Below are 53808 nucleotides of genomic sequence, written 5' to 3'. Positions count from 1 at the left end.
GTGGTCTGAAGGTCCGTCATTACGTTAGACTGCGACTTTCGTCTGTAGTTCGTCCGCTCGCTCCTCGATGGAGTCGATCGCGCGGAGCAGTAGTTCTTCGACGTCGAACGAGCCGTCCGTCTCGATGTGGAACACGAACGCGCCGGGGATGTCCTCGACGCTGACCTCCTTGCCGGGGAACCGCTGTGAGAGGTCGTTGTCGAACTCGTCGGTGAGCTCGACCGTTCCGTCGGGGGTCTCGATGACTCCGCGGAGAATTCGCGGCTCGTCGTCGTCGAACTCGCCGAGGTCGCCCTCGACGGTTACGTGCTGAAGGTGGCGGTAGCCGACGGAGACGCCGCCCTGATGTTTGGCGTGCTCCTTGCCGGTGTCGAGGACCGCGTCGGCCTCGAACTCCAGCCGCTGTCCCTCCTTCAGCTCGATGATCGGGACGTTGTCGTCGGCGACCTCGACGAGGGGGTCCGCGCACTCGATATCGCCGGAGTACGCGGTCGCCGGGCCTTCGACGTCGAGCGCGAGGGTGACCTCGTCGCCGATTTCGAAGTCGTCGAGCGGCGTCGTCAGGGGGATGAGCCCCAGCCGAAGCCCGATCATCTCGTCGAACATGACGGAGGAGTTCTCGACGAACCGAACGGTGTCGATCGAGAACGTCGGGACGTCGGCGACCATCGCGCGGCGGATACCGTTCGCGAACGCCGGCGTGAGCCCGCGGATCAGCACCCGCGCGCTGCGTTCGTCCCGTTCGACGTACTGGACGTCGAAGTCGTCTTCCGTCATGTCAGACTCGCTTGTTCTTGGGCGCCTTCGTCCCGTCGTGCGGGATGGGCGTGACGTCCTCGATGCGGCCGATCTCGACGCCCGCACGCGAGAGCGCGCGAATCGTCGCCTGGGCACCGGGACCGGTGGACTTGTTGAGGTTGCCGCCGGGGCCGCGCACGCGAACGTGCACGCCCTCTAAGCCGGCGTCTTTGACGCGCTCGGCGACGACTTCCGCCATCTGCATGGCGGCGTACGGCGACGCCTCGTCTCGGTTCTGTTTCACCACGGTGCCGCCGGACGACTTGGCGATCGTCTCGGCGCCCGTCTCGTCGGTGACCGTGATGAGCGTGTTGTTGAACGACGCGTACACGTGGGCGATGCCCCACTTTCCGTCCTCGGATTCACTCATGGTTAGTTACTCCTGTGACTCCGCGCGCTCGGGGTGGAGATCGTCCGCGAGCGGGCTGTTCTCGTCGAAGGCGATGGCGCCTTCGTCGTCCACGTCGACTTTCACCGAGGGCCGCGTGACGCGGGCTCCGTTGACGGTGATGTGGCCGTGAACGATGAACTGGCGGGCCTGTTGGGTCGAGGACGCGAACCCCTGCCGGTACGCGACCGTCTGGAGACGGCGCTCAAGCAGGTCGGTCACGTCGAGCGAGAGGACCGCAGAGATGTCGTCGTTGTCGCCGAGGATGCCGATGCGGCGGAGTCGTGCGACGAACTCCGCGCCGGCTTCCTGTGCGATGTCGGCGTCACCCTGGGCCTCACCGAGCAGGCGACGCGCCTCGCGTCGCATGCTGCGCAGCTCGGACTGTGCACGCCAGAACTCCTCTTTGTTCTTCAGACCGTACCGCGAGAGGAGGTCGGACTCCTCGGCGATGCGCTCGCCCTGGTACGGGTGGTTCGGCGTCTCGTAGCCCTTCGTGTTCTTACCGGTGCTCATTCGTCGTCACCCGCTTCGTCTTCCGCCATCTCCTCGCGGATCTCCTCGACGTTGACGCCGATGGTGCCCTCGGACCGCCCCGTGGACTTCGTGCGCTGGCCGCGTACCTTCTGGCCGCGCTTGTGGCGAACGCCTTTGTACGATTCGATGATCTTCATCCGGTTGATGTCGTGGCGGCGCTTCTCGTTGACGTCGGTGCCGACGAGGTGCGTCGTCTCTCCGGAGTAGAAGTCGTTCTGTCTGTTCGTCATCCACGACGGGACGTGGTCTTCGAGGTTCTCGGCGATGTCGACCACCGCATCGAGGTCATCCTCGTCGAGGAGCCCGAACGTGGCGTTTTTGTCCACGTCGGCCTTCTCGGCGACCAGCCGCGCCGTGCGCGTGCCGATGCCGTCGAGTTCGGACAGGCTTCGCTCGACCGTCTTCGTCCCGTCGAGGTCAGCGCCCCCGATACGGACGAAGTACTGGAGGTCTTCTTCCTCCTCCGGCGAGTCATCCTGTGATTCTTCCGTGCTCATGTGTTGGTTGTGGTGAGCCCTACCGGCGCGATTCCGGCGGTACTCGGTCCGTTCGAGCGTTGCGGCGGGGATTCGAACCCCGGAGGCAGTGACGCCACAGAGTTAGCAACCCTGCGCCTTGGGCCAGGCTTGGCTACCGCAACTCGCGTCGTATCATCGCCCTCGTGGACTCGGGACCCGGTGCCCCTGCAGTTCGTGCATCCGTATGGTTCACCTTTCGGTACTTAAGCATCACGAAAGCCACGGCCCGAATGTGCCCCGTTCACACGGGTCTATCGACCGTTCGACGAGCGGCGCGCCGGCACCGGTCGACACCTCCGGCGAGGTCGCGAGATGCCCGAAAACCGTGAGGGCTTTGGCACGGTGGCCGTAACACCCGATAGTGAGTTCCGAAGCCGACGCCGACGCGGGCGAGGGCACAGACGGCGGGTACGTCCACGTGCCCGACGAGGGCGACGGGAGCGACGCCGCCGGCCGGACCGCCTCCGAGTCGGAGCCCGCGGCCGACGGGTTCGGGCGAACCGGGTGGGTGCTGACGGCGGTCCTCTTCACCTGCGTTCTCGTCATTCCCGGCGTCATCTACGCGTACCCGTACGTTCCCGGCGTGTTCGGCTTCTCGTTTTTCTCGACGTACCTCGCCTTACCGCTGGTTCCGGCGGTCCTGCTCGGCCTGGTTGCCGTCTGGTCGATGACCGCGGCGACGCGAACGGAGTAACGCTCCTGCCCCTCTCGACTGCGATCCGCGGTCGCGTGCCGGCGCGTCGAACGACAACCGTTTTGAACGGCACCCGCGCAGTAGCGATATGTTGATCACCGTCTCCGGCCCGCCGGGAAGCGGGAAGAGCACGAACGCTGCCGGACTCGCCGACCGGCTCGGACTCGACCACGTCTCCGGCGGCGACATCTTCCGCGAGATGGCCGCCGAACGCGACATGACGCCGGTCGAGTTCAACGAGTTCGCGGAGGAGGACCCGCAGTTCGATCGGAAGCTCGACCGTCGCCTGCGCGAGATCGCCACGACCCGCGACGGACTGGTCTTGGAGTCGCGGCTCGCCGGCTGGCTCGCGGCCGACCACGCCGACTTCAGGTTCTGGTTCGACGCCCCGCTCGCGGTTCGCGCGGACCGGATCGCCGACCGCGAGGAGAAGTCCGTCGAGCGCGCGCGAACCGAGACGGAACGCCGCGAGGCCTCCGAGGGAAAGCGATACGAAGAGCTGTACGGCATCGACATCGACGATCTGTCGATCTACGACGCCGCGTACAACACCGCCCGCTGGAACCCCGATCGGTTCCTCGACGTTCTCGTCGCCACCGTCGAGGCGTACGAGCCCGCCACCGACGAGGGGAAAGCGCCGATTCGAGGCGTGACCTACGACTTTTAACCCGCGACCAACGCCGCCTCTCTCATGCCCAAGACACCCGACGACGCCGCAGGACCCGCCACCGACCCGCTTCGACCCGCTCCCGACGAGCGGTCAGTCCCCGAACTGCTCCGGTTCGGCGTCGTCAACGTCGACAAGCCCGCCGGCCCGTCCTCACACCAGCTTTCCGCGTGGCTCCGCGACGCGATCAACGACACCCTGGCGGCGGTCGACCCGGACGGCTCCCAGATCGACGGGGTCGCGCACGCTGGCACGCTCGATCCGAAGGTCACCGGCTGTCTCCCGACGCTCACCGGCGACGCCACCCGCGCCGCACAGGTCTTCTTAGCGGGGAGCAAAGAGTACGTCTCGGTGCTGGAGTTGCACGGCTCGGCACCGGCGGACATCCGCGAGGTGATCGCGGAGTTCGAAGCGGAGATCTACCAGAAGCCGCCTCGAAAGAGCGCCGTCACCCGCCGGCTCCGAACGCGGACGATCCACGACCTCGACGTGTTAGCGGCCGACGACCGGCAGTTGCTCCTCCGGATCCGGTGTGAGTCCGGGACGTACGTCCGAAAGCTCTGTCACGACATCGGCCTCGCGGCGGGAGTCGGAGCGCACATGGGCCACCTCCGACGGACCGCGACCGACCCGTTCGACGACACCGACCTGCACACCCTCCAAGACCTCTTCGACGCGCTCGCGTGGGCCGAGGGCGGGGACGAGGAGTTGCTTCGCGACGTGGTCCGCCCGGCCGAGGCGGCGTTGGTCCACCTGCCCTCGGTGACCATCGCGCCGTCCGCCGCGCGCAACGTGGCCACCGGTGCGCCCGTGTACGCGCCCGGCGTCATCAACGTGGAGGCGGCCTCGGGGAACGACTCGGAGGACGCCGACGACCCCCTCGTCGCCTGTTACACTCCCGACGGCGCCGTGGTCTGTCTCGGGCGACTGGTCGGGGACCCCGACGCCGACTCCGGCGTCGTCGTCTCGCTGGAGCGCGTCCTCGTCTGAGCGCGTCCTCGTCTGAGCGTGTCGCGGCCGGCGAGGCGTGAACGGGCCCGTTCGACGACGCGTGAAACGAAGTCCTTAATTACCGGACTCTCATTTTTTCGCGTGCAGACAGGGACCGTGGGGTAGTGGTATCCTATGCGGATGGGGTCCGTATGACCTGAGTTCGACTCTCAGCGGTCCCATACGAAATTTTACACGAAACGTCTGAAAACGGCCAGCCTAGCCGCTATTACGGTGATCTGGCATGACGGGAACCTGTCCGATTCACCCGTCAGTTACGCTCGTTGAGGACGCGAGTTACGACGTTCCGAGAGTGTACTGTCCGCGCTGTGAGATCAGCGAGCAGAGCGACACAGAGCGGCAGACAACGGCACCGAGTGGAACGGACCCACTGGACTTCGAACGCCAACGCGACGCCGAGAGCGCGAGCTGGAAGCGCGCTGATCCGAAAGCGGCGCTGATCGAGCGGCGGGCCTGGAACGCGTGGCTCGTCACGCTTCCGGACAGCGAAGACGCGCACCTTGTCACCCTCCAGCGAGACCACGGAGCCCTCGTCGGCGAGTGTGTGCTCGCCGAGAGCGGGGAGCAGTGCCCGGCACGGAAGTACAACGACTCCGAAGAGCCGTGTGCTCACCAGTGTACGGTCCGGAAGGCGGCGTTCGGCGGCATCGAAGATGTTTACGGCGACGTAGTCACAATCTTCGCGGCCGACGACATCGGGACCGCTCGGGCCGACTACCACATTGAGAGTGCGATGGCTGACGGCGGCCGTCGGGGTGGTGACCGATGACCTCCGTTTCAACTGGATCAACTGGAGCGTACGAACCGTACGGTCGGACGACCCACCCGTACGGTGGCGGTTCGGCGCTTATCGCTGCTCCTGAGCCGTCTACCCGCGGATTTGTCGAACCGTACGGACGTACGGGGGCGTCCGAAAATCGGTGTCCTCGTAGCGTGGGCGTGGATGTGCGCGCAAACTTGGCGCGGCGCGCGCGGCGGCGCGCATTATGCGGCCCCGCGGGTGTCCGCAGGCGTAGCGGGGTGGCGGCATGAGCCTCGTCGACGAGTCCGGGCGCTCCGCCATGCCCGACGCAATGACGTTCGCCGACGACGGCTGGAACACCTCCTACGAGGTTCCCGCCGCAGACTTCTGGATGCTGCTGGAGGACCTCGAAACGCTCGCCGACTGGGCCGTCATCGAGTTCCACCCGTCCGGAATCGTCGGGCGAGCGCTCGACAAGTCACACGTCGTGATGGGCCGGAGCGTCGTTCCCGGAGAGAAGATCGAAACTGCCGGCGCGCACTGTGAGGTCGGCGTCCGCGTCGACACGCTCAACGACTTCCAGGCGGGCTTCCTCCTGAGTGGCCAAGACATCGAGGTTGAGATCGACCGGGCCAACGAGGAACTGACGCTGAAAGAGCCACCGCTGGCAGAAACGGTCGACATCAGGCCGGTGTCGGCGACGCGGTCGCAACGCTGGATCGATGTCGACCACGGAACGACCGCCCGGATGCAGGGTTGGGAATTCTGTGGTGCGGTCGGCGGCGCCTGCGGCGCGACTGACCTCGGCTTCGTGTTCGACGCCGGCCTCAACGACATCGAGGTGTCGAGCCGAGATACGCCGTGGAAGACGACGATTGAAGACGTTGTGACTGAGACGGCGTTCGACAGCGCACGGTTCAGTTCGTGGTTCTGGCCAGATATCTGCGACCGGATTCAGGCTGAGAGCGACGTTGAGATTCAGTTCGGCCAGGACAAGCCGATCGAGGTACAGGTTGATGACCGCGTGGAGTACGCGGTTGCACCGCAGCTTCCGGGCGACGACGAGGAGACCGGAGGTGACTCGGCGTGAACCTCGACTGGCCCACCGGCTTCGAGCGGACGCCTGCGGCGGAGCGCGAGCGGAACCGGAGCTACGAGGCGACGCTCGGCGCGACGACCAAAGAACTCGCGACCGAGATGAGCCGGATGGACGTCGACGAGTGGCGCGGCGAGATCGCGAACGCTCACACGAAGTCGAACGGGCTGCCGCTCCACAACGCGAGCCCGGACGATCCCGGATTCGTGCTGCGATGGGTCGACGACGGCGAGCAGTTCGCGGTCGCGTGCGACGCGTCGCCGCGACTCCGCGACAACGTCCGAACCGTGTTGAAGTGGGTCCACGAGACGCGGATGCGCGGACAGCGCCCCGTTGAGACGGGTGACTCAGAGTTCGCTGCGGCCCGGCTGCCGCCGGGAGACGACGGCGACGGCGACGTAGCCGCCGGAACTGCTACGAGCCAACCGGCACACGAGGTCCTCGGTGTCGCGCCGGACGCGCCGGCGAACGTCGTCGAGTCAGCGGCACGGGCGCGAAAGGCAGAGACGCACCCCGACAACGGAGGCGACCGCGACGAGTTCCAGCGCGTCGTTGAGGCTGAGGAGGTGATGCTCGATGACTGAGAAGGAACGCGTCGCGAAGGCGCCGATCCGCGACGAGAAGCGACTCAAAGCGCTCCAGGAGGCTGAGCAAGAACACGGCTCGATGGCCGACGCGGTCCGGTACGCGCTCGATAGGCTCGCGGACGCCCGTGAGACGGAAGCCGAGACCGACCCCGACGCGGCCAACGTTCCGACGAAAGCGCTGGAGGGCTACTGGGAACTCGTCGACTGGACCGATGTCGGCGGCCGGATCGAACTCGGGACCGCGGAGTCCGTGCTGGCGAACAAGCTGAACATCCCGAAGGCGGGCGTGCTATCGCGGGTCATCAAGCCGCTCGTCAACGAGAACCTGCTCTGGAAGGATTGGGAATACGATGAGGTCTGGCTCGTAGTCGGGCGCCGAGACGGACAGATGCTGAACGCTCCCGAGCAGGAGCCGACGCCCGGAGCGTCGTCGGCGCCGTCGGAAGCGGCGACGGACGGGGGAGACCCGCGCGACCGGCTCGACGAGCTGGCGGCGGCTGGCGCGGAGGTGACCGATGGCGCGTAGAGAGCACGTGGTCGGCGCCGCGGAGAACGTCGACATGCGCGGCCCGTCTGAGCCCGAGCCCTACGAGGTCGACGTCGACGAGCGGCGGGTCGTCTCGGCGTACTGCTGTACGTGCGAGGCGACGACGACGATGCTGCTGGAAGCGGGCGACGACTCGCCGTGGGAACACGACGATCAGCACGCGAGTCACGTCGTCGACTACTGGAGGGAAGCATGAGCCGGGCAGACTCGGCTCGTGCGGCCATCGGGACCGCTTCCGGGTCGACCAACGGGGCTCGGCAGGAGCGGCAAGAGCGGCACTCCTCGCGCGACTGTGAGTGCCCCGCGTGCGACGAGGGGAACGGCGGGCTGCGATTCTGTTCGAGGTGCCGTTACAACGGGTGTACCGCTGGCAAAGCGCTCTGTGGAGGATCCAACAATGAGTAAGACAGAAGGCTACAAGGACGGCGGTATCACGCACCTCCTAGCGGAAGGACGGCGAGTTCAGGACGGCGACGGGAGCTACAGCGTCACGATCCCGAAGGCGCTCGCGAACGAATGGGGGCTCGAAGGGGGCGACGAGCTCCTGTTCATGGCCGAAGAGGGAGAGAGCAAAGCAACGATCTACGAGCCCGGAAGCGAGGGCGGTTTCTCCGTGGGGCCTACCGATGACTGAACCGGACTCCACGGCGCCGGAGAGTCGCCAGGGGCTCACGATGGACGGGAGAACTGCCACGAGGAAGACACCGGAGACAGCGGCGACCGAACACCCGGCGGTCCTCAACGTCGACGTGATCGGCGATCGAACACTGGCGAGCGTCGAGAAGGGAGACATCTCGCTCGTCGTGGAAGCGCCGGCCGGGATCTCGGCCGCGGAGCTGGAAGCATCACTCGCCGGCGTGCCGGAGAGCATCGAGAGGACGGCTAAACGCTTCGGGGCCACGGAGATCGACGAGAGCGCTGCCAGGGGTGATGAAGCGTGAGAGTCGCCGACGAGCAGGTGCTACACGCGGGGCCGATGCTCGCGGCGCTCGGCGGCACTGCCGCTGGCTACATCACCGCGCTCGGAATGGGCCGGTACCTCGCGCTCGCGGGAGCGCTGGTGGCGTTCTTCGGCGGGTACGCGCTGAGCATCGGCTACCTCCGAACGATGTCGCGGTCAACTGAGCGTGAGCTGCTATGGAGGTGACCGATGTCGGGGCGTGAGGAACTCGCGGACGCGTTCGTCGCCATCGTCGACGGCGTCCGGCTCGACGTATCGCACCTCCGGACTGAGTGGCGAGAGCGGACCGCCTACGGCCGCGCTCGACTCGCGCCGCTGCTCGCGGTCTACCCGTTCCTCGCGACGTTCTACGTCGGTGCGGCGGCGCTGATGTACGGGCTCTTTCGTGGAGCCGAAACCGCCGTGGCCGGCTGGAACCGACTGTGCGACGCACGAACCCGCCTCGAACCGGAGGTCTACGATGGGGAGTGAGTCGTCTGGAAGAGGTGTCGATCATCCGGCCGATGTGGTCCTCGGAGAGATCTCTGCCCGGCTCGGCGTTCAGATCATCAACGACTGGAGCGGGAAGGACGACTACCTGTTCCGCGGTCCGCACGGGCGCCTGGAACGTCTCAAGTACTCAGAGAGCCTCGGCCAGTGGAAGCGAGGTCTCTACCACATCGACGAGGTACTCAGAGATAGCCTAGTCAGATCTATTGACGGCCACTCGCAGTTCACTGGATGGTCCTACGTCTATCGCGAGCAGCTCGGAGAACCGGAGCCTGTCGTGATCGACATCTCCAATCCGGCTCGGTGCACTCTCTGCCACGAGCGCTTCCCGTCAGGGAACGCCTTCGGCTGGCACCTCGCTGATGTCCATCAGATCGATACTGATGAGAAGATGGAATTCGCGGTTCCTGAACCCGAGAACCAGCATACGCTTAACAAGTGGGCGGGTGGTTCAGCGTGACTGATCGATCCGGTGACGCGATCGACCGCTGGATCAACGACATCCACCAGGGCGACGCGGTCGAGACGCTCCGCGAGATGCCGGAGTCGTCGGTCCACTGTGTAATGACTTCCCCGCCGTACTTTGGCCTACGCGACTACGAAGTAGACGGCCAGATCGGCTTAGAGGAGACGGTCGACAAGTACATCTCCGAACTGGAGGGCGTCGCCCTCGAGCTCCGGCGAGTGCTTCGGGACGACGGAAACTGGTGGTTGAACCTCGGCGACTCTTTCGCGGGGAGCGGCCGAGGTCAGTGGACCGACGACGACGGCGAGCCGAAGGAGAGCTATCGCCCCGACTCGGACCAACTCCCCAAGCAGGCGACCCGCTTCCGTCGGAAGTCGAAGATGCTGATCCCGCACCGGGTCGCTATCGCGCTCCAAGACGCGGGCTGGATCGTTCGCTCTGATGCGGTCTGGTCGAAGCCAGCGGCGATGCCGAATCCGGTGAAAGACCGGCTCAACGAACACAAGGAGTTCCTGTTTCACCTGACGCCGGCGCCGAATTACTGGTTCGACCTCGACGCTGTCCGCGAGCCGCACGCAGACGCGTCGTTCGACCGAATCGAGCGAGCAAAGGAGTCCGGAAACTACACTGGCGGGCTCCAGATGGCTGCGTGCCCTCGTGAGAACGCTGAGGAACATGCTCGAATGGATCCCAAGGACGCCTGCCACCCGAATGGGAAGAACCCCGGAGACGTGCTGGAGATCACGACCAAGCCGTTCCCGGAGGCACACTTCGCTGTATACCCGCCGGAACTCTGCGAGACGCCGATCAAGTCGTCGTGCCCGGAACGGGTGTGCGCGGAGTGTAGCACACCCTACGAGCGGACCACGCGCGACGTACCGGTCTGGAAACGCGATCGCTCGACAATCGAGCGGCCGCAGTTACGGAAGGCGCTCGAACGGTTCGACAACTCTGACCTCTCCGAAGAGCACCTGAAGGCGGCCCGTGCGACCGGGTTCTCAGACGCTGCGGCAGGAAAAGAGCAGTCCGGCGCCGGACGCAACACTGACGAGACAGAACAACTGGCTCGCGAGGCGAAAGACGTACTCGGCGGGTACTTCCGCGAGATCACAATGACCGGCCGAGAGACTGATGGCTGGAGTCAGGCCTGCGACTGTGAGACAAGCGAGACTGAATCGGGGATCGTGTTGGACCCGTTCGCAGGCGCCGGAACGACAGCCCTGGTAGCGAAGCGCCTCGGGCGCCAGTTCATCGGGATCGACCTGAACCCGGAGTACGTCGCGATGGCACAGCGCCGAGTCGGTGTCGACGTTGATGACCCTGAACGGCTTCTCGACGACGGCGAGAGACCGCTATCGGCGTTCACCGACGGAGGTGTGTGAAAGCCTCAGACGAGTTTTGGATTCTTGTTATAGAATCCAAAACTCACCGCGCTTCCTCGCTGTACCGCTTATAAAAGACACCCTGCGAAACACACCGAATAATGAAAACCCAAACTGAGGAGAAAGCGACCGTCTGGCTGAAGCCGGAGCAGGTCGACCAGATGCGGAGCGCGACCGTGGAGGCGAGCGCGACGTACCTAGCCGCGCGCAACGACGCGCTGATCGCGACGCTGTACGACACGGGCATTCGAGTGAGCGAAGCGGTCGCGCTCGACGTCGAGGATCACGTCGACCTCGACGACGGCGTGATAGCGCTGCCAGCCGGACTCCAGAAGGACTACCCGACGGATCGCTCCCCGAGCTACACCGAGATCGGGCTCGCCGACGAGACCGTCCGGACGCTCCGGATGTACCTCGGCGGGCGATGGAAGGAGTCGCCGGCGCTGTGGCCGTCGAGACAGACCGAGCGGATGTCGACCGAGTCGGTGCGAAACGTGGTTCGAGCGGCCGCCGTCGCCGCCGATGTGCGACCGATGACGCTCACCGGCCGAGGCGAGCCGGAAGATGTGACGCCGCACACGCTCCGGCACAGCGTCGCGTATCGGATGCTGAACGTCGAGGAGGGGAACACGTTCTACGACGTTCGGAACCGGCTGAGGCACGCGAGCATTCAGACGACTGAACGGGTCTACGACCACATCGATCGGGTCTGACTGGAGCCCGTCTCGGAGTCTCGACGAGTTCGAAGTTCCGATTTCGATCGGAGCAAAAAATCTTGGCGAACCGCGCTGGCGGGAGATTACGCGCTCGCGCGTACGCCAGCCCCCCACCCCCCCCGCGGGATGGAGGAAGGCACAGATGCCGAAATCGATGGATGGGATCCGACTACCAATCGTCAAATCCCACCTTACGAAATATTTATATAATCAATTAGCGTATGTGATAGCACAAAGAAAGCCAACCTCGTCGTCAAACTGAGGAAGTCACTCCAGAGCCGCTACACGGCTCTGGGGAGACCTAAAATGGCTTACACGATCTCTTTCGCAGGCGGAGTTGAGGAGGCCTTTGAGACGCTCGATACTGAGGCCGCGTCGAAGGTTGAGAAGAAACTGGAGCGTGTCGCGAACGACGAGTGGCGGACGCCGTACGATTGGGGGTACAGTGCGTGGGCGGGGCAGGCTGGTGGCAAGTTCAACTGGGGTTCGTACCGTGTCTTTGCGGACATCGATGTCGACACCAATGAGATCATCGTCCATGAGGCCCGCCACCGCGAGAACCTCTACCGGTAGAAGAGAGTACTGCGGATCTGATCCGAGATGTCTAGCCAATCCGTATTTTTCTACGTAACCCATTCTAAAATATACTGAAGACGGGGAGAAGTCAGAAGGTTCTCGTACAACTCATATCTGGTAACCGCTCCGTCATCTATTTAATCGCGCTGACGTGTGGGTTTGATATTCAATGAGCCAAGCGACGCTCGGAAGTGGTCCCTATCGGAACTCCAGCCTCTTCTCTGGCTACTATCTCGACGAGCGCGTTGCCGATCTCGACGCGTGGGACTGTGACGCCGAAGCCGAGGAAGCCTTCGAGCAGATTCGTGACCTCTGGAACCAGGAGGGAGCGCTCCTTCCATCCTACAAGGAGGACGAACTGATCGATACGTGGATCGCCGAAGTCCTCGACATTCTCGGGTACGGCACGAGTTCTGAGGTGACGCTTCCGGACGGCGGCGGCTACGTCGACAGGCTGCTCTTCGAGAGCAAGGACGTGCGCCGCGAGAGCGCCCGGCAGGCGCTCGACAGCGGGACGGAAGGACACTTCTCTCGGGCGCTGTCGATCCTTGAAGCAAAGCAGTGGGACGCCGACTTCGAGAAGTTCTTCTCCGAACAGCGGTCGTATCGCGACGCCTCTCACCAGGTCAAGTTCTACCTCGAACGGACTCCCGGCGATCTGAACTGGGGGATCCTCACTGACGGGAAGAAGTGGCGGCTCTACGGGACGAAAGACTACGAGACACAGACCTACTACGAGGTCGACCTCCCGGAGATTCTGGAGAGCGGGAACGTAGAGGCGTTCAAGTACTTCTACGTCTTCTTCCGGCCCGGTGCGTTCGTCGAGACGGCCGGCAGTTCCTTCCTCGACGACGTGTGGTCCGAATCGGAAACGGCCGCACAGGAACTCGGTGAGGACCTCCAAGACAACGTGTTCCGAGCGCTGCGAGTGCTCGGGAAGGGGTTCGTCGAGTCGAACGATCTGGAAATCGATCCCAACGACGAGGACGGGCTCAGTGCCGACGAACTGAAAGAACAGTCGTTGGTGCTACTCTATCGGCTGATGTTCGTGCTCTACGCGGAATCGCGCGGACTGATCGATCCCGACGATCCGGCCGCCAGCGAGGAGTACCAGGAGTACTTCAGCCTTGAAGCGAAGCGCGAAGAGATACTCGACGAGGTCGACGGGCTCGACGTCGAGTCAGGCGCTGCATTCGAGCAGGAGTTCAGTCAGTACTCCTCGTCGATCTGGGGGCGGCTCTCGGAGCTGTTCGAGCTGATCGACGAGGGCGAGGAGGACCTGGACATCCCACCGTACAACGGCGGCCTGTTCAGCCGCGATGACCACGCGTTCCTGACCGAGAACGACGTGAAGGACCCGTACATCGCGGAGGTCATCTTCTGGCTGTCGACCACGGAGAACGACAAAGGCGAGCACGTTCCGGCGGACTACGCCGACCTCGACACGCGGCACCTCGGGTCGATCTACGAGGGGCTCCTAGAACACGAGTTCCGGATCGCGGGGCCGGAGGGCGTCGCGGCGGTCGCCGAGGACGGCGGACAAGTGTGGAAGTCGGGCGACGAGGTTTCGGTTTCGGACGCGGTCGAGGTCGTCGACGAGGGCGGGCTGTACGTCGTCAACGACGAGGGCGAGCGGAAGGCGACGGGTGCGTACTACACGCCGGACTACGTGGTCACCTACATCGTTGAGGAGACGGTGGACCCGCTGCTCGACGAGATTCACGAGGACCTCCGCGCGGAGGGGTACGAACCCGAGACGGTGGAGTACGCCGCGGAGTTCTTCAATCGGATTCAGGAACTGAGCATCCTCGACCCGGCGATGGGGTCGGGGCACTTCCTCACGAAGGCGACGGGCTACCTCTCGAAGCAGGTGATGGACGAAGTGCGGGCGCTCGACGAGCAGGCGGGGTTCTTAGACGAGCAGCACATCCGCCGTCAGATCTCGAAGGAGGTCATCTACGGGGTCGACATCAACGAGATGGCGGTCGAGCTGTCGAAGCTCTCAATGTGGCTGGAGACGCTCGCCGCGGACCAGCCGCTCGCGTTCCTCGATCACCACGTGAAGCCGGGCAACTCGCTCGTCGGGAGCGACATCACGGAGGTCCTGAGCGACGATGGGCCGGGCGACGACGACGGGCAGATCACGCTCACACAGGCGTTTGCGCGCGTTCGGCAGGACACCCTCGAACACGTGATGGACCTGATGGCGGACCTGCTCGCGTACGACAACGAGACGCTCGACGAAATCAAGTCGATGGAGGAACTGTACGACGAGATCCGCGACGATCCCCTCTACAAGCGCCTCTTCGAGTTGGCGAACGTCCACACCGCCGAGGAGTTCGGCTGTGACGTGCCGGAGGGCGCCTACGAGCAGATGGCGGGAGCGATCGAAGCGGAGGACGATTGGGCGGAGATCCGCGAGGAGCCGTGGTTCAAATCGGCACAGGCGACGGCCGCCGAGCAGGACTTCTTCCACTGGGAACTGGAGTTCCCTGAGGTGTTCTTCGACGCGGAAGGCGAGAAAATGGGCGTGGCGGGGTTTGATGCGGTCGTAGGGAATCCGCCGTACGTCCGCCAAGAACAGATAACCCAGCTCAAACCGTATTTGAAGGTCGAATATGACTCATATCGCAGTTCTGCGGATCTGTATGTCTATTTCATCGAGAAAGCAACTCAGATTCTTTCCACATCTGGTGACTTAGGGTACATCACCTCAAATAAATTCATGAGGGCGGAATACGGCCGCAATATCCGTGAATATCTGAGAAATAACATCGAGATCCGGAGTTTGCTCGACTTCGGGGAACTACCGGTGTTCGACGATGCCTCCACGTTCCCGCTAATTTTCATTGGAAACAATCAGACTGTATCTGAACAATCAGTCACAGTTACACGGGTCAGAACACTATCATTTAGCTCATTGAAAGCGTACGAGGAGGATCACCAGTACACGGTGTCAAATACTGGATTAAAGACGGCCGGTTGGTCGCTTGCCCCCCAGCGAATTGCCGAGATACATGACAAAATTGAACAACAGAGTACGGCGCTCGGTGACTACATCAATGACGAAATTCACTGGGGAATAAAAACGGGACTCAACGAGGCATTCATACTTGACAGAGAAACTCGGGATCAACTTGTGTCCCAACATGAGAAATCAAAGGATCTCATACAACCGCTGGTCATTGGCGATGATATTCGTCAGTACAATGTAGAGTACAGCGATCAATATCTACTCGTTATCAAGTCTGGATGGACCGGTAAAAGAGCGGGTACCACCGCTGAGGAAGACGCATGGAAATGGTTCTCTAGAGAGTATCCTGCTGTTGCAGACCACTTATCCGAATTTGAAGAGAAGGCGAGGGAGAGATACGATCAGGGAGAATTTTGGTGGGAACTCAGACCTTGTGACTACTATCATGAGTTCGAGGAGTCAAAGATTATCTACCCAGAAATAGCAATGTCTCCTCGTTTTGCGATTGATGATCAGGGGTATTATCCAAATAACAAGTGCTACGTAATACCTGAAGAGAACTACTTCTTACTGGCTGTTCTGAATTCTAAACTCTTGTTTGAATCCGCTAAGCTCCGTGTTTCTGTCCTTGGGGACGAACAGCAGGGAGGAAGATTAGAGATGCGGACAACTCACGTGAAAGACCTACCAATTGTTGAGATTTCAGGTGATTCTAATGCGAGTCAACTATCTAATCTACAGGAACATCTTGAGGATCATTCTTTCAACTGGGATCCTGATTTCCTCAACCGAGTCCAGTCGAGTGAGGACAGCGTACTCAGAGAATACATCGGCTGGTTGGCACGACAGCTTTCAAAATTCCATTCTCGGAAATTCCGACTAAATACAAACTTTAGAGACTACATCTCTGATCAGAGAAACAAATCAGTGACAAGTATGGGGCTTGTTCAGCCCGTTTCTAAACCAAATAGTCCTCTTTCAGACACCGCAGAAACATATCCAAACCTCCGAGTCGGCACCGCTCGCGTCGATCGCGAGTCACCCAACACGGTCCTCGTCGAGGCCACGGCTCGCTACAAGCCTGACGACGAGGACGCACACGAAACTGACCGATGGGGCTACACGGAGACGGAGTACCTGCCGGCGTTCCGGATCACGGACCTCACCGAGCGCGAGGCGGACCTGATCGAGCACTTCGTGCCGGTCGCGGTCGACGAGGCGGGCGGCTTCGCGAACTTCCGCGAGACGGCGACGAAGACGAACTCGCTGATCGACCGGCTGAAGGCGATCGAACTGCCCGACGTCGACGACGTGGCCGACGACTTGGAGAACTACCTGGAGACGAAGGAGCGCGCCGAGGAGCTCGACGCGAAGATCGAACAGACGGACGCACTGATCGACGAGATCGTGTATGAGTTGTACGGGCTGACTGACGGGGAGATCGAGATCGTTGAGGAAGCTGTCGGGGAAAACTAGTCACATACGCTATCGATATGGAACCGCCATTTTACCACGTTGACCGTCGAGGAGACTTATCGGTAGGAGATACGCTGGATATCAACTGGGATCTGACGATCTACAGAGCGGATGAAACCCACACTGTTGATTCTCAGTATGAGGGCCAAGTGCGCGAGGACTTTCAAGAGGGTCTATCCGCGCACGGGTCTCGTTACTTCCACCCATTCTACGAGATTGACCACAATCGGGAATACTACCTACAGTATGCCTACAAACGGATACCAACTCCTGTTTCAGGCAGTGAGTGCCAGTATCTACACGTCAAAAACGGGATCAACGAATGGCTCGCGGAACGCACTCGTCGCGAGCGGTTCCCTAAAAAGCACTCTCGACTACAATCGTACTTCGCATGGCCAAGTGGGGGTGTAATTGATACATTTGGTGACGATAATGTTCCAGTTTATAAGGTCGTTCCATCAGATTTTGAACTCCACGATATGTCCCTTCTGGATAGCCAGAAGGGTATTCAGGAGTACTGGAAAGGAACTCTGACGGCACAGCCGAAACTGGAGATCGTGATGGAAGGACCTGTTGAGGTCGTGGATATTTGCTGACTCTCTACTGATCGGGCCATTTCCCCTTCAGGGATTCAGAACGGGGTAATTACCCCAACATTCGCGATCCGAGATAGGATACTCGGATTCAATATTCCGCCATTCCAGATGAAGAGGTCGAAAACGAAGTACAGAGCCAATAGGCCCATAATTCCACCAACTTCTTTTCCTGACATACGGTTGACTGGTAGCCGTACCAAGATATATTTTGTGGGGACCTCAGTGTAGCGACTAGGGAGTTCGAAAAACAACGAACCTCAGTTTCCGCTCAATCAGCGGTCTGTCGCAGCTGTCCCGAAACGGCTTCGATCATCATGTCGACATCGCCTTCGAGGCCGGCAAGTTCGACATCATGTTGTTCGGACCTGTGGATAAGTTCGTCAGCAACCGAGCGACTGACAAACTCGACAGCGGACAGATCGATGGTAGAATAGCCTTCTTCAGCCGCGTTGTCTACCATCTCTTTGGCCTGCCGACGGAGGTGGATCGATTCCTGTTCCACCTTGTATATGTCGCTCATTGGCCTTCCCAACCTACATTCATACGAGATGGCATAAATCAGTTTGGGTTTTTAATCTGGCATTAAATACTCTATATAAGAGAAATCATCACTAGGCGGATGGAGCCTTGCTGCGAATATTGTCCCACTCCACGAGCGACTTTTGATCTCTCGTGTGATTTTATTATTTCTGTATCTGGATAGAGTCGAGTCTCGGGAAGATATTAGAACCTCGCCCATCAGACCGTCACAAACCATCTCCACAGTCGTTCTCAGACCGAATCCTCGCCTACCGTCGTCAGTCTGCCGGGTTGAGTACCCATCTTCCATTGCCATTCTATTCGCTTCGTCATCTGAAGGGAAGGTGATGTTGTGTTCTTCGAAGTTCCCTGGAATGCTGATTCCGTCATCAGCGATACAGAAATCAAAGAAATTCTTTGAAGGATAGTTCTGAATGAGAAGAGCGCCAAAGTCACATTTAGAGTGGGTATCCACATTGTCGATCGTCTCGCTGAAAGGGTATTTCAGCCACATCACTTGGTCAATATCCGAATCAGAGAGGAACTGGTCTTTGAGCAGCTGCCCCATCTTTTCTGAGACAATATCAACCGCATCCGCGTCTCTGCTTGTATTCATTGAACAGAGAGGTAGTGTATTCCTGTAGCGATCTGGAGGATCCGGAGTACCCTCTGGGAAGTCAATCATTTTCAGATATCGCTTTACCTGATAACTATCTGGGTATCGCACTGTGATATCATAGCCCTCGGCTACTAACTGATTATAAACAACGGAGACCGGAGTTAGGAACGTCGGAGCAAACCAGTTTGCGCTAGATAGATCAAGAACTACAGAACCACTCTCGTCAGCTTCACGTCGAAGTTCGTGCTTAGTATCTAGACCAATTTGAAGATGTTTGATAAGATCGTCTCCGTCAAGCCCGCTCGGAGTAACCGTAGAAGTCATTCATAATCCGGTTTGAATTATCGGTACTAATTTGTTCGGATTGTTGTCACGCTGTTCCGAGTCTCGTTTAGAGGATGACTTGAGTCCCACCACCAACTGGGAGGCATCGCATACATCTGTCGAGGGGCGGAAGACAGGCGAATAAAATTGACACCAACGAAATTACAGGGTGTCCGAAGCCACGCGTTGCGATCAACCAGTAATTCTCAAGGTTCCCACGATACCGGAGAGTTACCCGGCTGGTCTTCAAAAGATGTGGTGTCTAAATTGGTCTCATTTGCCTGTTTACGATCCTTCGTTTTGTTCGTCTGTATCTGTCTGGGATTCTGAAAAAGAGGGCTTGGTACTCAAAATCTGACGTACCCAATCGGTCATGTTTTCATGGTCTGATTGACGGTAAACGTCAAAAATAGCAGAAAGTAAGAAAAGAGCGATAGGCAAAATAAGCACCCAGAGTGCTAGTCGAATAAACTTGAGGCTACGGCCCAATTGCTCAGAATACTGCTTTCCTAATAACAGATTGATCGCGTCGATTCCAGCAACTACCAGTAGTACTACTGCGCTCCCTATCGATAGGAGAATTGCGACCTGAGAAAAGTCGAGAGTTTTGACTCTATCTTCCAGATGATTTCTAATGGTGATCTGAAAAAGAATTAATACTAACGGAAGTAACAACGAGACAATCTCTAAGATTCGAAACGCAACTGCGGTACTATTGAGAGTCACGTTTTGTCAAAACCCCGCCCACTCTCCTGGTCGCGTCGCATAACTAGGCCGCGGACTCGGTGTCGGTATGTCGAGGTTCGGATCGACTTCACCGGCGAGGTAGAGCGTCCCCCACGTCGAGATCGACCAGTACTTCTCCGACCGATCCTCGGTTATCTGCCGCTCGTAGGGCTCAACAAACTCGACATCAGCGAGGACGTGGAGGCGCTCTCTCACACGTCCGGCAGAGACGGCGCCGTCGAGGTCGATCGCTAGCTCCCACGCGTCGCGGTCGCGCTCAGCGAGGCGTTCGAGGATCCGTTCGTCGACCTGCTCCATCCACGGGGCAGACAACCGCATCACATCGGCCCTCCGTTTGCGGGCGAGTTTCCGGGCTCCCGATCGGTCGTGCTGTCCACGCTTACGTCGTCGGCGTCGTCCTCAATGTAGCGCCAGTCTTCGGTGTCGAGCCGACCGTCTAGATAGGCCTCACCGTCGTCAGTAATCGTATACACGGCGTTGCCTAGATGTCGGACAAGCCCTTCCTCCGCCAAGCGCTTACAGCGTCTACCGATGTACGCGTCGGAATATCGAATTGGACCTTCGTCTTTCATCTTCTTCGGGGAGCCTGTCTCATTCTCGTGAAGATATTCTAGAATACGATCGTCGACGAGGGTCATCCAGTCACCAGAATATCTCATATCGGACCATGGAGGTGCTAGTATCTATTACATTGGATAATAATAAGATGTTCAGAGAACAAATCAGGGTAGGCACGATAAACTATAAGTTATATCGCTCACTTGGTGTAGCCACGGAGCCCGAGTGAGAGACTCTCGGCAGTGTGAGAAAATGTAGGATCCCGGCCGCGGCGGTGCAACGCCCGGCCGGGTCGGGTTCTGTGCTGAAACCACAGAACCATGCTGACGATGGCAACTGCGGGGCATAAGCCCTGCGCGACGACCGAGGAACCGAGCGGACACAACGACGGCGGCTGCGAGATCTGCGGCGACCCGGCCGACGGGTTCTGCGCGCAGGTGAAACGCCACCTGTGCGCCGACTGTGCGGCGAAGCCGCTCGCCGAGCGCCGCGACGTGGAGGTGCGCGATGCGTAGCGTCATCGCCGACGAACGCGACGACGACGAGCCGGACGGGCTCGCCGGTCTCACCGCGTTCCAGCGGGATATTCTTCGAACACTCGATCGCGAGGACCACCGCAAGGGAACCGCGATCCGCGCCGGACTGGAGGCGTACTACGGCGTCGACGTGAGCCACGGCCGCCTCTACCCCAACCTTGACCAGCTCGTCGAGAAGGGACTGATCGAGAAGACCGAGCGCAATCGCCGGACGAACGACTACGCGCTCACCGACGCGGCCCGCGACGCTCTCGCGAAACACGACGCGTGGACCGCCGGCGAGACCGAGACCGTGAGCGAGGGCGACGCATGACGCGCGAGCGCCGCGCTGAGCCCGCCCGCGACCGAGCGGGCTTCGACGCCCGCGACGTGCTGGCGGGCCGCCTCGACGACGTGAGCCTGCGGCAGGCCGCGGAGGGTTGGCGGTGATCCGCCGCGCGACCGTCCGGCTGCTGACGCCCGAGGGCACGCGCCTCGAACGCGTCGAGGCGAGCGTGCTCGCGACCGACGCGGCCGCCGTGGACATGGCCCGCCGACAGGCGGGCATCGCGCCCGAGCGATTCCTCCGGGGGGAGGTGGTCGCGCCGTGAGCCGGAAGCTGTGGCGCTGCCGGAACTGCGGGATCCTCGTCGATCGGTTCGTCAACGGGAACACCTGTCCGGGCTGCGGCTGTCGCACGTCGGACCGGGTGGCCACGCGGGGGCTCGGCTCGTGAGCCTCGGCGCCGAAAGCGGGGACGGGCTCCGTCCGATACCGCCCCGGTCGGCGGTCGACCGCTTCCTCTCGAAGCGGGAAACGGACAGCACCGAGCAGACGCTCCGGAGCTACCGCGACCGCCTGATGCGCCTCGTGCGCTGGCTCGAAGCCGAGGAGATCCTGAACATCAACGACGTCGACGGCCGGACGCTCCAGGAGTACCTCGCACACCGACAGGAGTCGTGTAACAAGACGACGCTGAACAACGAGTTCGGGACGCTCAAGAAGTTCTTCGAGTTCCTGGTCGCGATCGAAGCGACCGAGCCGGAGATGCCCGACAAGGTCCAACTGCTCAAGCCGACGGCGACGGCCGACGAGCAGACCAACACGGAGAAGATCGCCCCGGCTCGGGCTCGGGAGATCCTCGCGCATCTGGAGCGCTTCGAGTACGCGAGCCGCGACCACGTCGTCATGCTCCTGATGTGGCGCTTCGCGTTCCGCTACAGCGACCTCCGAGCGATCGACCTCCGAGACCTCTCGCTCGACGGCGATCTCAAGGAAGAGCGCCTGCGGGAGATCGGCGAGGAGCCGGAGAACCTCCCCGACGAGATCGGCCCGCACCTGTACATGGTGAGCCGCCCGGAGTCCGGAACGCGGCTCAAGAACCACCTGAAGAGCCAGCGCGTCGTCTCGCTCACGGCTGAGGAGGTTCAGGTACTCCGCGACTACATCGAGACGAAGCGGATCGACAAGACCGACGACGCGGGCCGCGAGCCGCTCGTGACGACGGTTCAGGGGCGCCCGACGGACGCGAGTGTCCGCCGGTGGATGTACATGATGACACAGCCCTGCCTGATCGGCGGCTGTCCCCACGACCGCGACACGGACGATTGCGAGTTCTTGGAACACGGCCACGAGAGCGGCTGTCCGTCGACCCACTCGCCCCACCGCATCCGGACGGGGGCGATATCCAACATGCGGGAGCAGGGGATCTCGGTCGAGGACGTGGCCGAACGCGTCGACGCGACGCCGGAGACCGTGCGGCAGCACTACGACTTCAGTGCGGAGATGAAACGCTTAGAGAACCGACGCACACAGTTTGAGGATTTACAATGATAAACGAAGCGATAAGCGAAGCGAATAGCCCGTATGACGGCCGCTCAGCGGTCCCATACGAACTTTTCACGCGAAGCCAATCTGTCGAGCCTCGCTGCGTTTCCGACCTTCTCACACGCCGATTTTCATCGCCGTTTCGTCTCTCGATTTCGGCGAGCGGCCCGAGACAGAACCACCCTCTCAGAGTTCCTACCGAACGTCTATGAGGAAACAGCGTTAGGTGTGTTCAGGCCGTAGCAGAGGTATGTCCGTCCGCCCTCGACCAGCCGCCCTGACCGCGCTGATCTTGCTCGGGACCCTCGTCGCGCGTCCGGTCGCGGCCCACGTCGACTACGTCACCGACGACACGGGAGACCCGATCGACGCGGTGCGGTTCACCCTCGACGTGTTGGCCGAGCCGATAAACGCCGCAGTGTTCGCGGTCGCCGGACTCGCCGCGGTCGCCGGACTCGCCGTGTACCTCTGGGTGCGGCCGACGATCACCGACGTGGTCGTCCTCCGAGAGAAGCTCGCCGGGTACGCCGACCTCGTCCCGTGGATGCTCCGGCTCGCGATCGGGCTCCCGCTCGTCGGCGCCGGCTTTCAGGGGTACCTCTTCGCGCCGACGCTCGCGTTCGACACCGGGGCGAGCCCGTTCCTTCGGGTGTTGTTCATCGGACTGGGCTTTTTCACCCTCTTCGGCCTCGCGACGCGGCTCGTCGCGACGGTGGGACTGCTGACGTACGCGTGGGTCCTCCTCGCGGTCGCCCCCGGCGTCGTCATCGCGATGGAGTACGTCCCGGTGTTGGTCGCGCTCGCGATACTCGGAGGCGGTCGGCCGAGCGCCGACGACATGCTGCTCGCGGTCGCGAGTACGCCGGGCTCGTACTACGGCCGCATCGATCCGGTTCACCGCCTCAAGTCGTCGCTCGACGCCGTGGTCGGCCCGCTGCGCCGATACGTCCCGACGGTCTTGCGCGTCGGCATGGGCGTCACGTTCGTCTACCTCGGGCTCATCGAGAAGCTCGCGGACCCCGGTAGGGCGCTGCTCGTCGTCGAGAAGTACGACCTCACGTCGGTCGTCCCCGTCGATCCGGGACTATGGGTCGTCGGCGCCGGCGTCACGGAGATCGCGGTCGGCCTCGCGCTCATCGCCGGGTTCTTCACCCGCGGCGCGGCCGCGCTCTCGTTCGTGTTGTTCACGACGACGCTGTTCGGCCTGCCGGACGACCCCGTTCTCGCCCACGTCGCGCTGTTCGGGATGGCCTCCGCCGTCTTCACCCTCGGGTCCGGCCCGCTCTCGTTCGACCGCTTGGTCGGCCGGCCCGCGCTCGACAACGAGACGGTCCTCGCGGCTGACTGAGCGTTCGCGGAGGCTACCCGACACACGGTCGACGGGCCGGCCACGATTCGCCGCCGGAAACGCCCGGACCGTCGGGCGCCCGAGGCAGGCCCCGCTCCGCAACCACTAAACGCGGCTCGCTCCTTCCATCGGTAATGGCCGATTGGACCGAGCGGTACCGCCCGAGCACGCTCTCGGAGGTCCGCGGCAACGACAAGGCCCGCGACGCGTTCGCAGACTGGGCACGCTCGTGGGACGACCACCGCGAGGCCGTCGTCCTCCACGGGAGTCCGGGGGTCGGGAAGACGAGCGCGGCCCACGCGCTCGCAAACGACATGGGCTGGGAGACGGTCGAACTGAACGCCTCCGACCAACGCACCGCCGACGTCATCGAGCGGTTCGCCGGCCGAGCCGCCCGCAACGCCACCCTCGGCGGGAGCGCGGCCGGCGGCGGCGCGGCCGGGGGCGACACCGCCTCCCGACAGCTCGTCATCTTAGACGAGGCCGACAACATCCACGGCAACTACGACCGCGGCGGCGCGAGCGCGATAACGAAACTGGTCAAGGAGTCGGGCCAGCCCATCGTCCTCATCGCGAACGACTACTACGACATGGCCCGCGGGCTCCGGAGCGCCACCCAAGAAATCGAGTTCCGCGATGTCTCTGCACGCTCCATCGTCCCCGTTCTGCGGGATATCTGCCGGAGGGAGGACATCGAGTTCGAGTCGGACGCGCTCGAACGCATCGCCGAGCGCAACCGCGGCGACCTCCGCGGCGCGATCAACGATCTTCAGGCGGCGACGGAGGGGCGAGCGTCGATATCGCTCGAAGATGTCGTCACCGGCGACCGCGATAAGGCGCTCGGACTCTTCCCGTTTCTCGATGCGGTATTAAAAGAGGAGTCCGCAGAGGAGGCGCTGCAGTCGGCGTACGCGGTCGACGAGACGCCCGACGACCTCACCAAGTGGATCGAGAACAACGTCCTCGACGTGTACGATTCGGGCGAGGAGGTCCGGGCGTACGACTTCCTCGCGAACGCCGACGTGTGGCTGGGCCGCGTCCGCGCCACGCAAAACTACACCTACTGGCGCTACGCCACCGACAACGCCGCTGCCGGCGTCGCCGCCGCACGCGACGGGACAAAGGGCGGGTGGACGCGCTACGGCCGCCCGCAGTTCTGGAGTTCCTCGGACGCGACCGCCGACGAAGTCGTCGGACAGATTGCCGCCGCCAGCGGCTGTAGCGTCGCGACCGCGCGCCGGGAAGTGCTCCCGTTCCTGAAAGCGATCACCCACCACTGCAAGCCCCGCGAACTGACGATCGCGATGGCGGCCGCCTACGACCTCGACGAAGCGGGAGTCGCGTTCGTCACCGGCTCTGGCGAGTCGACGAACAAGGTTGAATCAGTCGTCGAGGACGCGCAGAACCTTCGGGACGAGCAGATGGAGGACAACGCCGAGGGTGCCTTTGCCGGGGGACGACAGACGGCAGCGATCGACGATGCGGCCGACGATGCCGGCGCGGAGCGCGACGAGTCGACCGCTGGCGACGAGCGCGACGCCACCGACGAGCCAGCCGGCGACGACGATTCCGAGGACGACGGACAGGCCGGGCTGAGCGACTTCGTGTGAGGCGCGTGGTCCCGCGGACGGCGAGTGACTCCGCCGTCGGGTACACCGTTCGCCTGATGCCGCTGCGGAGACCGTGTGACCGCGCGGCTTATTTATATACGGTTTAAACCTGCGTTCGACGAATAGCATCTGACGGTCGGCTCCGCGGAACTCCTTCAGCTGCCGTTTTTAAAGGAGCCGCGAGAGGAACTGCTGGCCGCGCTCCGTCTCCGGCCGGTCGAAGAACGTGTCGACCTCGGTGCGTTCGACGACGCGGCCGTCCGCCATCAACACGATCCGGTCTGCGACCTCGCGGGCGAACCCCATCTCGTGGGTCACGAGCATCATCGTCATCCCTTCGGCGGCGAGGCCTTCGATCACGTCGAGGACCTCGCCGACGAGTTCGGGGTCGAGCGCGCTCGTCACCTCGTCGAACAGCATCACTCTGGGCTCCATCGCGAGCGCGCGGGCGATCGCCACGCGCTGCTGTTGCCCGCCCGAAAGCGCGCCCGGATACGAACCGGTCTCCGCGGCGAGGCCGACCCGACCGAGCAGTTCGTGTGCCTGCTCGTTCGCGGCCTCCTCGGAGAGGCCTTTGATCTTCCTCGGCCCGAGCGCGACGTTCTCCAACGCCGTCTTGTGCGGGAAGAGGTTGAACGACTGGAACACCATCCCGATCTGCTGGCGGATCTCGTTGACGTTCGCGTCCACCACCGACCGGCCGTCGAGCCGAATCTCTCCGCCGCGGATGGTTTCGAGCCGGTTCGCACACCGCAGGAGCGTCGATTTACCGGAGCCCGAGGGACCGATCACGACCACCACCTCCTGTTCGTCGACGCTGAGGTCGATGTCGTACAGCACCTGTTGGTCGCCGAAGAACTTGTCTACGCCCTCGAACTCCATTATCGGCGCTGCCATCAGTCGTCACCCCCGTCGGAGCCGCCGGAGGAGCTCAGCGAGAACCGACCGAACATGCTGCTGTCGGAGCCCCAGTCGGAGCGCCGTTCGAGTCCGTTCACCAGTTGACTCATCGACATCGTGATGGCGAGATAGAGGACACAGACCCACACGAGCGGCGTCCAGGGGTCGAGTTGGTTGCTGTTGATGTTCCGGAAGACGCTCATGATCTCGGGGACGGCGATGACCGTCAGAAGCGAGGTGTCCTTGACGAGGATGATCTGGTCGTTGCCGATGGCGGCCAGCGCGTTGCGCCACGCTTGCGGAAGCACGACCTCACGCAGGGCCATCACCCGCGACATGCCAAGCGACCGAGCGGCCTCCATCTGTCCGTCGGGCACCGCGTCGATACCCCCGCGTACCGCCTCGCCGACGTACGCGGCGTGGTTGAGCGTCAGTCCGATGATCGCGGCGGGCACCGCCCAGTTCTCGAACGGGAACTGTCCCGTCGCCCACAGCCGCGGGATGCCGAAGAAGATCACGAACAGCTGGAACAGCAGCGGCGTGCCGCGGAAGAACTCCACGTAGCCTTTCGCGATCCGACCGGTGATCGGCGACGTGGATATCCGGCCCAGCCCGACCATGATCCCGAACGTCACGGACAACACACTCGAGATGGCCACGATCCGGATCACCAGGAAGAACGCCTCGGCGAAGCGCCCGGCGATGAGCGGCGACGAGAGCAGCGTGTAGTTGACCTGCGTCGCCAGAATCCACACGAGGAGCCCGCCGATCGCCAACACGAAGCCGGCGGCGGCTATCTCTCCGATGCGTCTGACGGCTCCATCGCGCATCATTACCCCGCCGGTGTCCGACTCCGTCTCAGTCTGTGTCGCCATGTGTTTGTACGTGGGAAATACGTCGATTTAGGCGCTGAAGTACTCGCTGTAGATCTCGTCGTAGGTGCCCTCTTCGCGGAGCGTCGCGAGGGCACCGTTGACCTCCTCGCGGAAGTCGTCGTCGTCCTGCCGGAAGGCGATGCCGTACTCCTCGATGGTGAGGGTGAGGTATGGCGGCGCGTCCTCGCGGTCGGCGGCGACGCCGTCGCCCTCCAGGAAGACCACCGCGTCGTTTTCCGACGCGAACTCGCCGCTCACGGTGTTGTCGTTGATGACGGCCGACACCTGGTTGTTGAGCAGCGCGTCGAACGCGCCGGTGATCTGGTCGTAGCTCTGGATCGTCAACTCGCCGTCGAAGTCGGACTGGAGGCTCTCCGCGGCCGCCTCGCCGGTCGTCCCGCGCTGCACGCCGACTGTCTCTCCGCGGAGGTCGTCGAGTTCGCCGATCTCGCCGTCGTCGAGAATCAGCACGGTCTGGTAGGCGGTGAAGTACGGGTCCGAGAAGTCGACCCGCTCCGCGCGCTCTTCGTTTATCGTCATCGCGCTCATGATGACCCGGAAGTTCGCGTTGTTCAGCGACGCGATGATCCCGTCGAAGCCGGTCTCCTGGAACTCGTAGTCGTAGCCGAGCTGGTCGGCGAACACCGCCTCGGCGATGTCGACGTCGAAGCCGGTGAGTTCGCCGGACTCGGTGCGGTACTCGAACGGCGGGTACGGGATGTCCGATCCGATCGTTATCGTCTCCTGCCCATCGCCGCCATCGTCGCCCGAGCAGCCGGCCAGCGCGGTCAGCCCGACCGCGCCACACGCTGTCAAATACGATCTCCGATCGACGGACCGATTGTTAGCCATACACGGCCAGTTGGCTGATCGCGGCTTCAACGTTTCGGCTGGTGCGGTTACTGTTTGCGAATTTCGTGCGAATACTGTAACATCTCTGCATCGAGCGCCCGCATACTGTACAGGTCCACGCCGGCAGAGGTGTCCGCGAGCAGGCAGGTGTCTGCAGAGAAGGCCCGCTCTCCGCTAACGTTCGCCGGGGGCGGTCAGTCGCCGCCGATCGGCTCCGACGCCGGCTCGCTGCGACCGCTGCCGCGGAGGGCGACGACGGCACCCACGGCGAGCGCGGCGGCGACGCCGAGCGCCGCGAGGTTGACCTGCTCCCAGAACGCGGTGTACAACACCAGATCGCGCCCTAAGAGGAGCGTTCCGACCAACGCGACCATCGAGCCGGCGGCGAGCAGCCGAACGGTCCTCGCGGTCGAACGGCTGATCCCCGCGTACCCGGTGCGAACGGCCTCAGTAGCGTACGCGATGGTCGCCACCAGCCCGAGGTGTCCCGCGAGGCCGGTCACGTAGAAGCCGCCCTGTGCGACCGGCGCGTAGGTGACGAACGGAACTGCGCGCGAAAACACCGCGCTGGCGACGATGCCGACCGTCGCGACACCGATCGCCGCCCGGAGCAGGCGCGGGGAGCCGCGACTCCCGCCCCAGATCGTTGCCAATCCGAGGAGGGTGAAGATAGTCAGCGCCACGATCAGGTGGGCCGCGTGCGTCGAGACGGTGTAGCCGCCGGGGACGAGCCCGCCGACCGTGACGGTGATCGCGCCGACGGTGATCTGCAGCGGGAGGATCATGACCGCGAGCGTCGCCGCCAGCCGGGTCCGCCGGTCGCGGTCGCCGGTCCACGTCCATCCGGCGAGGCCGATGATGAGGAAGCCGGTCACCATCGCCCAGACGCGGTGGAACCACTCGATGAAGTCCGGGTTGATCGTCAGTGCGGGGATGAGTTGGTCGGAACAGAGGGGCCACTGGGCCTCACACGCCAGTCCCGAGCCGGTCGCTGCGGTGTACACACCGAGCGCGAACAGCGTCAGCGTCATCCCCGTTGTCGCCGCCGCGTACCGCCTGAAGGTAAGCCACGCGGGCCGAAGACTCATTATCGGAATACGGGTGCGAGTGCACTTAGACCGTTCGGACGCTCTACGCAGCCGAGAAGCCGGTCACGCCGTTGGCGGTAGCGGGGGTATATAAACAAACGCGGGGGGCGACGCCCGACGGCCCTCCCGTCGGTTCGCGATCAGCCGGACAGCTCCCGTTTCGCCCGCCGTGCTCGCTCCGACATCTCCTCGTTGCCTTCGACGTCGGCGAGGGTCTCGACGGCCTCCAGCTGGCGCACCGAGTCGTCGAGAAACGAGAGCACGTCGCCGGTGTACGCGTACACCATGTAGTCGTCGGTCATCACGTCGACGATGGCCTGCGGGCCGAGCCCCTCGGCGCGGAGTTCGAGGACGTACCGCATGAACTTCTCCTCGGGACAGCCGCAGTAGGGGTTCGCCTGACAGTCGCAATCGAGGAAGTCCTCGGCGAAGTCCAGGATTCGGTCCTGCGTCGTCGAGTCGAGCTTCGAGAGCCCGTCGCCGGTGAACAGCATGTCGAGGGTGGCGCCGGCGAAGGCCCCCTTGGGGATGTTCGTCTCCAGTTGGGAGGCGAGCTGCCGGTGGTTTTTGACGTATATCTTGTCGGTAAACGCCACGAGTGGCTCGCGATACGCCCGGCGAGAGTAAAAACGACGTGGTCGTCGACGCGCCGGCCGACGCGCAGGTCCTCGGACGACACCGCGTCGCACGCCCGTCCGGGAGTCGTAACGGTTATTTATCAAAGCAGGATAGTTGTCGACGCGTGTCCGGGTTAGGGTAGTGGACTATCCTTCAGCCTTGTGGAGGCTGAGACGCGGGTTCGATTCTCGCACCCGGACCTTCTGAGGAACGTAGTGACGAAGAGGGACGGAAGGTGAGATTGAATCACGCGAGACGAGCGGAGCGAGTCTCGCCTCGGGTTCGATTCTCGCATCCGGACCGTGGTTCAATTCTCGCACCCGGACCGTCTTCACGCCGAGCAACTTCGCGGGCCGCTGCCGGGTGAACACACGCGGGCGACGGGCCGTGTACTTATGTGCCGGTCGGGCGTCGTGTTCCCCATAATGAACGGAGGTGTCGCGTCCTGAGCCGCCGGGACTCACCGGGGACGCGCGGGACGGTCGAGAGCGCCGGCGCGGTCGCCGGCCGAGACGCGGACGAGTCCGGTCGCGTCGACGACCACGGCGACCGAATCGACCGCCGATGACGGACGACGGCGACTCGTCTGGGAACGCGAGCAAGACGGAGAATGCCTCCGCGGCCGACCGCGGCGCAGACACCGCCGACACGATGCGAGGGCGGGCCGGCGAGAGCCGGCTGAAACTCTGGGTTTTGTTGCGCGCGAACCGGCTCGTCGTCGCCGGCGGAGTAACCGTCGTCGTCTTCGTCGCGTTCGTCGCGGTGGCGTCGGGGCTCTCGCCGTCGCTCGCGACGAAGGCCGGGGCGAGCGATCCCGTGGAGACGCTGTTTGCGGCGATGATAACGGCCATCGTCACCGGCGCCACGCTCGTCGTCACCATCGGCCAGCTCGTGTTGACACAGGAGAACGGGCCGCTCGGCGACCAGCGCGAGCGGATGAACGACTCGATGGAGGTTCGACAGTCCGTCGCGAGCGTGATCGGCGCGCCGGCGCCGACGGACCCGGCCGCGTTCCTCGCGGCGCTCCTCGGCGCCGCGTCGACGCGGGCGACGGGGCTGCGCGAGTCGGTTCACGACCGAACCGCGTCGGAGGGCACCGCGGACACGCTCCGGGCGGATGCCGACGCGCTCACCGACAGCGTCGCGGGGGACGCCGACGAGGTGCAGAGCCAACTCGAAGACACGCGGTTCGGGTCGTTCGACGTGGTCTTCGCTGCGCTGAACTTCGAGTACGGTCGGAAGCTCGCCCGGCTCGAACGGCTCGCGGACGACCACGGCGAGCGGCTCACCGACCGCGAGCGCGACCTGCTCGACGACCTCAGGGAGACGCTGACGCTGTTTCCGCCGGCGAGAGAACACGTGAAGACGCTGTACTTCCAGTGGGCGCTGATCGACCTCTCGCGGCTGATCTTGTACGCCGCGGTCCCGGCGCTGGTCGTCGCCGGTCTGATGGTCGCGGTGGTCGACGCCGGGACGTTTCCGGGCCAGACGCTCGGAATCGACCACCTCACGGTCGCGGTCGGCGGTGCGTTCGCGGTCGCGCTGCTCCCGTTCTCGCTTTTCGTCGCGTACGTCTTCCGGATCTTGACGCTCGCGAAGCGGACGCTCGCCATCGGCCCGCTGGTGTTGCGGGACACCGAGTAGTTGCGCGGGGTGGCCCACGGAGCGCATTTGTCTCCCCTTCGAGTCACGATATCCGGCTCGCGTCGGCGCCTCCGGCGGTATCACCGGTGATACTCCGGAGAAAGTGTTACGTTTTCTTCAGTCGAGTCTGCCGTATGCCCGAGGCGACGGTCCACGTTCTACACGTTGACGACGAGCCGGACCTCGCGGATCTGACGCGAACGTTTCTCGAACGCGAAGACGAGCAGTTCGCGGTCCAAACCGCCCACAGCGCCGACAACGCCCTCGATGAAATCAGCGAGACATCGCCCGACTGTATCGTCTCTGACTACGACATGCCCGGCCGAAACGGGCTTGAGTTCCTCCGAGACGTCCGCGACGAGCATCCGGAGTTGCCGTTTATCCTGTTCACCGGCAAGGGTAGCGAGGAGATAGCCAGCGAAGCCATCTCGGCGGGCGTCACCGACTACCTCCAGAAGAAGTCCGGGACCGAACAGTACCAGCTGTTGGCCAATCGCATCAGCAACGCGGTCGACCGCCGGCAGGCCAGCGACGCCCTGACCGAGACGAAGTCGCGACACCGGTCGCTCCGGACGGAACTGATCGAGCTTTCGATCGCCCTGCTCGAAGCCGAGGACGAAGCGGTCGACGACCGAATCGAGCAGGCGCTCGGACGAATCGGTGCCCACGCCGGGGTCGACCGGAGCTACGTCTTCCGTCTCGACCGGAGCGCCGGGACGGTCAGCAACACCCACGAGTGGTGTGCCGACGGCGTCGCACCACAAATGGAGTCGCTACAGGAGCTCTCGACTGACACGCTCGCGTGGTGGATGGAACACCTCGATCAGCGCGAACCCATCACGATACCCGACGTCTCGGAGCTGCCCGCAGCGGCCGAAGAAGAGCGGGAGCTACTCGAAGAACAGCAGATTAGTTCGCTGATCGTCGCGCCGATGGTCGAGGGCGATGAGCTCACCGGATTCATCGGGTTCGACTGGCTCGACACCACCGACGTCTGGAGCGACGAGTTTGTCGACATTCTCCAGATAACCGGGCGCCTGATCACCAGTGCTCTCCGACAAGAGTCCCGTCAGCAGGAGCTTCGCGAGTACGAGACGGTGATCGAGTCGCTGAGTGACGCGGTGTACATCCTCGACGAGGACGGTCGGTTCACGTACGTCAACGACGCGTTCGTGGAACTGGTCGAGTACGACCGGGAGACGATCATCGGCGCCGCCCCCTCGCTGATCAAGGATGCGGAGACGGCAGCGAACGCGGAACGACAGCTCGGACGGGTGCTCTCTCGTGACGGCCCCGACACGGTCGCGTTCACGGCGACGATCCGGCCGCGTGACGGTGACCCGGTCGTCTGTGAAGACTACATGAGCGTCCTCCCGTACGAGGGCGACAGCTTCGAGGGGTCGGTCGGCACGCTCCGCAACGTCACGGAGCGCGAAGCGCGCACGGCCGAGGTGGTAGAACTACAACGCCAGTACCAGACGCTCGCCGAGAACATCCCGAACGGGGCGGTGTTCCTATTTGACGAGGACCTGCAGTACGTCCGGGCTCGCGGCACGGAGCTCGAGGCGGTCGGTCTCTCGCCGGAAACGCTCGAAGGGGCCACCCCGCACGATATCTTCCCCCCGGAGACGGCCGAGGAACTCACTCACTACTACACCGCCGCCCTAAACGGGACGGGCCACACGTTCACGCAGACGTTCGGCGAGGAGACCTACCAGAACCGGACGGTCCCGGTCGAAGACGACGACGGGTCGGTCGCGTACGGACTGGCGTTGACACAGAACGTCACCGACAGGGTAGCGCGCAGAGAGCGGCTCGAAGCCCAAAACGAGCGCTTGGCGGAGTTCGCGAGGGTCGTCAGCCACGACCTGCGGAGCCCGCTCCAAGTCGCCGGCGGGCGGGTCGAACTGGCGCGAACCGAATGCGAGAGCGACCACCTGGCGGGAGCGGCCGCGGCGCTTGACCGCGCCGAGCAACTGGTCGAGGACCTGACGGCGCTCGCGCAGGCTGGCGACGCGGCGGGGAACACGGAGGCCGTCTCGGTGGCCGAGCTAGCAGCGAACTGTTGGGAGGTCGTGCCGACCGCCGACGCCACGCTGTCCGTCGACACGGATCAGACGATTTCTGCGAATCGCAGTCGCCTCCGCCAACTGCTGGAGAACCTCTTTATCAACGCCATCGAACACGGCGGAGAAGACGTGGCCGTGACGGTCGGCGCGGTCGACGACGGGTTCTACGTCGCGGACGACGGCACCGGAATCCCCGAAGACGCCCGCGAGGAGGTCTTCGAGGTCGGCTACTCGACTGCGGGCGACGGGACCGGCTTTGGGCTCCGAATCGTCAAACAGATCGCGGAGGCACACGGGTGGACGATACGCGTTACCGACAGCGAAGAGGGTGGGGCCCGGTTCGAGTTCACCGGCGTCGGCGCCGCTGAGTGAGCGCGACGGCGGGTCGAGCAGATCACCTGACGGTCCGGGCAGTCGACTCGATAGCCCCGCTCGGCGGAGAGACGGTGCTCTCGGGGGCATCGACGGAATGTCGCCCGCAACACTAACGACCGGTCTCATCTCCGGCGGCGTGCCGCGTCAACCGGGAAACCCTCGTGGCGGGCGGTCGCCTGCGCGGCGACGAGCGGGTCGCGTCAGCGACCGAATGTAACGCGCCTGGGTTCTCCGCGCTGTCATCGCTCCCATCGGGGAGTACTCGGGCGGGGACTAAGGGCGCGTGTCGTCCCGTACTCCGCCGCCGTATTTAAGAATCCGGGCTGGCGGCGGCCACCCTCGGCGGCGTGTCGCCCCGGTGCCGACACTCCCGGCGGCATCGGCGCGTATCCGAACGCACTTACGTCCCTGCGACACAGTCTCGTGCAATGTCTGTACAAGTCGGCATCCTCGGTGCCACCGGCGCCGTGGGACAGCGGTTCATCCAGTTGCTCGACGACCACCCGACGTTCGACCTCGCGGCGGTCACCGCGAGCGCGGACAGCGCCGGGAAGACGTACCGCGAAGCCGCCAAGTGGCGCGTCAACACGCCGATCCCCGACGACGTCGCCGAGATGGAAGTCGCGGAGACGACCCCCGAGGGTATCGCCGACGCCGACGTGGACCTGCTCTTCTCGTCGCTGCCGTCGTCGGTCGCCGCCGAGGTCGAGCCGGGGTTCCTCGAGGCGGGCTACGTCGTCTCCTCGAACTCCTCGAACGATCGCATGGCCGAAGACGTCCCGCTCACGATCCCCGAGATCAACCCCGACCACCTCGACCTGATCGAGGTCCAGCGCGACGAGCGCGGCTGGGACGGCGCGCTCGTCAAGAACCCGAACTGCTCGACGATCACGATGGTCCCGACGCTCGCGGCCATCGACGAGTTCGGGTTAGAGAGCGTCCGCGTCTCCACGCTCCAAGCCGTCTCGGGCGCGGGCTACTCCGGCGTCACTTCGATGGAGATCATCGACAACGCGATCCCGCACATCGGCGGCGAAGAGGAGAAGATGGAGACGGAGTCGCGGAAACTCCTCGGCGAGTTCGACGGCGCGGAACTGCGCCTCCACGAGGCCGACGTCGCCGCCTCCTGTAACCGCATCCCGACGCTCGACGGCCACCTGGAGAACGTCTTCGCCGAGTTCGCCGCGGACCCCTCGCCCGCGGACCTCCGCGAGGCGATGCGCTCGTTCGAGGGCGCCGGCGAACTCCCCAGCTCCCCCGACCAGCTTATCAAGGTGTTCGGCGACGACGAGCCCGAGCGACCGCAGCCGCGACTCGACCGCACGTACGCCGACGGCATGGGTATCGTCGCCGGCGGCGTGCAGGCGACCGACGCCGGGGCGAAGTACAACTGCCTCGCACACAACACGATCCGGGGCGCCGCGGGCGCCTCGGTGCTGAACGGCGAGCTGCTCGTCGAGGAAGGCTACGTCTGATCGGCGCGACGCGTCGCTTTTCGCGGCACAACGTTGAACCGGCCGACGAGAGACCTCTGGCGTATGGTCGAGAAAGACGCCGTGCGCCGGGGGTACGACGAGCTCGCCGAGACGTACGCCGCCGACCGGGTCCAGGACGGGCGCGGCCGAGACGTGCTCGAACGCTTCCGAGCGTCGCTGCCGGCGACGGCACGCGTCCTCGACGCCGGCTGCGGGCAGGGGACGCCGGTCCTCCGCGAGTTGAGCGCGGCGGCGGCCGCGGTCGGGCTGGACATCTCGCGTGCGCAGCTGGGACTCGCCAGCGAGAACGTCCCCGCGGCGTCGCTCGCGCAGGGCGACATCGCCGCGCTCCCCTTCCGTGACGGCGCCTTCGACGCGGTGACCGCGTACCACTCGCTGATTCACGTGCCGCGCGAGCAGCATCAAGCGGTCGTCGACGAGTTCGCTCGCGTCCTCGATGACGGGGGCCGGCTGCTCCTCAGCGAGGGCCCGGAAGAGTGGGACGGATCGAACCCGGACTGGCTCGGCACCGGCGTCGAGATGCAGTGGCACATCGCGGGCGCCGAGGCGACGCGGGACCACCTTCAGACCGCCGGGTTCGCCGTCGAACGCGAGTCGGCGGTCGACGACTCGCTCGCCGAGGGCGAGGACGCGCGCTGGACGTTCTTCGCGGCGCGGCTGGAGGGGTAAGGAGAGACGGGGAGCGAGTCGTCGCTACTTCCCTTCGAAGTCGGGCTCGCCGTCGCCCATGAACGCCGTGATCCCCTCCATCAGGTCGTCCGTGTTCATCACGTGCCCGAAGCCGAGCGACTCCACTTCGAGGCCCGCCTCGCCGTCGGTGCGGCCGGCGTGCATCGCGCGCTTCGTGTACTTCTGTGCGATCGGCGGGCCGGCGGCGAGCGACTCGGCCAGCTCCCACGCCCGCTCGTCGATCTCGTCGCTGGGGACGACCTCGTTGATGAATCCGTACTCCGCCAGCGTCTCCGCGTCGTAGCGCTCTGCGGTGAAGATGATCTCCTTTGCGCGCCCCTCGCCGACGATGCGGGCGAGCCGCTGGGTCCCGCCCCAGCCGGGGAGCAGCCCGAGGTTGTGTTCGGGCTGGCCGAGCTCCGAGCGCTCGGAGGCGATGCGGATGTCCGCCGCGGTGGCGAACTCCATCCCGCCGCCGAGACAGTAGCCGTCGATGGCGGCGAGGACCGGCTTGTCGGAGTCCTCCAGTTTCCCGAACGTCTGCTGGCCGTGTCGCGAGAGTTCGACAGCCGTGATCGGGTCGGCACCGCCCGCGGCCATGCTCTGGACGTCGGCGCCCGCCGAGAAGGCGCGGTCGCCCGCGCCGGAGAGGAGGATGGCTCGGACCGCGTCGTCGTCGTCCAACCGGTCGACCGCGTCGGCGAGTTCGTCGAGCAGTTCGCCGCTGATCGTGTTCATGCGGTGCGGTCGGTCGACCTCGATGTGGCCAATCCGGTCTTCCACGGAGACGTTGAGGGTGTCGTAGCCGGCGAGCGTGTCGCCGTCGTCGTCCTCGTCGCTCCCGCCGTGGAACCCGCCCGCCTCGGCGGCCTCGCGGAGGTAGTCCGTGACCTCGTAGCGCTCCTCGCCCGTCTCCTCGTGGAGGGAATCGAGGACGGCGACGAGGTCGGCGAGCCCCTCGTTGTCGGCGAGCTTCGCCGGGCCGTCCGGGAAGCCCGCACCGAGCATCACCGCGCGGTCGATGGCGGCCGGGTCGGCGACGTCGTTGCCGACGAGTCCGGCGACCTCGTTGGCCATCACGGCGAGCAGTCGCTTGCGCACGTCGCTGTCGATCGCGTCCGACGGAATCTCGGCGCCGCCGTTCTCGTAGTCGTAGAAGCCGGAGCCGGTCTTTTTGCCGAGGGTCTCGGCTTCGACCTTCTCGACGAGCAGCGGGCAGGGGCGATACGCCTCGCCGAGGACCTCGTGCATGTACTCTAAGACGTGGTACCCCACGTCGATACCGACCTGGTCCGCGAGTTCGAACGACCCCATCGGGAGGCCCATGTCGAACTTCGTCGTGGAGTCGACCGCCTCCATCGTGGCGTCGCCGGACTCGACGATCCACGCCGCCTCGTTCATCAGGGGGACGAGGATGCGGTTGACGATGAAGCCGGGACTGTCCTTCCGGACGCGTACCGGGGTCTTCTCCATCGACTCCGCGAGGTCCTCGATCAGTTCGAGGGTGTCGTCTGCGGTGTGTTCACCGGAGATGACTTCGACCAGGTCCATCCGCACCGGCGGGTTGAAAAAGTGCATCCCGCAGAAGCGCTCGGGTCGGTCGGTGACCTCCGAGAGTTCGGTGATCGAGAGGCTGGAGGTGTTGGTGACGAAGACGGCCTCCTCGGGCGCGTACTCGACGACCTCGTCGTACACGTCCTTTTTAATCTCCATCTTCTCGGGGACGACTTCAACGACCACGTCGGCGTCGGCGAGCGACGCCTCGAGGTCGACGAACGCGTCCACGCGGTCGAGCGCGGCGTCGGCCTCCTCCTCGTCGATTCGGTCCCGCTCGGCGAGCTTGCCGAGCGACCACTCGATCTGGTCGTACCCCTTCTCGACGAACTCCTCTTTGATGTCCCGGAGCGCCACGTCGTAGCCGGCGAGCGCGGCCACCTCTGCGATACCGTGGCCCATGTTTCCGGCGCCGAGGACCGTTACGCGCTGAACGTCTTCAACCTGCATACCGAAACGGTCGGAACCATCATGGTTGAACGTTTCCATCTTCCAAACGGAAAACTCCCTGTAAGTTTATCTATGTGCGTTCGTCGGAAGCGAACCCGCGTCCGTTCGTCGGGAGAAACACACTCCCGTCTCGCGTGCGGAGCGCGTAGCGATGAACGAGCGAGTCGCGGCGACTCTCCGAGACGATCCGACGATGGCCCGGCTGATCGACCGACACGGTCCGCTCACGGTCGAGCCGGCCGCAGACGAGTTCGCGCGGCTCTGTACCTCCATCGTGAACCAGCAGCTCTCGACCGCCTCCGCGGCGGCGATCCACGAGCGATTTCTCGACACGCTTGGCGGCGACCCGACCCCTGACCGCGTGCTCGCCGCCGACACCGACGCCCTCCGCGACGCCGGCCTCAGCGGCACGAAAGTCGAGTACCTCCGCGAGGCAGCCGCGGCGTTCCGAGACGGCGACCGCGATCTGACTCGCGAGGGCCTCGCGGACGCGAGCGACGAGGCGGCCGTGGCGGCGCTCACCGACATTCGCGGCGTCGGCGAGTGGACCGCACAGATGTACTGCATCTTCGCGCTGGGTCGCGAGGACGTGCTTCCGCTTGGGGATCTGGCCGTGCGGAAGGGCATCGAGCAGGTGTACAACGACGGGGAGCCGCTCAGCCGCTCGGAGATGCGCGATATCGGCGTGGCGTGGCGACCGTACCGGAGCTACGGGACGCGGTACATCTGGGCCGCTTACGAGTCGTAACCGCGCTCTGTCGGCCGCCGTTCAGCCGTCGTCCCCCCGAGCGTACGTCGCCAGCGAACTGAGCCGCCCGGAATCGACCGAGAAGACGTCGACGAAGGCGAACACCTCGTCGCCGTCGGCGTCGAGCAGTCGCCCGCGGACGGCGACGCCGGGGCCGTGGGGGTACACCGCGTCGACGGCGTGCGTGGTGTCGGTCATCGGTCGCTCGTCGCGCATGAACGCGACGAAGCGGTCGCGACCCTCGAAGGTCCGATCGGGTCGCCGTTGGACGAACGCGGGGTCGAGCAGGGCGGCGAGCCGGTCGTAGTCGCCGGCGTCGAGCGCGTCGTAGTAGGCCCGAGCGAGTTCGGCGGGGTCGGCGGTCGAGGGCGCCGTCACGTCGCGAGCGCCTCGAACTCCTCGGCGGACGTTCGCGTCCCCTTCGCGATGATGGCGTCGCCGGCGCGGAGGGTGGTGTCGATGTCGTGGCCGACGAGCCACCCGTCGTCGGGCCGCCGGATCGCGATGACGCTCGTCGAGATGTCGGTCGCGGGGATCCCGTCTTCGATCCGGGTCCCGTCGAGGGCGCTCCCCTCGCGGATCACGGTCCGGGTGATGATCTCGTCGGACTCCTGGACCGCCATCTCCACGACCGGGTGGACGCCGATGTCGCGCATGACGCCCTCGGTGATCTCCAAGGCGGCGTCGGAGATCTCCTCGGTCGCGACGCCGAGGTGGATCAGCCCGCGCAGCGACACGGGGTCGTCGGCCTCGCGGGCCGCCCGGAGGGTCCACGCCTCGAAGCGCGACTGGAGCGCGTCGACCTCGATCTCGAGGTTCGACACCTCCTCGGCGAGCGTCTCGTTGTCGAAGAGCACCGAGCCGTACGCCAGATCGACCGCGAGCTCCGAGAGGTTCTTCATCAGCACGATGGAGTCGACCGCGCGCTCCAAGTCGTCGATGTCGGGGTCCGGCGGCTCGTCCGGATCGAAGGGCTCGCCCGTCAGCGTCGGGTGCACGTCGGTGACTCCCGTCTCGGGGCCGCGGAGGAGCGCCACGTCGCCGGCCTCGATCCGCGTCGTCGGGCCGGGGTTGAGTATCCAGTCGTCGTCGCGCCGGATCGCGATGACGCGGACGCCCGTCACCGACTCCAGGTCGACGTCGGCCAGCGTCCGCCCCGCGTACCCCGACTCCGCAGAGACGGTCGCGCGAACCAGCGTCTCGACGCCCTCGCTGAGCGCGCCGCGCATCGCGTCCGGGAGGCCGATCTCCTCGGTGACGATCTGCGCGATGTCGCCGGCGGCGTCGGAGATCTTGTCGGCCGCGCCGACCACGCCCAACACCGGCGCGAGCGTCTCCGCCTCGTCCGGACTCCGGGCCGCGAGCATGAGGCTCATCCGCGCCCGCATCTGGAGGACGTCCATCCGGTGTTCGAGTTCGACGACCTCGTGAGCGATCGTCGGGCTCCCGTGGAGGACCGCGGAGTACGAGAGGTCGATCAACAGCTCGGCGGTGTCTTTCATCTCCACGAGCAGGTCTTTGACCGTCGCCGGCTCGTACCGGACCGTCAGCGGCCCGTCCCGCTCGTCGAATCGTCCCATGGGCCACACTCTCCGGCTCCGAGTAAAAGGCTTACCACGAACCGGCGCGCGTCGCCGAGTCCGGACGGCTCAGGCCGCGTCTCCCGCGACGTACGCGGCGCGGTCGGGTCCGCCGCTTTCACCCTCTCGCGTCCCGCGTTCGCTCCCGTTTGACCCGCCTCCGGAGACCGGCTCGGCGCAGCCGACGAGCGCGAGCCAGCGGAGCAGTCGGTCTGCGCGCTCGCGCCACGCCCGCTCCCAGTCCGGGTCGCGAGCGCGGGCGTGCCTCGGCACCGACTCGCGCGTCGCGTCGAACAGGGTCCGAGGAGTGACCGGCTCCGCGGGGGAGGCGGCTCGCAGCGCCGCGAGCGCCTCCGAAGCGAAGAGTACGCCCTCGCGGAGCCCCTCGCGAACGCGCTCCGGGGTCGGCTCGGCGTCGGCCCTGACGAACCCGCGATCGGTCTCGCGGACCAGCCCGAGCGCGCGCAGGAACGCCAGCCAGTCGTTCGCCGTCTGGCGGTCCGGAAGGCCGCGTCGCTCGCGGAGTCGGGCACAGCAGTCGTCAGTGCTGCCCGGAACGAGCGGGACGGCGCGCTGGAACGCGCGGAGGGCGTCGAGGTCGTCGGGCGGTTCGGGGACGGGCTTGAGTTTCATCGGCTGACGAGTGGGTGCGGGGGTCGGCGTCAGCGGTAGCCGAACGACTCCGCCAACAGATCCTCGTCGGTCTCACCGACCGTGTAGACGGGGCCGTCGACGACGTCGACGGTGACCGTCGCAGGGGCGAAGACGCGCTCGTCGACCTCGTAGAAGTCCCAGTCGGCCTCCTCGAACACCTCGACGAAAGGCGTTCCGTACTCCTTGCGGGCGGTCGAGACGATCTGGTCGAAGCGGTCGTCGTCGCGGGCGACCTGCAGGTGGACCTCCCCGCCGTACGCGAGCGCGTCGTTCGTCCGCCCCATGGCCAGATCCTCGTCGCGGGTGGCCGGCGCCATCGGCGCAGAGCCGGACGCGTGGAGCACGTCGGTCGGCTCGTAGCCGAGTTCCAACAGGCGGAAGACGGCGAGTTCGGCGGCGCGGGCCGCGGTCGCGACCGACCCCGCGGTCGAGCCGGTGGCGTACGCCGGCAGGAAGACGCCCTCGGGATCGACCTCGGCGAGGTCGGAGACGTGTTCCGCGACCTCCTCGGTCGGGAGCGTCGTCGACTCGACGGTGAGCGTCGCGAACTCGGAGGAGTCGTAGTAGCCGACGCGCTCGAACTCGGTCTCCTGCCCGACGAGGGCCCGCGCCGGGCCGGAGCCGAGCCCCTCGAAGCCGGACTCGAAGGCGAGCTCCCACCCGGCCTTCTGCGAGCAGAGCAGCGCGATCGCTGGGTGGTCGGTCGAGAGTTCGACGTACTGGCGCGGCGCGCCCGCGACCTCGCCCATGCGGGTCCGGAGGTTCGCGAGGCCGGCGGTCTGTATCTCTGCGAGGAGGAGGCCCGCCTCGACGCCGCCGGCGGCGTCGACGCCGAAGTCGACGACGGTGGCGCCGTTATCAAGTTCGTAGCCGACGACGTCGAGTTCGCCGGCGAAGTCGAGCGCCTCGTCGACGAGCTCGATCGCGGTCCGGTTGATGCTTTCCATGCCCGCCCGTTCTCGCTCGCGTAGTAAGTGGTTTGTCAGTCGTCGCCGTCGGCGGCGACCGGGACGATCCGGAACTCGTAGTCGTCGTACGTGCCGTCGAGGTTGGTCGGGAACTCGCCGGCGGCGTGGTCGACACAGAGGAACGCGGTCGCCTCGACCGCCCCCGCGCCGGTCTCCTCCTGGTACCGCTCGGTGACTGTGTACGCGACGGGCTCGGAGCAGCCGCGACGGTGGCACTCGGTCGGCGGCTCGGGGCTCGGCTCGGGTTCGTCCCCGCGCTCGCGAGCCTCGGAGATGTCCCGCTCGATCCGTCGACGCTCTTGATTCCGCGCCTGCTTGTCGCGCCCCGATTTCGTGTCTGCCATACCTGCTCCCTCTCTCTTCAACAATATAATGCTACGGTCGATTCCCGCTTCGCGTGCCGATTTTACGCGAACTGACTGAGGCGAGAGGCGAGTCGCGCTCTCACCCTTTCGCTACCAGAACCCGCCGTTCGGGCCGTCGTCCGAGCGATCTGCCCCCGACGGGCCGCCCGGCCCGCGCGGCCCGCTCGGTCGTGGGTCTGGGTCGATAGTCACCAGTTCCGACTCCGCGTGCGGTTCGATTTCGGCCCCCTCGTCGTAGCGCACGAACGAGAGGTAGAAGGGCTCGCCACAGCCGGTGTCGTCTCCCGAGCCGGTTCGGTCGGGGTCGTTCAGATCGGGTCCGCGAACGCCGTCGTGGGGGTCCCAGTCGACCCCGTCGCTCTCGCCGCAGACGAACCGGACGCCGTCGGCCGCGTCGTCCTCGAACGGCTCCGTCGGGGCGACGTACGTCCAGCCCTCGAAGGGGTACGGCGTCACCGACTTGTCCGCCAGGTAGCCGTCTCGCGGCAGTTCGACGAGGGTCCCGCAGTGCGGACAGTAGTACGTGACCGGATAGCTCATGTGAGTCGTACGAGCGTCGTTTATAAAGGGGCGTCGGCGGGTCAGACGGGGAATCAGTGAAAGCCGCGGTCCACGTCGTCCTCGTCGATCAGGTCCTCCAGTTCGGCCGACAGCAACTCCTCGGCCTCGTCGAAGGTGTCGGCGAGGTCGTCGAGCTGGTCCGGGCGGCCGTCGAACTCGTAGTCCATCGGGCCGAACGCCGGCGAGTCGACCGCCTCCATCACGTCCTCGAACAGGTGGTCGGGACTGGTCGGCGCCTCCGCGTGGACCTTCAGCGTCTCGCGCAGCCGGGTCGCCACGTCCTTCGCCTGCGCCTCGTCTTCCGGCGGCGACTGCACCGCGAACCGCCCCGCCGACTCCTCGTCCGGGAGCAGGGGGTCGAGCTCGTCGTCGACGCGGCGGGCGACTCGGGCGCCGACCCCGCGGAGGTCGCGGGGGTTCTTGGCGTACGTCTTCAGGTGGTAGACGCCGACGTTCGGATGCCCGAAGTAGAGGTCTTCGCCGAGCCCGTCGCGTCTGGAGCCGGCGACCGCGCGCCAGCCGTCGGGGTCGGTCGAGTCGCCGGCGACGTCGGTGAGGATGTCGTCCCAGTTTCGCACGCGCATGTCACCCGTGTTTATCCGCAGATCCGCATGAGCGTATCGGTCGGGTCCGGCTCGCCCGCTGTCCGGTCCGACCCGCCCGACTCGCTCGCGCGCGACCCGCGCCACCGACAGCGTTTTTCGCGGCCGCCGCCGATGACGGCCGTGAACGTTCGGGGGCCGATCCTCTCCGTCGGAGAGGCGCGGACGGTGTCGACGTCGTACGGGGACCGGGAACTCCGCGAGATTCGGGTCCGGCCCGACCGCGGGGCGGGCGACCCCGTCGACGTGACCCTGTGGGGCAAGTGGACGGAGACCGCCGAACACGCCGAGACGGGCATGGAACTGCTCGTCACCGACGCCGAGGAGGACGAGTTCGGCGGCGAGACGGGGTACGCGACCACCGGCGACTCGTGGGTCGTGTTGGAGCCTGACTTCCTCGTCGACGTGACCGGAATCCGCTCGTGGGTCCAGTGTCCGCGGATGTACTATTTAAATAAACTCTCGGGCATCCCGCTCAACTACCCCGTCGTCAAGGGGACCGTCGTCCACGAGGTGTTCGGCGACCTGCTCCGCGGGATGGATCTCGAAGCGTCGGTCGCGGACCGCGTCGAGGAGGCGGGCCTCGAACTCGGCCTCTTGGGATACGAACCCGACGAGGTCGCCGACGAGGTGCGCCGCAACGCGGCCGCGATTGAGGGATGGCTCGCGCAAGGAACGTTGAGCGACGAGGACACCTGGCGGTCGGAGTTCACCCTCATCTCGCCGACGTTCGGCTTAAAAGGGCGCGCCGACGCGCTCCGGCGCGGGACCCCCGTCGAACTGAAGACGGGCAAAAACACCAACCGCGAGCCGCGCTTCCACGACAAGATTCAGGCGGCCTGTTACGCCCTGATGCTCGACGAGCGCGGCGTCGACCCCGACATCGGGACGCTGCTGTACACCAAAAACACCGCCCTGGACCGCAACGAAGAGAGCGGGGACTTAGCGCCGGCAAAGGAGTTCTCCGTGGGCCGAGGGCTCCTGGAGTTCGTCGTCCGCGAGCGCAACGCCCTCGCGGCGATGGAGTGGCGCGCGCTCAACGACCCCGGCGAGCGACCCACCGTCCCGACGGGGTACGAGGCCGACGCCAAGTGCCAGTACTGCTTCGAGCAGGACACCTGCATGGTCGTTTCCGGGCGCCTCGATCAGGAGTCGAAGGCCGGATCAGTCGGGACGCCCGTTCCGGACGCGGAGCGCGACTACTTCGACCGCTTTTATACCGCCTTGGAGGAGGAGCGCCGGGAGACCCACGTCGAGTACCGGAAACTGTGGGAGCAGACCCCCGAGGAGCGCGCCGCGGACGACCGCGCGCTGATCGACTTGGAGCCCGTCTCACAGACCGAAATCGACGACGCCCGCTGGCGGCTCCGCGCCCGCAAGCCCGGCGACGCCGTCTCGAAGCTCCGCGAGGGCGACGTGGCGCTCGCCAGCGACGGCGACCCGGTGACCGGCCACGGGGAACTCGGCCGGATCGTCGAGCTCGGCGAGGAGGTCGTCTTCGAGACGGACGAGCCGGTCGAACTGCGACGGCTCGACGTCTACCCCTCCGAGATATCCGTCGACCGCTCGCTCACCGCGCTCCACGACGCGGTGTTAAAAGGGAGCGAGCGGCGCAAGGACGTGCTGTTCGGGCGAAAGGAGCCGAAGTTCCGCGACAGAGCCGACCGCCCCGACGACGCCCCCGACGCCTACATCGACAACAACGCCGCCCAGAACGACGCCGTCGAACTCGCCGTCGACGCCGAGGACTGCGCGCTGATTCACGGCCCGCCGGGCACCGGGAAGACGTACACCATCGCCCGGACGATCCGGGCGCTCGTCGAGGACGGAAACCGGGTGTTGCTCTCGGCGTTCACCAACCGCGCGGTCGACAACGCGCTCGAAGCGCTGCGCGATCAGGGTTTCGAATCCGTTCTCCGGGTGGGGACCGAGACCGGCGTCCGCGGCGATATGCAGGACGTGCGGCTCGTCCAGCGCGGCGACCCGAACGAGAAGGCCGCCGAACTGCGTGACGCCCCCGTCGTCGCCGCCACCACCGCGGCCTGCGGCTCTCGCGTCCTCCGCGAGTGCGAGTTCGACGTGGCCGTCGTCGACGAGGCCTCACAGCTCACGGAGCCGGGCACGCACGCCGCGATCAACCGCGCGGACCGGTTCGTCCTCGTCGGCGACCACGAACAGTTACCCCCGGTCGTGCGCGCCGAGAACGACCTCACGACCTCGCTGTTCCAGCGGCTCATCGAGGCGTACCCCGCCGCGAGCGTCATGCTCGACCGCCAGTACCGGATGAGCCAGCGGATTCAGGCGTTCGCCTCCGCGGAGTTCTACGACGGCGCGCTCCGCCCGGCCACGCCCGAGGTGGCGGGCCAGACCCTCCGCGACCTCGGCGTCGACCCCGCCGACCTCCCCGAGGGGCTCGCGGGCGGCGTCAACTTCGTCGACCCGGACGGGAGCCGCGACGGCAACCGAAACGTTCGGGGGGCCGAGCGCGTCGCCGAGGTCGTCGACGCCTACGTCGCGGCCGGCGTCGACCCGGACGCGATCGGCGTCATCGCCCCGTTCCGCGCGCAGGTCGCGGAGATCGGTCGGCGAACGTCCGTCACGGTCGACACCGTCGACCGGTTCCAGGGCTCCTCGAAGGCGGTGATCGTCGTCTCGCTCGTCGCGACCGGCGACCTCGACGGCCCCATCTTCGAGGACCACCGGCGGATGAACGTCGCGCTCACCCGAGCCAAAAAGCAGTTGACGCTCGTCGGCGACGCCGGCGCGCTCGCCTCGGAGCCGTTCTACGAGCGGATGCTCGACTGGGCGCGGCGGTGAGGCGGTCGCCGCGCCGTCCGTATTTATACGCCTACTCCTCGCTCGCGTCGGGCCCCGTCTCGGTGACGATCCCCGGTTCCTTGCTGGCGATGACGACCATCCGGTCGGTGAGGTCCTCGATCGTGTTCGCGAGCTCGTCCAGCAGGATCGCGAGCTCCCGGTAGACGAGCGGCTGGTCGATCCCGTCGTCGGCGAAGGCGGTCGCGATGGCGTCGTTGCGGAGGTCGTCGCACTCGCTCTCCAGCCCGCGGATCGACTCGATGCCGTCCGTGAGCGTCTCGGCCGCGTCGCTGCGCGCGAGCCCGCGGACGAACCGCTCGACCACGTCGACGAGGACCGCGACCATCTCGACGATGCGGGTGGCCATCTCGCGCATGTCGCGGAACGGGGCCGCGTCGGCCTCGGGCCGCATCATGGTCACCTCCTGAACGATCCGCTCGGTGTGGTTCGCCACCACGTCGAGCTCCTTGTAGAAGTCGAGCAGCGCGGACTCGTTGAAGTTGATCCGCGTGTTCAGGAGGCCGATGTCGTCCGGCCCGGCGTCGGTGATGAGTCCGGTGATCTCCCGGACCAGCTCGTCGCACTCGCTCTCGACCGCGGCGATCTCGTCGACCGTCTCGCGGGCGGACCCGTCCTCGGCGTACTCGTCGAGGGCCCGCGGGAGCAGGGCGACGCAGTCGTCGACCCGGTCGAGGTACGTCACGGTGCGTGACTCCAGCCGCGCTCCGAAGCCGGCGTCGGTGGACATGTCCGGATCCACGCGCGTCAGAAGTAAAGAGGTTCCCTCGCGTTTCGTCGATCGTGAGGGTTTCTGCGGCCGGTCTGCGGGCGGCCCGCTCGCCCCGGTGGGCGCGCTCCCGCCGGCGTCAGCGGCTTCGCTCGCTTATAAGTCGTCGGCCGCGTCGAGCGCCGCCTCGATATCGGGCGCGTCGAACCACGCCCGCCCGGTGTAGGCGTTGGTCCCGGCCGCGTACAGCTCGGAGACCGCGTCGACGACCGCCGGCGGGAGGGGGTCGGGGTCGCGCTCGCAGAGTTCGCGCCAGTCGTCGATATCGCGCTCGGCGACTGCCGACTTCGCTTCCGTGACTGCCTCGACCCACTCGGAGTCGTTCGCCCGGTACCACTGGCGGACGACCTCTTTGGAGATGCCTCGCCCGCCGTACGAGAAGCGGTTCTCGTCGAACGTGCCGACCACGTCGGCGACGCGGAGTTGGCCATCGGAGTACAGACACTCGATCTTGCCGTCGTCGTGGGCGAAGCCGGCCGCCTCCGCGCGCTCGGTGACGACGCGGTTCACGTCCAGCGCGAGCGATTCGAGGGCGTCGACGTCGGCGGTGCCCGCGATCCGGTCCGCCTCCTCGCGGGTCAGGTAGCGGTCCTGCTCCTCGTACTTCGTGGAGAACTCCACGACTGGTTCCGGGAGGTCCACGGGCTCGTCGGGCCACTCGTCGGCGTCGATGGCGGGATCGGAATCCAGGCCGAAGTCGGCCGGGGCCGCCCGGCGGCGGAGACTGGACCCGATCGGGACGCGGTTCCGGAAGACGACCTCCAACGGGACGAGGTAGTTCGCTCCGCCCGCGGCGTGGAACGCGTCGTAGTCGTAGCCGGCGTCCGGGCCCTCGTACGGGAGGTCGGGGACCTGCGTCAGATCGATTGCCATCTGCGTCGGCGGGGCGGTCGCGTCGGCGAGGGGGACGACCGCGTCCGACTCGCTCCCGGCCTCGTCGCCCGACTCGCCCGGGTCGACCACGCCGCGGTAGTGGGTCGGAACCCCCTCGGACTCCAGCAGTTCGAAGTTGAACGCGCCCATCGTACAGAGGCTCGCGCCCTTCCGCGGAACCGCGTCGGGCATCTGCCCCCAGTCGAACACCGAGTACGCGTCCGTGAAGACGAACCGACCGCGGCCGAGGGAGTCGGCGGTCGCGGGCTCGTCGACGCGGAACTCCTTGACGCTCGTCATACCTCATCCCGCGACCGCCTCCCCCATGAACCTTTCACTTACGTGGTCACCTCTCGCGTCTGTGCCGGACATCGATCCACGAGCGTGGGGGTACTCGGCGCGTCGCCACCCGCGACTGCATCGAAAGGACCACACCCCTCGCGGGCGCATCGCCGACCATGCACGAGGCGCGCGAGGTCGTCGTCCTCCGGTACGGCCACCGACCCGGACGCGACGACCGCATGACGACTCACGTCGGGCTCACCGCCCGAGCGCTCGGAGCCGACCGCGTGGTGTTCCCCGACAACGCCGGCCAGTCCGCGGAGACGGTCCGAGACATCACGGACCGGTTCGGCGGCCCGTTCGCGGTCGAACTCCGCGAGGACCAGAAGGCGATCGTCAGGGACTGGGACGGCGTCGTCGTCCACCTCACGATGTACGGCGAGCGCGTCCAAGACGTCGAGGCGGAGGTCCGAGAGGCGGTCGGACTGCCGGACGAGAGAGCCGAGGCCGACGCCGAAGCAGACCCGACCGCGCCGCGGGACCTCCTCGTGGTCGTCGGCGGGGAGAAGGTCCCGTGGGCGCTCTACGAGCGCGCAGACTTCAACGTCGGCGTGACGAACCAGCCGCACTCCGAGGTCGCCGGCCTCGCCGTCTTTCTGGACCGGCTGTTCGCGGGCGAGGAACTGGAGCGCGAGTGGGTCGACGCCGACCGCCGGGTGATGCCCGAGGCGACGGGGAAGACGGTCGTGGACGCGGGAGAGACTGGAGACGCGAACGACGCGGGCGACGAGTCGGCCTGACCCCGTCGGCGACGCGATCTTTTATTCGGTTTATAAATATCGACCGGCGGCGGTCGCCGTGCACTACAGCGCGCGCTTCGAGCGCAACAGCGCCAGTCGGAGGCGCGCCTCCTGCCGACTCGTCCCGCGCACCCGCCCCGTCTCGGCGTCGGCCATGGAGACGAACGACAGCCGGTCGAGGAGGGGCGGCCAGTCGGCGGCGCCCGCTGCCTCGCCGGCGAACGCGACCGCGTTCCCGAGCCCCTCGCGTTCCGTCTCGCCGAAGCGTGCGACCGCGGCGTCGGCGTCGCGGCGCCCGCCGCTCACGTAGAACCGCTCGCCGAGGGCGGCGGGGACCCACGCCGGCAACAGCACCAGCCACAGGAGGACCCCGGCGAGCGTGTACGCCTTCGCGGGGATTCGATTCCGCTCAGGCTCGTACCCATGGATCCGGTTCACGCGCCGGTCGGCCGCCGTCCGGTCGGTGCGGCGGCCGACGAGCAGCGTCGCCAGCAGCGCGACCGTCTCGACGAGCGCCAGCGCCGGGAGCAGGGCCGTCGTGAGCGTCGCCTCGCGCGTCCGGAGGCGAACGAGGCCGTGCCGGATCGCGGCGTCGCGGTCGGCCTTCGGAAGCGAGAGCAGGCGCGTGGAGACGACCAGCCGCGAGCCGCGGTAGCCGTCGGCGACGGCGACGTTGACGGCGTCGGCCCGGACGACGGTCACCTCGGGGACGGCCACGCCGACCTCGTCGGCGATGGTCTCGACGCGGTCGGCGACGAAGTCGGCCGGGCGGTCGTCGAGTTCCGCCTCGGGCAGCCGGGCGATCCGCCGGTCGACGAGGACCGGGCCGAGAAGCGCCGACGCGCCGAGACCGAGCCCCGCCGACGCGAGCGCGGCGACGAACACGGGCGGGACACCCCCGAACGCGCCGGGACCGAGCACGCCCAGTCCGGCCGGTCCGAGGAGGACGGCCGCGGGGAGTAGCGGCGCCGCGACGAGAAGCGGCGGGACCGTCGCGAGCAGGGCGGCGGCCAGCGTCCGACGGACGCGGGCTCGGTCGGCCGGGCCGGGTGCGGGTCGGGAGTCGCTCATCACGCACAGGTGGTCCGAGTGGCGTGGTAAAACTTTGCCGGAGCCGCGGTTGAGCGTCGCCGGCGACCCCGCCGCTTGAGGGGACGACGGTGGCCCTTTCGGAGCTTTTAACCCGATTCCGCCGCCAGTTTCAGGTAATGGCTTTTGAGGATCTACTGAACGACCCCGTCATCCAAAAGTACCTCCACGAGCTGGTGGGGCCGACGGGGATGCCGGTCGCGGCCGCGCCGCCCGACGGCGAGGTCACCGACGAAGAGTTGGCAGAGGAGCTCGGACTGGAGCTCAACGACGTCCGACGCGCGCTGTTTATCCTGTACGAGAACGACCTCGCCACCTACCGCCGGGTGCGCGACGAGGACTCGGGCTGGCTCACGTACCTCTGGACGTTCCACTACGACAACATCCCGGAGAACCTCGAAGAGGAGATGTACCGCCTGCTCGACGCCTTAGAGGAGCGCGAGGAGTACGAGCGCACCCACGAGTTCTACCTCTGTGAGGTGTGTTCGATCCGCTTCGAGTTCGGCGAGGCGATGGACTTCGGCTTCGAGTGCCCCGAGTGCGGCTCTCCGGTCGAAGCGATGGAGAACGACCGGCTCCGCGAGGCGATGGGACAGCGCGTCGCGGAGCTCCGTGACGAACTCAACGTGGACGTGACCGGCTAATGGTCGTCCTCGCAACCAAGTGCTACGTCGAGGGCGACGCCCGCGACCGCGCACTCGACGGCATGGGATCGCTGGTCGCCAACGACATCGGCGAGCTCGACGTAGAGTGGAACGTCGGCGTCCGCGACGACGACTTCGTGCAGGTCGACGTGAGCGGCGAGGACGCCGAAGTCGCCCGCAACGTCCTCGCGGAGACGTGGGGCGAAATCGTCGCCCACGACGAGGGGTTGACGGCCGGCGAAGAGTACGTCGGGACGCTCGAATCGTGGGACGACGACGGCTTCGTCGTCGACGCCGGCGTCGACGTGCGGATTCCGGCCGACGATATCGGCCTCGGTAGGGGGTCGCCCCAGCAGGTCGTCGAGCGCTTCGGGCTGGTCCAACACCTCCCGGTCAGGTTCGTGTACGGCGGCGACGTCGGCGACCCCGACGCCGACCCGAGCCGGCTGTCGGACGCCGAGCGCGACCGACTGTACGACTGGCAGCGCGGTGACGGCCGCCTCAACGTCAACTCGGCGACCCGCGGCGAGGTCCGCGCGACCGTGAACCGCGCCGGACACGCCCAGGACATCATCACCGTCGACCGACTCGGCCTCTTAGAGCAGAGCGTCGTCTGTACCGAAGACACCGACCCGCCGGGGCTGTTGGCCGCCATCGGCTCGTATCTCCCGGCGGAGATGCGCTGTGTCGTCTGAGCCGTGAACCGACGCTTCGCCCTCGCGGTCGCCGTCGTCGCGCTGCTGGCCGTCAGCGCCGGCTGTCTCACCTACGTCAACGACGGCGGCGACGTCGCCAACGAGACGCTGGACGCCGAGCCGCCGCAGGCGTACGACTTCGCGACCGACCGCGACGCGGCGATCAACCTCTCGTCGGGCACCCAGTACACCGTCGTGTACAACGTCTCCGGCGTCGACGAGATCCGGTTCTACAGACAGACGCCGTATCAGGGCGATCTGCCCTTCGAGTTCGAGGCGTTCCGGTACCAGTACCCCGACGGCGAGGTGATAAACGGGACCGAGTTCCGCGCCCGCGGCGGCGAGGTCGACCGGACGCCCGACGAGACGTGGGTCCGGTTCGCCCCCGAGATGGAGGGCGGCCGTATGGCGCTCTCCGCCGCCGGCTCGCCCCGCCGGTTCACGACGCTCACCTACGTCGAAGGGTCGTACGCCGTGACGCTCCCGCCCGGCTTCAGCACCGAGGTGCCCATCGTCGGCCACATCTCACCGCGCGATCACGAAATCGAGACGGTCGACGGTCGCGACCGGATCACCTGGGACTCCGTCACGAGCGGGTCGGTCGTGGTCCAGTCGTACCGCGAGACCGATCTGGTCGTCTTCGGGGTCATCCTCGTCATCGCCGCCGTCGCCGCCGTCGTCGGGACGGTGTATTTCCGACGGCAGCTGGCGGAGCTGCGCGAGCGACGCCTGGAGATGGGCCTCCGCGACTCCGACGACGAAGAGTAGCCGACGCCGGGCCCCTCGACCGACTGACGCCCTTTTTACTGTGCGCCGCCATGAGCGAGCATGGACGCCGCAATCGTCACCGTCGGGGACGAACTCCTCGTCGGCGACACCGAGAACACGAACGCGACGTGGCTCTGCGATCGGCTCGACGCCCGCGGCGTGTCGGTCCGGCGGGTGACCGTCGTCCCGGACGAGGTCGGCGAGATAGCGCGCGTCGTCAACGAGTACCACGCCGAGTACGACGCCGTGATCGTCACCGGCGGGCTCGGACCCACTCACGACGACGTGACGATGGACGCGGTCGCGGCCGCGTTCGGGCGCGACCTCGTCGCCAACGACGAGGCCGCGGCGTGGCTCGCAAGTCAGGGGTACAGCGCGGACGATCTCGTCGCCGAGACCACGCACCTCCCGGCCGACTGCCGTCCCCTCCCCAACGAGGCCGGCGTCGCCCCCGGCGCCGTCGTCGAGGCCGTGTACGTCCTCCCCGGCGTGCCGACCGAGATGAAAGCGATGTTCGAATCGGTCGTCGAGGAGTTCGAGGGGGCGCGAACGCACACCGTCACCGTCGACGTCGACGAACCGGAGAGCGAACTGATCGATCGGTTCGCGGCGCTCCGGGAGGCGTTCGACGTGGCCGTCGGGTCGTATCCCGGCGAGAGCGTTCGGGTGAAAATCACGGCGTCGAGCGTCGACGAAGCCGAGCGCGCCGCAGAATGGGTCCGCGAGCGGTCGACGCTGGTCGATCCAGAAACGTAGCGACGATGCGCGCGACTAGCGGTACAGGTACGCGAGCCACACCGCGGTGACGGCGAGGCTCGCGACGAGCACGGCGGTCGCGGTCGCGTCGATCGGAAGCGGCTCGGCCGTGACGACTTCGAGGAGCATACGTCGCGGTTGTTCTGGGGGCATCTTAAGTATTGATCTTCCCGCGTCGAGACGCGGCCTGCTTTAGGGCTCGCCGGCGTAGGGTCGGGTATGCACGTCGGATTCGTGGTGAACCCGGTCGCCGGGATGGGCGGCCGCGTCGGGTTAAAAGGCACCGACGGGAAGGTCTCGGAGGCGGTCGCTCGCGGCGCCGAGCCGCGCGCACCGGACCGGGCTCAACGAGCCGTCTCGCGGCTCGCCGCGATCGCGCCTGAGACGCGCCTTTCGACTGCCGCCGACCCCATGGGCGAGCGACCGGTCCGCGACGCCGGCTTCGACCCCGTCCGCGTCGTCGACCCGTTCGACGGCGAGCGCCCCGACCCCACCGAGACGACCGCCGCCCACACCGAACGCGTCGTCGAGGCGTTCGTCGCCGGCGACGACCCCGTGGACCTCGTCGTGTTCGTCGGCGGCGACGGGACGGCGGCGGACGTGGCGGCGACGCTGGAGTCGGTCGACTCCGCGGTGCCGATGCTCGGCGTCCCGGCCGGGGTGAAGGTGTACTCGTCCGTGTTCGCCGTCTCGCCGGAGGACGCCGCGACGGTCGCCGCCTCCTTCTCGCGGACCGAGCGACGCGAGGTGATGGACATCGACGAGGACGCCTACCGCGAGGGGTCGGTCCACCCGGAACTGCGAGCCATCGCCCACGTCCCGATCGCGGACGACCTGCAGTCGTCGAAACAGACCGCGAGCGGGACGGTCGAGTCGCTCGCCGAGGGCGTCGCCGCCGACATCCGGGCCCGCGACGGCGAGGGCGTCACGTTCGTCCTGGG

The 53808-nt window shown here is 65.7% G+C and carries 62 protein-coding genes and 3 tRNA genes (1 of these 65 cut by a window edge); 39 read left to right on the top strand and 26 right to left on the bottom strand.

The features are described 5' to 3' along the window. Nucleotides 1-24 precede the first annotated feature (24 nt). The 5 genes from DOS48_RS22765 to DOS48_RS22745 all read right to left on the bottom strand — a co-directional run bounded on the left by DOS48_RS22765 (nucleotide 25) and on the right by DOS48_RS22745 (nucleotide 2363). Nucleotides 25-777 carry a DNA-directed RNA polymerase subunit D gene (locus DOS48_RS22765; RefSeq protein ID WP_127117904.1) on the bottom strand — a complete coding sequence of 251 codons (753 nt, stop codon included), beginning with the start codon at nucleotides 775-777 and terminating at the stop codon, nucleotides 25-27. A gap of 1 nt (nucleotide 778) precedes the next feature. Further along, a complete protein-coding gene (locus tag DOS48_RS22760) occupies nucleotides 779-1168 on the bottom strand; it encodes a 30S ribosomal protein S11 (RefSeq protein WP_004046448.1) in 390 nt (129 codons plus the stop codon). Between the two features lie 6 nt (nucleotides 1169-1174). Then, entirely contained in the window at nucleotides 1175-1702 is a 528-nt protein-coding gene (locus DOS48_RS22755; RefSeq protein WP_127117903.1) for a 30S ribosomal protein S4, read from the bottom strand. Continuing rightward, complete coding sequence (locus tag DOS48_RS22750) at nucleotides 1699-2220, bottom strand: 30S ribosomal protein S13 (RefSeq protein ID WP_127117902.1); 522 nt, start codon at nucleotides 2218-2220, stop codon at nucleotides 1699-1701. The genes DOS48_RS22755 and DOS48_RS22750 overlap by 4 nt, the downstream gene beginning before the upstream one ends. A gap of 57 nt (nucleotides 2221-2277) precedes the next feature. Beyond that, nucleotides 2278-2363: transfer RNA gene (locus tag DOS48_RS22745), tRNA-Ser, on the bottom strand. Nucleotides 2364-2602: 239 nt separating this feature from the next. On the opposite strand from DOS48_RS22745, the gene DOS48_RS22740 reads away from it, so the two are divergent. The 19 genes from DOS48_RS22740 to DOS48_RS22650 all read left to right on the top strand — a co-directional run bounded on the left by DOS48_RS22740 (nucleotide 2603) and on the right by DOS48_RS22650 (nucleotide 17221). Continuing rightward, a complete protein-coding gene (locus DOS48_RS22740) occupies nucleotides 2603-2935 on the top strand; it encodes a hypothetical protein (protein WP_127117901.1) in 333 nt (110 codons plus the stop codon). A gap of 88 nt (nucleotides 2936-3023) precedes the next feature. Continuing rightward, nucleotides 3024-3602, top strand: coding sequence for a (d)CMP kinase (gene cmk / locus DOS48_RS22735; protein WP_127117900.1), 579 nt, complete (start codon nucleotides 3024-3026; stop codon nucleotides 3600-3602). A gap of 24 nt (nucleotides 3603-3626) precedes the next feature. After that, the gene (locus DOS48_RS22730) at nucleotides 3627-4592 is read left to right on the top strand and encodes an RNA-guided pseudouridylation complex pseudouridine synthase subunit Cbf5 (RefSeq protein WP_127117899.1); all 966 of its coding nucleotides are present in this window, start codon (nucleotides 3627-3629) and stop codon (nucleotides 4590-4592) included. Nucleotides 4593-4703: 111 nt separating this feature from the next. Then, nucleotides 4704-4774: transfer RNA gene (locus DOS48_RS22725), tRNA-Pro, on the top strand. Between the two features lie 62 nt (nucleotides 4775-4836). After that, nucleotides 4837-5382 (top strand): hypothetical protein, encoded by a 546-nt coding sequence (locus DOS48_RS22720; RefSeq protein WP_127117898.1) that lies wholly within the window; start codon nucleotides 4837-4839, stop codon nucleotides 5380-5382. Nucleotides 5383-5641: 259 nt separating this feature from the next. Beyond that, nucleotides 5642-6445 (top strand): hypothetical protein, encoded by an 804-nt coding sequence (locus tag DOS48_RS22715; protein ID WP_127117897.1) that lies wholly within the window; start codon nucleotides 5642-5644, stop codon nucleotides 6443-6445. Beyond that, nucleotides 6442-7035 (top strand): J domain-containing protein, encoded by a 594-nt coding sequence (locus tag DOS48_RS22710; RefSeq protein WP_127117896.1) that lies wholly within the window; start codon nucleotides 6442-6444, stop codon nucleotides 7033-7035. The genes DOS48_RS22715 and DOS48_RS22710 overlap by 4 nt, the downstream gene beginning before the upstream one ends. Beyond that, a complete protein-coding gene (locus DOS48_RS22705; protein WP_127117895.1) occupies nucleotides 7028-7564 on the top strand; it encodes a hypothetical protein in 537 nt (178 codons plus the stop codon). The genes DOS48_RS22710 and DOS48_RS22705 overlap by 8 nt, the downstream gene beginning before the upstream one ends. Continuing rightward, complete coding sequence (locus DOS48_RS22700; RefSeq protein WP_127117894.1) at nucleotides 7554-7781, top strand: hypothetical protein; 228 nt, start codon at nucleotides 7554-7556, stop codon at nucleotides 7779-7781. Before DOS48_RS22705 ends, DOS48_RS22700 begins: the two co-directional genes overlap by 11 nt. Nucleotides 7782-7982: 201 nt before the next feature. Beyond that, entirely contained in the window at nucleotides 7983-8219 is a 237-nt protein-coding gene (locus DOS48_RS22695) for an AbrB/MazE/SpoVT family DNA-binding domain-containing protein (protein WP_127117893.1), read from the top strand. Then, nucleotides 8212-8526 carry a hypothetical protein gene (locus DOS48_RS22690; protein WP_127117892.1) on the top strand — a complete coding sequence of 105 codons (315 nt, stop codon included), beginning with the start codon at nucleotides 8212-8214 and terminating at the stop codon, nucleotides 8524-8526. The genes DOS48_RS22695 and DOS48_RS22690 overlap by 8 nt, the downstream gene beginning before the upstream one ends. Next, nucleotides 8523-8732, top strand: a complete 210-nt coding sequence (locus DOS48_RS22685) for a hypothetical protein (protein ID WP_127117891.1) — start codon at nucleotides 8523-8525, stop codon at nucleotides 8730-8732. The genes DOS48_RS22690 and DOS48_RS22685 overlap by 4 nt, the downstream gene beginning before the upstream one ends. A gap of 3 nt (nucleotides 8733-8735) precedes the next feature. Next, the gene (locus DOS48_RS22680; protein WP_127117890.1) at nucleotides 8736-9017 is read left to right on the top strand and encodes a hypothetical protein; all 282 of its coding nucleotides are present in this window, start codon (nucleotides 8736-8738) and stop codon (nucleotides 9015-9017) included. Then, entirely contained in the window at nucleotides 9007-9495 is a 489-nt protein-coding gene (locus DOS48_RS22675; protein ID WP_127117889.1) for a C2H2-type zinc finger protein, read from the top strand. Before DOS48_RS22680 ends, DOS48_RS22675 begins: the two co-directional genes overlap by 11 nt. After that, the gene (locus DOS48_RS22670) at nucleotides 9492-10883 is read left to right on the top strand and encodes a site-specific DNA-methyltransferase (RefSeq protein WP_244629326.1); all 1392 of its coding nucleotides are present in this window, start codon (nucleotides 9492-9494) and stop codon (nucleotides 10881-10883) included. Before DOS48_RS22675 ends, DOS48_RS22670 begins: the two co-directional genes overlap by 4 nt. A 101-nt stretch (nucleotides 10884-10984) precedes the next feature. Beyond that, nucleotides 10985-11596 (top strand): tyrosine-type recombinase/integrase, encoded by a 612-nt coding sequence (locus DOS48_RS22665; RefSeq protein WP_127117888.1) that lies wholly within the window; start codon nucleotides 10985-10987, stop codon nucleotides 11594-11596. A 309-nt stretch (nucleotides 11597-11905) separates the two neighbouring features. Further along, a complete protein-coding gene (locus DOS48_RS22660) occupies nucleotides 11906-12172 on the top strand; it encodes a type II toxin-antitoxin system RelE/ParE family toxin (RefSeq protein WP_127117887.1) in 267 nt (88 codons plus the stop codon). 172 nt (nucleotides 12173-12344) lie between these two features. Next, on the top strand, nucleotides 12345-16625 hold the full coding sequence (locus tag DOS48_RS22655) for an Eco57I restriction-modification methylase domain-containing protein (protein ID WP_127117886.1): 4281 nt from the start codon (nucleotides 12345-12347) through the stop codon (nucleotides 16623-16625). Between the two features lie 17 nt (nucleotides 16626-16642). After that, the gene (locus tag DOS48_RS22650) at nucleotides 16643-17221 is read left to right on the top strand and encodes a hypothetical protein (protein ID WP_127117885.1); all 579 of its coding nucleotides are present in this window, start codon (nucleotides 16643-16645) and stop codon (nucleotides 17219-17221) included. Between the two features lie 35 nt (nucleotides 17222-17256). Here the strand turns inward: DOS48_RS22650 and DOS48_RS22645 are convergent, their stop codons facing one another. The 5 genes from DOS48_RS22645 to DOS48_RS22625 all read right to left on the bottom strand — a co-directional run bounded on the left by DOS48_RS22645 (nucleotide 17257) and on the right by DOS48_RS22625 (nucleotide 20089). Further along, a complete protein-coding gene (locus tag DOS48_RS22645; RefSeq protein WP_158283845.1) occupies nucleotides 17257-17397 on the bottom strand; it encodes a hypothetical protein in 141 nt (46 codons plus the stop codon). A 92-nt stretch (nucleotides 17398-17489) separates the two neighbouring features. Next, nucleotides 17490-17741 (bottom strand): hypothetical protein, encoded by a 252-nt coding sequence (locus DOS48_RS22640; RefSeq protein ID WP_127117884.1) that lies wholly within the window; start codon nucleotides 17739-17741, stop codon nucleotides 17490-17492. A 51-nt stretch (nucleotides 17742-17792) separates the two neighbouring features. Continuing rightward, nucleotides 17793-18683 carry a hypothetical protein gene (locus tag DOS48_RS22635; RefSeq protein WP_127117883.1) on the bottom strand — a complete coding sequence of 297 codons (891 nt, stop codon included), beginning with the start codon at nucleotides 18681-18683 and terminating at the stop codon, nucleotides 17793-17795. Nucleotides 18684-19415: 732 nt separating this feature from the next. Further along, entirely contained in the window at nucleotides 19416-19727 is a 312-nt protein-coding gene (locus DOS48_RS22630; RefSeq protein ID WP_127117882.1) for a repressor phrH2, read from the bottom strand. Nucleotides 19728-19747: 20 nt separating this feature from the next. After that, complete coding sequence (locus DOS48_RS22625) at nucleotides 19748-20089, bottom strand: MarR family transcriptional regulator (RefSeq protein WP_127117881.1); 342 nt, start codon at nucleotides 20087-20089, stop codon at nucleotides 19748-19750. Nucleotides 20090-20317: 228 nt separating this feature from the next. On the opposite strand from DOS48_RS22625, the gene DOS48_RS22620 reads away from it, so the two are divergent. From DOS48_RS22620 to DOS48_RS22595, 7 genes are all read left to right on the top strand, one after another. After that, nucleotides 20318-20503, top strand: coding sequence for a hypothetical protein (locus DOS48_RS22620; protein ID WP_127117880.1), 186 nt, complete (start codon nucleotides 20318-20320; stop codon nucleotides 20501-20503). Beyond that, nucleotides 20496-20837, top strand: a complete 342-nt coding sequence (locus tag DOS48_RS22615; RefSeq protein WP_127117879.1) for a PadR family transcriptional regulator — start codon at nucleotides 20496-20498, stop codon at nucleotides 20835-20837. Before DOS48_RS22620 ends, DOS48_RS22615 begins: the two co-directional genes overlap by 8 nt. Before the next feature lie 112 nt (nucleotides 20838-20949). Next, entirely contained in the window at nucleotides 20950-21114 is a 165-nt protein-coding gene (locus DOS48_RS22610) for a hypothetical protein (protein WP_158283844.1), read from the top strand. Further along, a complete protein-coding gene (locus DOS48_RS29555) occupies nucleotides 21111-21239 on the top strand; it encodes a hypothetical protein (RefSeq protein ID WP_256370850.1) in 129 nt (42 codons plus the stop codon). Before DOS48_RS22610 ends, DOS48_RS29555 begins: the two co-directional genes overlap by 4 nt. After that, on the top strand, nucleotides 21236-22336 hold the full coding sequence (locus tag DOS48_RS22605) for a site-specific integrase (protein WP_158283843.1): 1101 nt from the start codon (nucleotides 21236-21238) through the stop codon (nucleotides 22334-22336). The genes DOS48_RS29555 and DOS48_RS22605 overlap by 4 nt, the downstream gene beginning before the upstream one ends. A gap of 244 nt (nucleotides 22337-22580) precedes the next feature. Continuing rightward, nucleotides 22581-23678 (top strand): DoxX family protein, encoded by a 1098-nt coding sequence (locus DOS48_RS22600; protein WP_127117877.1) that lies wholly within the window; start codon nucleotides 22581-22583, stop codon nucleotides 23676-23678. A 134-nt stretch (nucleotides 23679-23812) separates the two neighbouring features. Further along, nucleotides 23813-25288: a replication factor C large subunit gene (locus tag DOS48_RS22595; RefSeq protein WP_127117876.1), complete on the top strand. Its 1476-nt coding sequence runs from the start codon at nucleotides 23813-23815 to the stop codon at nucleotides 25286-25288. 168 nt (nucleotides 25289-25456) lie between these two features. On the opposite strand, the gene DOS48_RS22590 is transcribed toward DOS48_RS22595, so the two are convergent. The 5 genes from DOS48_RS22590 to DOS48_RS22570 form a co-directional block, all read right to left on the bottom strand. Next, nucleotides 25457-26185, bottom strand: coding sequence for an amino acid ABC transporter ATP-binding protein (locus DOS48_RS22590; RefSeq protein WP_127117875.1), 729 nt, complete (start codon nucleotides 26183-26185; stop codon nucleotides 25457-25459). Continuing rightward, nucleotides 26185-27018 (bottom strand): amino acid ABC transporter permease, encoded by an 834-nt coding sequence (locus DOS48_RS22585; RefSeq protein WP_127118880.1) that lies wholly within the window; start codon nucleotides 27016-27018, stop codon nucleotides 26185-26187. Before DOS48_RS22585 ends, DOS48_RS22590 begins: the two co-directional genes overlap by 1 nt. A gap of 72 nt (nucleotides 27019-27090) precedes the next feature. Next, nucleotides 27091-27915, bottom strand: coding sequence for a basic amino acid ABC transporter substrate-binding protein (locus DOS48_RS22580; protein ID WP_127117874.1), 825 nt, complete (start codon nucleotides 27913-27915; stop codon nucleotides 27091-27093). Between the two features lie 194 nt (nucleotides 27916-28109). Continuing rightward, on the bottom strand, nucleotides 28110-29003 hold the full coding sequence (locus DOS48_RS22575; RefSeq protein ID WP_127117873.1) for a COX15/CtaA family protein: 894 nt from the start codon (nucleotides 29001-29003) through the stop codon (nucleotides 28110-28112). Nucleotides 29004-29143: 140 nt separating this feature from the next. Then, nucleotides 29144-29599 (bottom strand): DUF5814 domain-containing protein, encoded by a 456-nt coding sequence (locus tag DOS48_RS22570; protein ID WP_127117872.1) that lies wholly within the window; start codon nucleotides 29597-29599, stop codon nucleotides 29144-29146. A gap of 149 nt (nucleotides 29600-29748) precedes the next feature. Between DOS48_RS22570 and DOS48_RS22565 the strand changes: the two genes are divergently transcribed. The 5 genes from DOS48_RS22565 (at nucleotide 29749) to DOS48_RS22535 (ending at nucleotide 35874) form a co-directional block, all read left to right on the top strand. Beyond that, nucleotides 29749-29821: transfer RNA gene (locus DOS48_RS22565), tRNA-His, on the top strand. Nucleotides 29822-30185: 364 nt separating this feature from the next. Beyond that, nucleotides 30186-31265 (top strand): hypothetical protein, encoded by a 1080-nt coding sequence (locus DOS48_RS22560; protein WP_127117871.1) that lies wholly within the window; start codon nucleotides 30186-30188, stop codon nucleotides 31263-31265. Nucleotides 31266-31399: 134 nt separating this feature from the next. Continuing rightward, the gene (locus tag DOS48_RS29400; protein ID WP_244629325.1) at nucleotides 31400-33706 is read left to right on the top strand and encodes a PAS domain-containing protein; all 2307 of its coding nucleotides are present in this window, start codon (nucleotides 31400-31402) and stop codon (nucleotides 33704-33706) included. Between the two features lie 431 nt (nucleotides 33707-34137). Then, nucleotides 34138-35184 (top strand): aspartate-semialdehyde dehydrogenase, encoded by a 1047-nt coding sequence (gene asd, locus DOS48_RS22540; RefSeq protein WP_127117870.1) that lies wholly within the window; start codon nucleotides 34138-34140, stop codon nucleotides 35182-35184. Nucleotides 35185-35247: 63 nt separating this feature from the next. Further along, complete coding sequence (locus DOS48_RS22535) at nucleotides 35248-35874, top strand: class I SAM-dependent methyltransferase (protein WP_127117869.1); 627 nt, start codon at nucleotides 35248-35250, stop codon at nucleotides 35872-35874. A gap of 24 nt (nucleotides 35875-35898) precedes the next feature. On the opposite strand, the gene DOS48_RS22530 is transcribed toward DOS48_RS22535, so the two are convergent. After that, complete coding sequence (locus DOS48_RS22530; RefSeq protein WP_127117868.1) at nucleotides 35899-37878, bottom strand: 3-hydroxyacyl-CoA dehydrogenase/enoyl-CoA hydratase family protein; 1980 nt, start codon at nucleotides 37876-37878, stop codon at nucleotides 35899-35901. Nucleotides 37879-38029: 151 nt separating this feature from the next. Here DOS48_RS22530 and DOS48_RS22525 point away from each other — a divergent pair, with 151 nt between their 5' ends. Beyond that, complete coding sequence (locus tag DOS48_RS22525; RefSeq protein ID WP_127117867.1) at nucleotides 38030-38626, top strand: DNA-3-methyladenine glycosylase; 597 nt, start codon at nucleotides 38030-38032, stop codon at nucleotides 38624-38626. A 21-nt stretch (nucleotides 38627-38647) separates the two neighbouring features. Here the strand turns inward: DOS48_RS22525 and DOS48_RS22520 are convergent, their stop codons facing one another. The 7 genes from DOS48_RS22520 to DOS48_RS22490 all read right to left on the bottom strand — a co-directional run bounded on the left by DOS48_RS22520 (nucleotide 38648) and on the right by DOS48_RS22490 (nucleotide 43338). Continuing rightward, nucleotides 38648-39004: a nuclear transport factor 2 family protein gene (locus DOS48_RS22520; RefSeq protein WP_127117866.1), complete on the bottom strand. Its 357-nt coding sequence runs from the start codon at nucleotides 39002-39004 to the stop codon at nucleotides 38648-38650. Then, the gene (locus DOS48_RS22515; protein ID WP_127117865.1) at nucleotides 39001-40206 is read right to left on the bottom strand and encodes a potassium channel family protein; all 1206 of its coding nucleotides are present in this window, start codon (nucleotides 40204-40206) and stop codon (nucleotides 39001-39003) included. Before DOS48_RS22515 ends, DOS48_RS22520 begins: the two co-directional genes overlap by 4 nt. Nucleotides 40207-40275: 69 nt before the next feature. Further along, nucleotides 40276-40839, bottom strand: a complete 564-nt coding sequence (locus DOS48_RS22510) for a hypothetical protein (RefSeq protein WP_127117864.1) — start codon at nucleotides 40837-40839, stop codon at nucleotides 40276-40278. A gap of 29 nt (nucleotides 40840-40868) precedes the next feature. Beyond that, the gene (mch, locus tag DOS48_RS22505; protein ID WP_127117863.1) at nucleotides 40869-41807 is read right to left on the bottom strand and encodes a methenyltetrahydromethanopterin cyclohydrolase; all 939 of its coding nucleotides are present in this window, start codon (nucleotides 41805-41807) and stop codon (nucleotides 40869-40871) included. Between the two features lie 35 nt (nucleotides 41808-41842). Further along, nucleotides 41843-42172: a hypothetical protein gene (locus DOS48_RS22500; protein ID WP_127117862.1), complete on the bottom strand. Its 330-nt coding sequence runs from the start codon at nucleotides 42170-42172 to the stop codon at nucleotides 41843-41845. Nucleotides 42173-42283: 111 nt separating this feature from the next. After that, nucleotides 42284-42733 (bottom strand): hypothetical protein, encoded by a 450-nt coding sequence (locus tag DOS48_RS22495; RefSeq protein WP_127117861.1) that lies wholly within the window; start codon nucleotides 42731-42733, stop codon nucleotides 42284-42286. A 53-nt stretch (nucleotides 42734-42786) separates the two neighbouring features. Continuing rightward, a complete protein-coding gene (locus DOS48_RS22490) occupies nucleotides 42787-43338 on the bottom strand; it encodes a hypothetical protein (protein WP_127117860.1) in 552 nt (183 codons plus the stop codon). A gap of 141 nt (nucleotides 43339-43479) precedes the next feature. Here DOS48_RS22490 and DOS48_RS22485 point away from each other — a divergent pair, with 141 nt between their 5' ends. Next, nucleotides 43480-46173: an AAA domain-containing protein gene (locus DOS48_RS22485; RefSeq protein WP_127117859.1), complete on the top strand. Its 2694-nt coding sequence runs from the start codon at nucleotides 43480-43482 to the stop codon at nucleotides 46171-46173. A gap of 31 nt (nucleotides 46174-46204) precedes the next feature. Here the strand turns inward: DOS48_RS22485 and DOS48_RS22480 are convergent, their stop codons facing one another. Together DOS48_RS22480 and DOS48_RS22475 are read right to left on the bottom strand one after the other, a co-directional pair. Beyond that, entirely contained in the window at nucleotides 46205-46921 is a 717-nt protein-coding gene (locus DOS48_RS22480) for a DUF47 domain-containing protein (protein ID WP_127117858.1), read from the bottom strand. 135 nt (nucleotides 46922-47056) lie between these two features. Further along, on the bottom strand, nucleotides 47057-48133 hold the full coding sequence (locus DOS48_RS22475) for a phosphoribosylaminoimidazolesuccinocarboxamide synthase (RefSeq protein WP_127117857.1): 1077 nt from the start codon (nucleotides 48131-48133) through the stop codon (nucleotides 47057-47059). Between the two features lie 158 nt (nucleotides 48134-48291). Here DOS48_RS22475 and DOS48_RS22470 point away from each other — a divergent pair, with 158 nt between their 5' ends. Beyond that, nucleotides 48292-48915: a tRNA (cytidine(56)-2'-O)-methyltransferase gene (locus tag DOS48_RS22470; RefSeq protein ID WP_127117856.1), complete on the top strand. Its 624-nt coding sequence runs from the start codon at nucleotides 48292-48294 to the stop codon at nucleotides 48913-48915. Nucleotides 48916-48978: 63 nt separating this feature from the next. Here the strand turns inward: DOS48_RS22470 and DOS48_RS22465 are convergent, their stop codons facing one another. Beyond that, nucleotides 48979-49986 carry a hypothetical protein gene (locus DOS48_RS22465; RefSeq protein WP_244629324.1) on the bottom strand — a complete coding sequence of 336 codons (1008 nt, stop codon included), beginning with the start codon at nucleotides 49984-49986 and terminating at the stop codon, nucleotides 48979-48981. A gap of 137 nt (nucleotides 49987-50123) precedes the next feature. Here DOS48_RS22465 and DOS48_RS22460 point away from each other — a divergent pair, with 137 nt between their 5' ends. The 5 genes from DOS48_RS22460 to DOS48_RS22440 all read left to right on the top strand — a co-directional run. After that, entirely contained in the window at nucleotides 50124-50648 is a 525-nt protein-coding gene (locus DOS48_RS22460; protein WP_127117855.1) for a transcription factor, read from the top strand. Then, on the top strand, nucleotides 50648-51343 hold the full coding sequence (locus tag DOS48_RS22455) for a DUF2110 family protein (RefSeq protein ID WP_127117854.1): 696 nt from the start codon (nucleotides 50648-50650) through the stop codon (nucleotides 51341-51343). The genes DOS48_RS22460 and DOS48_RS22455 overlap by 1 nt, the downstream gene beginning before the upstream one ends. A gap of 3 nt (nucleotides 51344-51346) precedes the next feature. Further along, nucleotides 51347-52111, top strand: a complete 765-nt coding sequence (locus tag DOS48_RS22450; protein ID WP_127117853.1) for a DUF5803 family protein — start codon at nucleotides 51347-51349, stop codon at nucleotides 52109-52111. A 60-nt stretch (nucleotides 52112-52171) separates the two neighbouring features. Next, nucleotides 52172-52867, top strand: a complete 696-nt coding sequence (locus DOS48_RS22445; RefSeq protein ID WP_127117852.1) for a molybdopterin-binding protein — start codon at nucleotides 52172-52174, stop codon at nucleotides 52865-52867. A gap of 219 nt (nucleotides 52868-53086) precedes the next feature. Next, on the top strand, nucleotides 53087-53808 hold the 5' portion of the coding sequence (locus DOS48_RS22440; protein ID WP_127117851.1) for an ATP-NAD kinase family protein. It continues 379 nt past the right edge of the window; only the first 722 of its 1101 coding nucleotides appear in the window; it begins with the start codon at nucleotides 53087-53089; its stop codon lies off the right edge, out of view.

Source organism: Halorubrum sp. PV6 (genome assembly GCF_003990725.2).
Lineage (GTDB): Archaea > Halobacteriota > Halobacteria > Halobacteriales > Haloferacaceae > Halorubrum.
Note: the sequence above shows the minus strand (reverse complement) of the source record. Positions and strands in the feature narration are given on the sequence as shown.

What these genes read in the sequence shown, in the direction of transcription:
- DOS48_RS22655 (WP_127117886.1), top strand. Translation starts at nt 12,345, where the DNA reads ATGAGCCAAGCGACGCTCGGAAGTGGTCCCTATCGGAACTCCAGCCTC.
- DOS48_RS22730 (WP_127117899.1), top strand. Translation starts at nt 3,627, where the DNA reads ATGCCCAAGACACCCGACGACGCCGCAGGACCCGCCACCGACCCGCTT.
- cmk (WP_127117900.1), top strand. Translation starts at nt 3,024, where the DNA reads ATGTTGATCACCGTCTCCGGCCCGCCGGGAAGCGGGAAGAGCACGAAC.
- DOS48_RS22645 (WP_158283845.1), bottom strand. Translation starts at nt 17,397, where the DNA reads ATGTCAGGAAAAGAAGTTGGTGGAATTATGGGCCTATTGGCTCTGTAC.
- DOS48_RS22510 (WP_127117864.1), bottom strand. Translation starts at nt 40,839, where the DNA reads ATGAAACTCAAGCCCGTCCCCGAACCGCCCGACGACCTCGACGCCCTC.
- DOS48_RS22620 (WP_127117880.1), top strand. Translation starts at nt 20,318, where the DNA reads ATGGCAACTGCGGGGCATAAGCCCTGCGCGACGACCGAGGAACCGAGC.
- DOS48_RS22650 (WP_127117885.1), top strand. Translation starts at nt 16,643, where the DNA reads ATGGAACCGCCATTTTACCACGTTGACCGTCGAGGAGACTTATCGGTA.
- asd (WP_127117870.1), top strand. Translation starts at nt 34,138, where the DNA reads ATGTCTGTACAAGTCGGCATCCTCGGTGCCACCGGCGCCGTGGGACAG.
- DOS48_RS29400 (WP_244629325.1), top strand. Translation starts at nt 31,400, where the DNA reads ATGCCCGAGGCGACGGTCCACGTTCTACACGTTGACGACGAGCCGGAC.
- DOS48_RS22720 (WP_127117898.1), top strand. Translation starts at nt 4,837, where the DNA reads ATGACGGGAACCTGTCCGATTCACCCGTCAGTTACGCTCGTTGAGGAC.
- DOS48_RS22765 (WP_127117904.1), bottom strand. Translation starts at nt 777, where the DNA reads ATGACGGAAGACGACTTCGACGTCCAGTACGTCGAACGGGACGAACGC.
- DOS48_RS22680 (WP_127117890.1), top strand. Translation starts at nt 8,736, where the DNA reads ATGTCGGGGCGTGAGGAACTCGCGGACGCGTTCGTCGCCATCGTCGAC.
- DOS48_RS22690 (WP_127117892.1), top strand. Translation starts at nt 8,212, where the DNA reads ATGACTGAACCGGACTCCACGGCGCCGGAGAGTCGCCAGGGGCTCACG.
- DOS48_RS22580 (WP_127117874.1), bottom strand. Translation starts at nt 27,915, where the DNA reads ATGGCTAACAATCGGTCCGTCGATCGGAGATCGTATTTGACAGCGTGT.
- DOS48_RS22495 (WP_127117861.1), bottom strand. Translation starts at nt 42,733, where the DNA reads ATGAGCTATCCGGTCACGTACTACTGTCCGCACTGCGGGACCCTCGTC.
- DOS48_RS22535 (WP_127117869.1), top strand. Translation starts at nt 35,248, where the DNA reads ATGGTCGAGAAAGACGCCGTGCGCCGGGGGTACGACGAGCTCGCCGAG.
- DOS48_RS22675 (WP_127117889.1), top strand. Translation starts at nt 9,007, where the DNA reads ATGGGGAGTGAGTCGTCTGGAAGAGGTGTCGATCATCCGGCCGATGTG.
- DOS48_RS22480 (WP_127117858.1), bottom strand. Translation starts at nt 46,921, where the DNA reads ATGTCCACCGACGCCGGCTTCGGAGCGCGGCTGGAGTCACGCACCGTG.
- DOS48_RS22615 (WP_127117879.1), top strand. Translation starts at nt 20,496, where the DNA reads ATGCGTAGCGTCATCGCCGACGAACGCGACGACGACGAGCCGGACGGG.
- DOS48_RS22700 (WP_127117894.1), top strand. Translation starts at nt 7,554, where the DNA reads ATGGCGCGTAGAGAGCACGTGGTCGGCGCCGCGGAGAACGTCGACATG.
- DOS48_RS22530 (WP_127117868.1), bottom strand. Translation starts at nt 37,878, where the DNA reads ATGCAGGTTGAAGACGTTCAGCGCGTAACGGTCCTCGGCGCCGGAAAC.
- DOS48_RS22665 (WP_127117888.1), top strand. Translation starts at nt 10,985, where the DNA reads ATGAAAACCCAAACTGAGGAGAAAGCGACCGTCTGGCTGAAGCCGGAG.
- DOS48_RS22475 (WP_127117857.1), bottom strand. Translation starts at nt 48,133, where the DNA reads ATGACGAGCGTCAAGGAGTTCCGCGTCGACGAGCCCGCGACCGCCGAC.
- DOS48_RS22490 (WP_127117860.1), bottom strand. Translation starts at nt 43,338, where the DNA reads ATGCGCGTGCGAAACTGGGACGACATCCTCACCGACGTCGCCGGCGAC.
- DOS48_RS22590 (WP_127117875.1), bottom strand. Translation starts at nt 26,185, where the DNA reads ATGGCAGCGCCGATAATGGAGTTCGAGGGCGTAGACAAGTTCTTCGGC.
- DOS48_RS22600 (WP_127117877.1), top strand. Translation starts at nt 22,581, where the DNA reads ATGTCCGTCCGCCCTCGACCAGCCGCCCTGACCGCGCTGATCTTGCTC.
- DOS48_RS22460 (WP_127117855.1), top strand. Translation starts at nt 50,124, where the DNA reads ATGGCTTTTGAGGATCTACTGAACGACCCCGTCATCCAAAAGTACCTC.
- DOS48_RS22445 (WP_127117852.1), top strand. Translation starts at nt 52,172, where the DNA reads ATGGACGCCGCAATCGTCACCGTCGGGGACGAACTCCTCGTCGGCGAC.
- DOS48_RS22750 (WP_127117902.1), bottom strand. Translation starts at nt 2,220, where the DNA reads ATGAGCACGGAAGAATCACAGGATGACTCGCCGGAGGAGGAAGAAGAC.
- DOS48_RS22635 (WP_127117883.1), bottom strand. Translation starts at nt 18,683, where the DNA reads ATGACTTCTACGGTTACTCCGAGCGGGCTTGACGGAGACGATCTTATC.
- DOS48_RS22585 (WP_127118880.1), bottom strand. Translation starts at nt 27,018, where the DNA reads ATGCGCGATGGAGCCGTCAGACGCATCGGAGAGATAGCCGCCGCCGGC.
- DOS48_RS22695 (WP_127117893.1), top strand. Translation starts at nt 7,983, where the DNA reads ATGAGTAAGACAGAAGGCTACAAGGACGGCGGTATCACGCACCTCCTA.
- DOS48_RS22715 (WP_127117897.1), top strand. Translation starts at nt 5,642, where the DNA reads ATGAGCCTCGTCGACGAGTCCGGGCGCTCCGCCATGCCCGACGCAATG.
- DOS48_RS22625 (WP_127117881.1), bottom strand. Translation starts at nt 20,089, where the DNA reads ATGAGATATTCTGGTGACTGGATGACCCTCGTCGACGATCGTATTCTA.
- DOS48_RS22595 (WP_127117876.1), top strand. Translation starts at nt 23,813, where the DNA reads ATGGCCGATTGGACCGAGCGGTACCGCCCGAGCACGCTCTCGGAGGTC.
- DOS48_RS22705 (WP_127117895.1), top strand. Translation starts at nt 7,028, where the DNA reads ATGACTGAGAAGGAACGCGTCGCGAAGGCGCCGATCCGCGACGAGAAG.
- DOS48_RS22465 (WP_244629324.1), bottom strand. Translation starts at nt 49,986, where the DNA reads ATGAGCGACTCCCGACCCGCACCCGGCCCGGCCGACCGAGCCCGCGTC.
- DOS48_RS22755 (WP_127117903.1), bottom strand. Translation starts at nt 1,702, where the DNA reads ATGAGCACCGGTAAGAACACGAAGGGCTACGAGACGCCGAACCACCCG.
- DOS48_RS22640 (WP_127117884.1), bottom strand. Translation starts at nt 17,741, where the DNA reads ATGAGCGACATATACAAGGTGGAACAGGAATCGATCCACCTCCGTCGG.
- DOS48_RS22760 (WP_004046448.1), bottom strand. Translation starts at nt 1,168, where the DNA reads ATGAGTGAATCCGAGGACGGAAAGTGGGGCATCGCCCACGTGTACGCG.
- DOS48_RS22660 (WP_127117887.1), top strand. Translation starts at nt 11,906, where the DNA reads ATGGCTTACACGATCTCTTTCGCAGGCGGAGTTGAGGAGGCCTTTGAG.
- DOS48_RS22630 (WP_127117882.1), bottom strand. Translation starts at nt 19,727, where the DNA reads ATGGAGCAGGTCGACGAACGGATCCTCGAACGCCTCGCTGAGCGCGAC.
- DOS48_RS22560 (WP_127117871.1), top strand. Translation starts at nt 30,186, where the DNA reads ATGACGGACGACGGCGACTCGTCTGGGAACGCGAGCAAGACGGAGAAT.
- DOS48_RS22500 (WP_127117862.1), bottom strand. Translation starts at nt 42,172, where the DNA reads ATGGCAGACACGAAATCGGGGCGCGACAAGCAGGCGCGGAATCAAGAG.
- mch (WP_127117863.1), bottom strand. Translation starts at nt 41,807, where the DNA reads ATGGAAAGCATCAACCGGACCGCGATCGAGCTCGTCGACGAGGCGCTC.
- DOS48_RS22525 (WP_127117867.1), top strand. Translation starts at nt 38,030, where the DNA reads ATGAACGAGCGAGTCGCGGCGACTCTCCGAGACGATCCGACGATGGCC.
- DOS48_RS22575 (WP_127117873.1), bottom strand. Translation starts at nt 29,003, where the DNA reads ATGAGTCTTCGGCCCGCGTGGCTTACCTTCAGGCGGTACGCGGCGGCG.
- DOS48_RS22455 (WP_127117854.1), top strand. Translation starts at nt 50,648, where the DNA reads ATGGTCGTCCTCGCAACCAAGTGCTACGTCGAGGGCGACGCCCGCGAC.
- DOS48_RS22470 (WP_127117856.1), top strand. Translation starts at nt 48,292, where the DNA reads ATGCACGAGGCGCGCGAGGTCGTCGTCCTCCGGTACGGCCACCGACCC.
- DOS48_RS22515 (WP_127117865.1), bottom strand. Translation starts at nt 40,206, where the DNA reads ATGGGACGATTCGACGAGCGGGACGGGCCGCTGACGGTCCGGTACGAG.